We start from the raw sequence: 57671 nt of genomic DNA on the forward strand, positions 1-57671 counted from the left end.
ACCATCAAGTGTTTTTCGTATATCGAGTAGTTGTTTTCTATCAAGTTGAGGAATTTCACTCAACCAGCTGGCATCGGACATCTGTCACTCCTTGACCACTTATGCCACTATTTTTTGCCGTTTTAATGCGTCACCACAAAGGTTTGTCATTGGTCACCTTTCAAAGGATAACCATGGCTCAATAGCAAAAAAGGTCGCTTGATATAGCATCTTTGCCTAAAACGAAAAGGTGAAGAATTACGCTAACCCAAAGGCGACCATACTTATCGTTGTTATAAAGAGAGCATTGATCTGCACGTGTCACACTCGTCAATGATCAATGCTCGTTCGCCGCAACAGAGAGTCGCTATTTTCGAACTAAAAATGCGTTCGGATTACTCTCTGTTCGAATTGTAAATACGTTTGAACTACAATGCGTCGATAGCAGCTTGCACTTTAGCGGCAACATCAGCAGGTAACCAAGCAGCCCATGTATCTTTGTACTCTTTCATGAAATGTTCAGCGGCAAATTCACCGTCAGCTTGCTCATCTTCCATCCAAGCAAGTAAACCATTCATCTGTTCATTACTGAACTCACGTTTAGCGAAGTATTCCATCGCGGCAGGCGAATTCTCTGCAAATGACGTTGTCACAACGGTTTCAACAACTGAAGGTGGGTACATCGTCGCTTTTGGTGTTAAACAGTCTTCATTGGTAATGCACTCTTTAAAGTGCTCAGCATCAACGCCGCTACCAAAGTCGACTTTAACCATTTTGTATTTACCTAATACTGCAGTCGGTGCCCAGTAGTAGCCAAACCACGCTTCTTCACGCTCGTAAGCTTTAGCGATTGAACCAGACAAGCCCGCACCTGACCCTGGGTCAATGACTTCAAATCCAGCGTCTTCTAAGTTAAGTGCAGTAAATAGATTGCCTGCTGAAATTTGGCAGTTCCAGCCTGCTGGACAGGAATAAAAGCCTGACTTAGCTGGATCTTCTGGGTGGCTGAAGAGCTTAGCATTAGCGATCACGCCTTCAATAGTGCCAAGCGAAGGATCTTTTTCGACCATATAAGCGGGGACCCAATAGCCTTCTTCGCCGCCATCAGAAAGTGTTGTGCCTGCGTATTGAATACGGCCTTCTTTTACACCCGCATCCAGTGCTTCACGCATGGAGTTACTCCAAAACTCTGGCGCAATATCTGGCTGTCCTTTTGAAATCATGGATGCGCCAGTTGGCATGGTATCGCCAGGAACAAGTTCTGTTGGGCAGTCATAACCATTTTCTAGGATAAACTTATCGATGTTGGCAATGAGAGTGGCAGAGTTCCAGTTCATGTCAGCGATGGTGACGGGTTCACATTCACTAGCAGAGACAGTTTGGAGGGATGAAGCGACGAACAGTGAAGAGATTAGCAATTTCCTTGCAAGGTGTTTCATAATGATTTTCCATATCAGGGTTCACGATTAAGTATATGAAATATGAAAAAATATTACAAACCTCATTCACATTCTGTTCACACCTAGATCACTAATTGTCAATTAATGTTGATTTAATATGCGATCGGTTGCGTCTTTTTTCTCGTTTAGTGAGCCAAATAATAGGCACGACGATCATCAAGGTTCCAATTGCCATAAAAATATCGGGCACTTCCCCAAACCATAATAGACCAACAGCCACAGCGCCAATCAGTCCGCTGTATTCCGCACTAGCGATTTTATTGCTGTCTACGGCACGATACGTCAACACGCACGTCGCGGCGTATATCAAAATAAAAGTACTTGAAGCTGCTGCGGTAGGAAAAGCGCTCCAGTCCCAAGTATCCCCCTCCATATACACTAGGCATAAGGATACTGGGATGCCAACTAGGTTGGTAATGAGTAGCGTATGCACGACCGATTGTTCCTTGGGCAATTTACGAATAAGTAAATTGTTCACGGCAATAGTGAGTGCGACCACCAAAGCGGCAAGGGCGGCAAAATCGATTTGATCGGGTCGAATAATCACCAATACGCCAGCAAAGCCCATGATTGCGGCAGCGATGGTTTGAGAGGAGAGTTTTTCGCCAAAGAATAGGGCAGCCAGTGGCAGCATCATTAAAGGTGCCGCGTAGAAAATCGCGTTGGCGGTGGCTAAAGGCATGGACGAGATGGCGTAAACCATGAATACCGCACCAAATAGCCAGACATGTGCTCGAACAATGTGCCATTTAAGTCCGGCAGTGAGATTTTTGGGTTTACTAAGCGCAAAAAGAGGCAATAAAAGCAATACCGCAGAGATTTGACGGAAAAAAACAAACTGGAAGACGGCAACATCATTACCGACACTCTTAATCATCGCGTCAGACAAAATCGCAATTTGGTTTCCAAAAACAAGCAATAACATTGCGGTGGTGACTGACATCGCTCTCATAAAATTCTCCTTTGCTGCTTTACCAAAGGATAGGGATATTTTAGGATGAAGTTAAATGATAAATATTTTTTTAGTATGAGTTATTTAGATAATGAAACTACCTCCATTGAGAGCGGTACACTGCTTTGAATCCGTCGCTCGAAACTTAAGTTTTTCGACTGCGGCGGCGGAACTGAGTGTGACGCAAAGTGCGGTGAGCCATCAGATCCGTCTACTTGAGGATTACTTAGGTGAAATACTGTTTATTCGGCAAGGGAGGAAATTATCCCTATCGGAAAGTGGAGAGCAGTACCTAGAAGAAGTGAGCCCTGCTATCGCTTCCATTGCCAAAGCGAGCCAGAGAATTAGAGAAGGTGAGCAAGGGACAATCCGTTTGGCGTTATACAGTTCCCTTGCGGTGAAATGGCTTATACCACGCTTATCGGAATTCAAGCGACTCTACCCAGATATTGAGCTAACACTAAACATGGTGGCAGAGGATCCCGATCTTTCCGATAAAACGGGAGATTGCTTTATTACCGTTGAACAACCTACGCGAAACTACGTGGCCGTGCCGCTTTATAATGAAGTCCTTTATCCGGTTTGCAGTCAAAAAATATGGAAAGAAATCCACGATAAACCGTTACCAGAGGCGATTTGGGATTATCCCATACTGTCAACCGATTCGGTATTTAGAGAAAGGGGGAGAGATTGGAAAAAATGGTGCGAAGCAGGGGGAATTGAGTTACCAAAAACCATCGATATGCAGCATTTTAGTCATATGTTGCTTGCAGTAGAAGCGGCTAAATATGACCAAGGAATCACATTTGCTAATGGCTATATGGTCACGGAGCGCGATCTGCAAGATTTGGTCATGATACCGTCACACGGTTTGGAAACCGGGGATCATTTCTACTTTGTTTACAAAAATAGCCGAGCCCGTCAGCCTGAAATTAAAAAATTGGCCAACTGGTTGCAGCAACAATGCGTCTAAGAATGCGTATCTCATTACGTTTAATAATACGCGAACTTAACCCCCAAGATAGCACAAGTGACGGTCTCTCCTGACACAACGCGATAGACTGTGTGAGCGTCAGGAGATTTCGGTTAAACCATCTCTTCTACGTGATGGATGTTATGCAGCAGTTGCAGAACTTTGTCGATAGAAAAATGTTTGTCGACGGCTAAGGTAAATTCACACAGTGCGACTTTAATGATCAACACGTTTAATTCAGGGAAGTTGGGGTGGGGTTCCAATGCAATACTTTCGATAAGCCCCAAGCGTATAAAGGTGTGACCAAATTTGTAATTGGCATCCTTGATATCAATAATGTGCTTACCCTGATTGGCGATGATTAAATCAACACCATCAGTCATTATCATCGAGCGAAGCAGTTTGTATTGTACGAAGTTATGGTACAGATCCATCAGACTACTGCGTTTGCGCTCGGTGAGCGACAGCTCGCTTTGATAGGCCAAAATGTGTAAAGGATCGATGGGCTTTTCAGTACCGCAATAAAAACTGTAGGTCACTTTGTCGAGTAAGCTGTGATCATTCAACTCGTTAGAAACTGGGTAATGCTTACGTGGTGAAACCATTTCCCGTAGCAGTTTGATGACATGGCTCGCGACGTCTTGAGAAACAAGGTTGTACTTGATCACCATCTCACCTTGAATGGACTGTAATCCGATATAGTTATCGAGTAAATCTCCTCCGTGGGTGAGAAAGAGCACGTCGGTATACCACATTTTTTCAGCCTGAATGCGTTCCCCATCAATCTTTAGATGCAAAATAAAGTCATTTTGAATGATGACGACTTCAGGATAGAGCAACATGCCTGGTTTCATGTTCCTTCTTTCTTGGTGAACTGGAATTTTGAAGCTATAGACGGCATCGTCAAAGAAATGCTGTTGCTCGGAAAATTGCGGAGGAATATCTTGTTCTGACCGGATTTCGACCAACCAAGGGCCGAACTGGTCATACTCTTTTTTTAGGTCGTACATACCTTACCTTCCTTGCTGTCTAGTAATTAATCAATACAACTCTATGTAAAATAATAGCACTTTGTTGTGATCTTTCTCGAAAGACACCAGAAAGGGTATGGATATGAGCGGAAAATTAAAGGGAAATGGCGCGTTCCGGGTTCCTAGAGATCGATATGAGATTGGTGTGAGGAGGGAAGGGACAGGAGAAAGAGGAAACAAGAGAAATGGCCTCTTGTTTCCATGTTTAGTTGGGCTTCGTTGTTTGGAATGAGTTATTCGGAATAAGTTGTCTGAAGTTAGCTGCTTAGGCTGCCCTTAGTTAGAAAAATACTGCTGCGCCAAGGAAGAAGTGAGTGTTCCTGCCATAATAGTCATGAACCCCACCTGTTACCCAATTGGTTGAGTTGTTTAACGTGACAGCATCAGAGTATGACTCTAGGTAGAGCTCACCCCAAGGAACAGGCGCCCATGCGGTGCCAAGGTTAAACATGGAGGTTTTGGTGGCAACGGCGTTGGTGGTGTTGTCTCGCTCAATGCCAAACTCGTACCCACCATAAATGCGCACAGAATCCGAAACGTATAGGTTTGCGCCTAGACCAAAGTTGTCGGTGGTGGTATTTAAGTCGGTGCCACCTAGAGTTGCCGTTGCGAGCTTCAAATCGTTCAAATCGAGCAGACAGGGAAGCGCCGCCGTCTAAGAAGTGCTGCTCTACACCAAGTGCCAATTGTTTAATATTGGCATTATTTAGTGTGATCTCTTGGTTTGCATCGCCGAGCAAATCAATCACCTTTCCTGAAATATCGTTGGCTTGGTTATAGGCCGCGACAAAATAAGTCCCAAGGGACGTTGTGTAAGTAGTGGCGGCGCCAAAACCACTATCGATGGTGATTTCGTCACTCACAGCTGGCAGAAATGCACCAAAGTTCAGACGGTTACCAAATCCAATGTGGTCTTCGGACCGCTTGGCTTGGTATTGCAGCCCAATATAGAAGTTATCGGTTTCTTTCTTCCATATCAGGGTGTTTTTAGTGCGGCGACTGCCCAGTTGGTCTGACTGCATCATGTTTAATCCGCCAGCAAAATAGGCGTAGTAACCGACGTCGGATTTTACGTAGGGGCTTTCTTGGCGACCAATCGTAATGTCGCCATAGGTCGTATGGCCAAAGCCTACATAGGTTTGTCGTTGGGCTAAAGCGACATCGGATTCATCGGATTGGGTGCCAAAGTTGACATCGTATTCAAGTTTAACAATGGCGCGATAATCTCCGAGGGTATGGGTGATGTCAAATCCAATCCAAGAGCCGGGATCTTCGATGTAGAGGTTGCCAGACTCGTAACCAATGGCTTCGCCACTGCCCATTGGAGATTCTGGGTCATAATGATAGCTGCTCAAATGCGCGGCAATGGCACCATACATCGTCAGATCTGTGTTGTCATCGTTGTAGAGCTCCACTGCAGTGGAAGAAAAAGTTGCCAAAGCTAGCAGGGAAAGGGCGTGCGAAAAATTTAATTGCTTCATATTTTTGTACTTATATTAGGTAATTAAAAGCGAGTGTTTGTTTAAAACACCAGCGACTACTTTATTAATTAGATAATACTTTGATTATTGATATGTATAATATTTGTTAATCTTATTAACGGCCTTAATAACCAGTAATTATCGCAAGCAGTCTATTAATAAAATGCCATTGTATTCATGAGGTTTATCACAGTTTGTTTTTTTATAAGTTTTTATGCATTCGATTATCAGGGGGTAATTGAGGTGTTGTATTAATAAGTTTAATTGATGGGTCAGACTGTCTAATTCACGAGCAAAATAGTCGATGGAACTTTAATAGTAATGACGATAGTGTTGTTGGAGAGATGTAAAAAAGCCCTTAAGGGAACTTAAGGGCTGGATTAGTCAGTACGTTTTTATCTAATTTGACTTAGAAGAATACGGCTGCGCCTAGGAAGAAGTTATTTGATGTGCCATTGTAGTCTTGTTTTTTAGTAGGACTCCCATTTAGGTCGAATGAAGTCCAATCAGTTGAATTATTTAAAGTTACGTCATCGCGATAAGCTTCAAGATAGACTTCGCCCCATGGAACCGGAGCCCATGCTGCGCCAAGGTTAAACATAGTCGCTTCAGACTTAGTGCCCCCAGCAAGCTCATCTTTGTCTTTAGCAAACTCATATCCACCATAGATACGAACTGTTTCAGATACGTACATGTTTGCACCTATACCGAAGTTATCTGTTTTACTCTTAAATGCTTGAGTTACGCCATTATCTTTCGATTCAAAATGTTCATAACGAGCTGATAGTGAAAGCGCACCTTCCATGAAGTGATGCTCTACTGCGAGCGCGTACTGCATTACTTCGGCATCGGTTGCCAGCTTCGTATCAGTAATATCACCTAATGTGTCGAAGAAATATCCGTTTATATTATTTGCTTGATTGTATGCTGCTGAGATGTACGTACCGAAATCGAATGTATAAGCGATCGCTGCGCCGTAACCATCGTCGACTTTAATACCGGTAGGAACAGTTGCGTCAGCAAAATCACCCCCAACTAGCACTGAACCGAAGTTTAAACCATTACCAAACGCAATCATATCTGCTGTTCGAGCTGCTTGGTATTGAAGTCCGATATACAGGTTATCAAAATCATTTTGCCAAACAACGGTATTGGCAGTACGGCGGCTTCCAAGCTCATCAGATTGCATCATGTTTAGACCGCCAACCCAGTATGCGTAGTAACCTTTGTCGGTTTTCATATATGGACTTTCTTGACGACCAATTGTAACGGTACCGAAATCTTCATGTCCAAAGCCAACGTATGTTTGACGCTCGGCAAGTGCGTCGTCTGATAGGTCTGATTGAGTATTAAAGTTAACATCAAACTCTAATTTAACGACACCGCTGAATTTACCCATCGTATGGGAGATATCAAAACCAACGTATGAGCCTGGGTCTTCAACATGAGTGACATCACTGTTGTAATCATAAGCAAAGGGGCTGCCCATAGCCGTTGATTTATCATAATCATATTTACTAACTTGCGCCGCAATTGCGCCGTACATAGTCAGCTCAGTTCCTTCATTATTATAAAGCTCAATCGCGCCAGCTTGTGAAGCGGCAAATACACTGATTGCAAGCGTAGAAAGTTTAAATAGACCTTTCATAGTTATTTCCTTTTTATTGTTATCCATTTTTGGAGTTTATTACCCCGTTTAAAAATAGATTCTATTTTTAAATACCACTGTTGGGGGACAGGTTTACATATTGCTAGTATTTCAGTTTTGTATATTTTTCTTGTATTCCAGTTCGCGAATTCATCTACGCGTCATTTGAGTTAAGTGTAAAATATTTCTTTCAAACAGGTGTTTAATCTAGGTCACATAAATTGGACCGATGTTTTTTTAACTATTATGTTTGTCAATAGTTGAGAGGGGGTAACTGACAGGAAATAAGATTGATGTTAACTGGATGTTTCTCGTTATAGGTGCATTGTTATTGCTTTAGATTTTTAGATTGCTTCTGTGAATGATAAAAATAACTCTTCCGGGCTGTCTGCTAGTGTGTCTAGCTCGGTTGTTGGCTTGCTGGGCATTTGATTGCTTGGCGGGTATTGGTTGAGCATTGGCTGGGTTGATGATTTTTTACCTTTTGTGTGTCATTTTTAGGTGCGGTGGCGCGGGGATAAGGGTGTTATTCACCAAATGCGGTAATTATCCATTGAGGGCAATGTGAAAGCAGCTTAGGATATCGCTAGGTAAAATAAGGAGTAAACCTATGGTTTCAACAGCGGTTTCAACATCAGCTTCAAAAGCAGTTTCGAAAGTCACCACTGCGCCAAGTGGGCCAGAGCTGTCACAGTTGGTTCAGGGGTACTGGCGACTAGCTGATTGGGGTATGACCCCTCAGGAACGATTAACCTTTCTCAAACAGCATATTGAACTCGGTGTAACAACGGTTGATCACGCCGACATTTATGGCAATTATGAATGTGAACAGTTGTTTGGTGAAGCATTAGCGCTAGATAGCCAAATCAGGGATGAGATTCAAATCATCACTAAATGCGATATCAATTTATGCAGTGAAAAATTTGCTGATCGCAAAATCAATCATTACGACACCAGTGCAAAACACATCTACCAGTCGGTAGATAATTCCTTGCAGCGACTTGGGATTAATGAAATTGACGTGTTATTGATACACCGTCCGGATGTGTTGATGGACGCTGATGAAGTGGCAGAAGCGTTTACCGAGCTGCATAAAGTCGGCAAGGTGAAGCATTTTGGTGTCTCGAACTTCTCTCCTCGTCAATTTGATCTACTTCAATCCCGTCTAAGTAAGCCACTAGTCACAAACCAAGTGGAAATTAATCCGTTGAATTTTGACGTTGCTCACGACGGCACACTGGATCAGTTGCAACAACTACGTGTTTCTCCAATGGCATGGTCTACGCTTGCAGGTGGCGAAATATTCTCTGGGCAGTCAGATCAAGCGCAACGTGTACGCGGTGAACTCGAAGCGATTCGTCAAGAAGTGGGCGCAAGCAGTATCGACCAAGTGATCTTTGCCTGGGTTAGACGTTTACCTTCAAATCCATTACCAATTATCGGTTCAGGGAAAATTGACCGTGTTCAAGCGGCTGTCGAAGCGATGGACATCGAACTTACTCGCGAACAATGGTACCGAGTTTGGGTTGCGTCTAAAGGTCATGGTGTGCCATAACCATCATTCGATAAACGGGCAATAACAAACAGAGACGAATTGAATGTTTTAACGTTTCCGTTTAGCGCCTTAAAAATAGCCGCACGTGCTAAGTCTAACTACCTAAATGAAGTGACTTTATTATGCCGTGCGGTTTTTTGTGCCTAAAATCTGACTCCTCCCTTTACCCTTCAATAAAAGACGACGGCTTTATCAGTTTATTTCTTTGTTTCTTTCTTTCTCTATGTATTCTTTACCATAGAACCATAGAACCATAGAACCATAGAACCATAGAACCATAGAACCATAGAACCATAGAACCATAGAACCATAGAACCATAGAACCATAGAACCATCTTAGAAACGAGTATGTCGTTAAAGTACGCACTCTGATTGTTCTTTTTTGTATTGTTATGTTATAACGTAACAAATTTACGTAATTCGCTCATTACCTATGTTGTACAGACCCTTTTCTTTAGCCATTAGCCTAATTTGTTTCACTGTTATTCTTGTTGGCATGACACTCACCAGTGGTCGATCTTTTATTGCAGATGCCTTCTCACTCGCTACTTACCCGCAGAACGACGACTACACGGTAAAAATCACCCCGTTTAATACCAAGCTTTTACTTGATTCAGATCTTGAATCGGTATCAGAGCTCAACATGGCCAATGTTGAACGTATTCATTACCGTATTCAATTCGGTGACTCGTTAAGTACGATTTTCGAAACACTGGCCCTGCCGCTCGCAACGATACCTGAACTGTTGTCGGCGGATATCTCAGATTTAAAGCTCGATAATCTTGTGCCAAAGAAGCGCTTAGAGTTTGTTGTCGATAGGTCAACAAGTCAGCTTATCGCACTGACTTATCACCATAGCCTGGTTGAACGATCAGTCTATTCTCGTATCAGCAATGATGAAGAACCAAACCAAACACGGTTTCATTATGACTTCATAGAAGAGCAGGGGCAGTGGAAGCCACGTATGTACATAGGCGAAATTGTTGGAAGTTTCTCTGTATCTGCCAATAAGCAAGGGTTGAGCTCTCGCCAAATCGCAACCATTAGTCGTGTTATGGCTGAAAAAATTAATTTTTCCCGTGATTTAAGGCGTGGAGACAAGTTTGAAGTATTGGTGAATGAACAATATCTAGGCTCGTATTCAACTGGAAACTCCGAGATACAAGGTGTCCGCTTTTATATAGGTAAAGATGTTGTGTCCGCCTTTTTAGCGCGAGATGGTCGATTCTATGATCGTGACGGAAACAGCTTAGAGCAAGCTTTCAATCGATACCCTGTTGCCAAAGAATATCGCAGGATCACATCGCCTTTTAATCGCGACAGAAAGCACCCAGTTACGGGAAGAGTCTCACCTCATAATGGTACCGATTTCGCGACGCCGGTAGGGGCGCCAATCTACTCGACAGGGGATGGTAAAGTGTTGGCACTAAGGAAGCACCCATACGCGGGAAAATACTTAGTGATTGAACACAATAGTATTTATACCACACGTTACCTACATCTAAGCCGCTTTCTCGTTAAGAAGGGCGATGTAGTTAAGCGCGGGCAGAAAATTGCGTTGTCTGGTGATACCGGTCGTCTAACGGGTCCGCATCTTCACTTTGAGGTGCTAGTGCGCAATCAGCCCGTTGATCCGATGCGGGTAGATTTGCCATTGGCACAATCGCTAGCCGATAAAGAGCAGGACTCATTTTCGATGCTGATCGCCACTTTTGACGATGTCTCTTCACAGCAATGGCAGCGTCGTGGCGACGATCTGGCGGCTCGACATGCTTCTTAGTATGGGGCGCATACATAGGATGATTGGTCATCGAAAACATCGTGCAATAAAGCTCGTTCGGTTATTTTTGTTAGTGATGGTGCTGTCACCATTTTGCTACGGTCATCCACACTCTTGGATAAGCCATACCTTAACTATTCATGGAGAAGGTACTCGTGTAGATAGCCTCGAAATGGAGTGGGTGTTTGATCCTTTTACCAGTGCTTATGCATTGGATGGCGACTTTTCTATCTTCGAGAGTGAGGAGCGTGCATCACAAGAAGCACGGCGTTTAATGTCGAATTTGCTTAATACCCATTATTTTACCTATCTGTATCTGAATGGTGAGCCACTTAAGTTTCGAATACCTACATCGTACTCTTTAAAAAAGCGTGGTAAGAGAATGGTATTGGTATTTTTGCTTCCGCTTTCTAAATCAGTTGAACTTTCCACGCAGAGCTTGGCTATTCAGACTTATGACAACACCTACTTTATTGATATTGCGTGGAAATCTTCACGGGCGATCAAGCTAGATTCGAGTGTCGCTTCTCAATGTCACGTCGGCTTAGCACAGCCCTCGCCATCGCAAGACATTCAAAATTACGCCATGTCGCTCGCAAGAGACAGCGAAGAAGATGCGGATCTGGGCCAGCACTTTAGCCAAACGGTGAGTATCTATTGTGGTAAATAATCGACATCGAATTAAGTTTGCTTGCACGATAGTGCTTTTAAGCGTGTTGCTGATAGGTGGACTGTATTGGATTGCCGAGAACTGGGTTTACCTGCGTTGGAGTTTTCAATCGCTGCAACGGACGTTGTTAGAGCACCTCACTGACGCCCTTGAAGTGAATCAGCCAGAAGAAGGGGAGCAATGGTTCAGCGTAAGTGGCTGGAGTGGCTCACAATGGTGGGTGGTTCTTGCGGTTTGTGGCTACGGTTTTGTTCACTCACTGGGTCCTGGTCATGGTAAGTCGGTATTGCTTATTGCTATGCACGCCTCTAAACCGACGCTACGCCGGATAGCGGGTTTTGCTTTGGCAATCAATGTCGTGCAGGGTCTTAGTACTTGGCTGGTGGCATCTGCCTTGCAGTGGGTTTTAGTCTTAGGGTTTAAAGACACCATAACGTTAGTGGGCAATCTTAATCAGTGGGTTGGTGCAGGGATGCTCGCAATCGGGCTATTTGGCGTACTTAAACGAGTGGTATTTTTGTTGAGGCAAAGCGATCAAGTAAAGCAGATTGAACCGTCCATGCTATTTACTAGCAGAGCGTCCAATATTTCGTCGTCCTATTGGGTGATGCTGGTTGTGGCGCTTCGGCCATGTCTAAGTACTAGCCTGATATTTCTCTATACCGCTATGTGGTTCGAACAATCCATTGCAAACCTATTGTTAATTGCCAGTTTTGTGGGCAGTTTTTTATCTTTGCTGTTGGTCTCTATTTTAGCGCTAAGTCTCCAACGCCGTTTTGTCGTTCAAACTAAAGACAACGGGGCAGAGTCACCAGCGCATAAAAACTGGCAAAGTATAACCGTGCTAGCAATTAACCTATTTTATATGGGGTTAGGCTGGACATTGTTGGCAAATGCAAAGGTGACAATGTCACCGATATTCTAGTGGTATGATTTAGAGGCAGTGCGTTACCTAAAGGCGCGGATTTGTCTCGAGAGACAGGGCGGGCGAATACAAAAACGCTCTCATGAAAGAGAGCGTTTTATTGAGTGACTTTTGAGCGGATAGTGGTAATAACTAGCGCTTATTCTTCAAATAGCGCTTACGGCGTTCTTCTTTTTTCTTAATTTTCGCTTCTGTCTTACGAGCTTCTTCAATCTCGACTTCAATCAACTCTTTGGTGATCATTTCAGGCAGCTCAAGCGTAATTTGTCCAAGCGTGCCACTGCGTAGCTCATGCAACAAAATCTCAGAAGCTTTGTGAAGATTGACACGACCACCGGATTGCAGCGCACCACGCTTCTTACCAATCAACTCCATGAGTTCTAGGTCAGATTCTGGTAGCTCTTCATCAATCTGGTAGCGCTCTTTAAGTCGCTCTGCATAGTATTGCGCAAGGTATTCAACTGTATAAAAGGCCACTTCATCGTATTCAATCGCGGTATCTTTTACTGCGCCAGTTGCCGCAAGGCGGAATCCACTGTGCGGGTTTTCCACTTTTGGCCACAGTACTCCTGGGGTATCAGATAGCACGACCCCATTTTGCAGGTTGATTCGTTGCTGGCGGCGAGTAACCGCAGGCTGGTTACCAGTTACGGCAATAGTGCGACCCGCCAGGCTATTGATGATGGTGGATTTACCCACGTTAGGGATACCCATGATCATGGTGCGAATGTTTTTACCAATCGCTTCGCGATTTGGAGCCAGCTTTCGACAAAGCTCAAGGATTTGCTGCACTTCATGCTGATTACTGGTGGTAATCGCAATGGCTTTCACGCCTTGCTCTTTTTCTAAGTGCTCGATCCAAAGCTCGGTTTTTTCTGGATCGGCTAAGTCACGTTTGTTCAACACTTTAACGACTAAGCTTATCGCCTCTTAGGCTCGCGATCGTTGGGTTCTCACTACTAAAAGGGATTCGAGCATCAAGGACTTCGATGATGACATCGACTTGCGGAATCACTTCCTCAATTTCTTTAAGTGCCTTGTGCATGTGGCCCGGAAACCATTGAATGGACATGAATGAAACCCTCAGTGTTAAATTTTTTGCCCATTTTAGGGGGATCGTAGAGATAGTAAAGGGCTAGCGGTGTTTGATTGCCATTTATTGCTAAGAAAAATCTAGTAGAGGCTTTGTCTGTGATGTTGAGATACGCCTCGTATTTCGAGTTAAAACAGGCGATTGAAGGGAACTGTATACTTTTGTTCTGCTTTGTTGAGTTGTAATGAGCTGTAATAACCCTTTCGTTCCTCTTGTATTAGTTTTTGAAGATAGTTTTTAAAAAAGTAGCAACCGATAAAGGAATGACCATGAGTCAACAATCAAACCACATGAGTGTTAATGAGCAAGATGGGTTCTCTGCCAAAGGGATGCAGAACATTCCAGTCTTAGAAACATGGAAAGGCGGGGTTGAGCGGTATAGCACAGAGGACGAGCTTAATACGCGACTGAAGAAAAAACCTTCGCTAAGGGTTGCGCTAAAACAGTCGGAAACGGTTTAACCCTTTTAACTAACTGAGATAGGTAAGATTATGAAAATGTGCAATTTTAGTTTGTTGATTGCGGTTTCGATTGGTTTAGTAGCTGGCAGTACCCATGCCGCGGATACTATAGAACAGCAAAAAATAGACAGTAGCTTGATAGGAGAAAGGATACTGGCGATGGAGGCAAAGGGTCTACTTGATTTGATTCCGTATCAAACGGGATCCGAACTCGTTTATCCTGAACCTGTAGCGGATAGTGTTAACGGTGCTGTGAATTTGCAGCAAGGGTGGACACTAGCATCACAGCAAGAATTTTACTATACCACCCAAGGTTCCCAGATCCTTCCATATAAGTGGTATTTACACTTAGAGCAGAGTGACAGCGTGGCGCTTTTTCGCAGTGATGCCAATATTCAACAATATGGTTATATCGCGAGTGAGGCAAGCGAACTGAATCCGGATGGTTTAAGTGTTGGCTTTGCAAAAGATGTGGGTAGCGATGGAAAAGCGTGGGTGGGGTTAACCTGTGCAGCCTGTCATACAACGGAAGTTACCTACCAAGATTTGCGAATGCGGATTGATGGTGGGCCGACAATGGCGGATTTTCAGACATTTAATGTCGATTTGGTGGCTGCACTAACCGCAACGTTAGCTGATCCTGAAAAATTTTCCCGCTTTGCTGACAACATGTTGCTAGACAAGAATACATCAAGCTCCGAACAAGCGGCATTAAAGAAGGCGTTGCAGGAACAAATTGTCGTATTGAGTAATCGTAACATGATCAATGTCCCTAACGACCAACAAGTACCCTACGGTTATGGAAGGCTAGACGCGATCGGTGCGATTTTCAATCAAGTTTTGAGTGTTTTTACTGCTGAGCCGACGAATGCTCGCCCAGCAAATGCGCCAGTCAGTTACCCCTTTATCTGGGGGACGCATCAGTCTGATTATGTTCAGTGGACGGGATTTGCGCCTAACGGGCCGTTAAGTATTGGAGCTTTGATTCGAAATGGTGGCGAGGTACTTGGGGTTTATGGAAAAATCGATATCAATAGCCAGAGTCATGGGCTTGGCTATAGTAGCTCGATAGACTTTAACGGATTGGGCCTATTAGAAGCTCGCGTTGCGCAGCTGAGATCCCCACAATGGCCGAGTGAAGCAAAGTTAGCGGCATTCCAGATTGATACAGACAAAAGCCAAGCAGGGAAAGCTCTGTATGATAAAGAATGTGCAAGTTGTCACACTACTGTTGCGCGTGCTGACGAAGGGCAAAATTACCAAGCCGTGTTAACGCCGCTTTCGGAAATACAAACCGACTCTCAAGAAATCTTAAACTTAGTGGCGTTGAGAAACGCTGATAACTACCAAGGTCGTAAAGAAGCAATCGTGGCGGGGCCAACGATAGGGTATACCACTCTTGGTCTTAATCCGTTGGTGAATTCTGTGGTTGGTAGTGCTATCGATCAACTTGAAGATGCCGCACGAGCCGCATTCGTACAGTATATGGGAGGCAAGTTAGCGGCTAATGAGAACAACGGAATTAACGTATCTGATAAAGATAAAGCACTCCAGCAAGCAGAAGTGGTCGCTGAGTTTGCGGCTCTCAAAGATGCTTATGGTGAGCTCATTAAGGTGTATAAAAGGTGTGAGGCGTATCGAGCTGGTTCAACTAAATGTTCTCAAGCGCTTGAGCTCACGATTAAATTGGTGAAAGGCAAGGCGCTAGCCAAAGATATAGACAGTCAAATAACCCAGTTTTTTGAGTCCCAAAAACCGAGTCCAGTTAACGAAGAAGTCCTAACAGGACAGGTATATAAAGCACGGCCACTTAATGGTATTTGGGCAACGGCTCCGTATCTACATAATGGGTCAGTATTGAGCTTGATGGAGTTGCTTACTCCGCCAAAAGAACGTTTAAAAACATTCTACGTAGGAAGTCGCGAACTTGATCCTGTTAACGTGGGTTTCGTCAATGAACAAACGGAGCACTCTTCACTGCTTGATACGTCTTTGTTGGGTAATAATAATCAGGGCCATGTGTATGGCACACAACTGTCCGTTCAAGAAAAGCAAACGTTAGTGGAGTATATGAAAACGTTGTAACGAAATACTTACTCGTAGCGGTACGCCTATCGTTGACAATGCTCAGTATTAAATGAGCATTGTCTTTTTCATCGATCTCACTTTTTAGTTTGTGAGTTGAAGAAAACAGATTCACAGTAAAAGAATAATAAGGCCCCTAACCAATAAAGACCCACCACCGAATGCATTTGATGGGTCTTAAGCCTATTTTATTGGCAAACCGTACTCCAGCTGTTGTCGCTGCCGGGTATGGTTTGAGTCCAGTATTTGGCTTGGTAGATACTGTCTTGATACACCATTTTATCACCACTGCTTGCGTGACTCGGGTTACCTTGCCAGTCTAGCTGTGGCCAATTTGGATAGACATTAATACTGGTAACGTCGCAAGTACCACCTCCGTTTCCACCACCATTTCCCCCACCAGTATTGCCATCGACTTCACCCGTCACTTTAAGCGTGACAGAAGAGAAGCTTGAGTAACCTTTTAACATGACAAAGTAAGTATCGGACGTTGGAGTAGTGTATTGGCATGACTCTGCGTTACCGCTTTTATAAGGGCGGCAATCATAGCGAGTTGAGCTGGCTTTTTGACCCGGGTTAACATAAAGATCGACGTCGCCAGAACCGCCACTGGTAGAAATAGACAGGTTTTTGGTTCCTGCTGGCACAGGGATAGAGAAGTGAATCTCCGCAGACGATGAACCCGCTAGCCCAGACTTGGTTTCGCCGATGGCTATTTCCTTGGATGTTGGGGGATCAACTGGGCCGCCATTACCAGAATCAATAATGCTGAGTCCGTTGGTTGCTTTGCTTAGAACAAGGGAGTCTCCTATGTCACTGGCTGACCACCACTGAATACTTCCGGGCAGCATTAATGGGTCGAGGTCTCGCTGTGATTTCGTTAGTGTCTCTGCGCCTGAGCTAAATTGTGCGGTGCGAACCGTGAGTTTTTCTTGCGTGACACTGATAACTTTAAACTGCTGGATACTGGCAAAATCGATTGTCCAACTTTTAGGATCATTGGCGGAACGAGCAGGTGCACCCCAACTACCTTCACCAACATAGACGGTCCCACCCGTTGTCGTGCTAGTAAAGCCAATACCAGAGGGCTTCAGCGCTTGTGTGATTTTATTGATATGAGTGTCAGACTCAACCACAAGGTTAACCCCATGATTGTAGAAAAGCTGTGCCCACCAACTCACCAGAATGGTGTTGTCTGACTTTCCGGTGTAATGGGGATACATGGGTTTGTGGTACTGCGCCATTCTCCATTTTGCTGAGCTAAGCATTTATCGATAAGTCTTGTGAAAGCCACTGGTTCATGCTGTTGGCATGGCTAGACCAGCCACTATTTTTAAATTGACTATTGAGCGTGTAGACCCGTAGCAATGGCGAGATATTAAATGCGCCGAACGTGTCTTTGGCATCACAGTAATTATCACTATTATAATCTACGCCAAATACCTGACATAACGTGTTGTAATTGCGATCTTCGTGATTACCATGAGTGGCGATAAATGGGTAGATGCGTTTGTAAGCCGTGCCTTCGATAACATCATTTGAAAAGGTGAGTTGCCAATCCGACAAATACTCAGACATTTCACTGGCGGTGTTGGCATTGGTGTAATCGCCGCCATGCATAATAAAAAGAGGTCTTATTTTGGCAACGAGCTGGTTGCCTTTGCGTCTTGTCGTCCAACCGGTTCGAGTGTCTCCTCCCGCTATCACCGTATAAGGGCTGTTATCGGTAGGGGCAGTTTTGAACCACAGCCTTTCACCACAGCCACTGCTTGAACAGACACGATAGTAAACGGGAGAGTTGGCGGGCAGTGAAGAGAGGGTGACAAACTCGCTTTCTAGCGTGTTGTCGAAGGTTGTTGAGGTATGAGGAGACTTTGACTGCCAATTTTGTTCATTGGGCGAAAATCCATAAGTAACATAGTACTCGGCGTTGGTGGTGGGCGTGTAGCCAATTGTGGCTTCAAATTGAGGGGAGTTATCCCAAATGAGTCGGTGGTAGATCGCCTCCGCGTTGGCTGAGGAGGAGAGGGTGAATATGATAATAGTAGCAAGGTAAAATAGCCCCTTCATTGTCGTTTCCTTATTGTTTTTAGCTAACTGAGCGTGTTGGTTGTTTAGGTTAATAGTTAATAGTTAATAGTTAATAGTTAATAGTTAATAGTTATTAGCGAACCGCTAATAGGTGATCGTTAAGTGCGAGGTATCGTCAGAGACTAATATGACGAAAGCCGCATTTTGGTATGGCAGTCGTAAGTCGTTATTATTAAAGAAGTTGACGCTTCTCGCGCCTTTGCCATGGCGGGAATAAATAGCGTCTAGCTTTGGTTCCTTAGTTGCACTCCAGTAATCCCCAGATAGGATGAAAGGAAAGAAATCAGTATCGATCGTTGCCGTTCCTATTCTATGGCGGGAGGTCCTAATGGAATTGAGTTCGTGATAGGTAGGGAGTCGCCATCGTGTCGCGCCACATAATTGTTCGTTATTGGTGGCATCGACTAAATCTTGGGTATCACATTGCTGCCCAACTAAGTGGCAATCCCCCTTATTGGATGCACCTTGTATTTTGGTTGTCCCTTTCGGCATTTGTGTGCTTTTTAGGTCGGACTCAAATGGATTGGAATTGATTAACCATGAGTAGGTCCAATTAGCATGATGCACTCCTTCATCATCGGTTTTTTCTCCCAAAGTAGCTTAGTTTTTTGGTCATAAATGCATGACCAAGGGCCTTGCCAAGGCGAGACAAATAAACCGTTGAGTGAGATTTTAGAATATCGAGTTGATGCGGGTTCGCTAGGTCGTTGATGAGGAAATACGAATAGTCCTATTACGACGAAGACGAATAATAGCAGTGAGCTTAAGATTCGAAGTTTCATAGCGGGAGCACCAATTGTATTGGTTTTTGGTGCCGAGTATGGCCGATCTGACTCCGATCAAACGCAGCAACCCACATGCACACCGTACCGTGGAAGGGAAGATCGGTTTGAGAGCCTGTTTGTTTTTTCCGCGCCATTTCTAACGACCATACTCCGTCGTTCCAAGTCGCGAATGCACGAACATCGCCACGATCGCCTTCAAACTGATTAGATTGTAAAATGACGGACGGTAGGAATGTGCCTTCGGGGTAGTGGTCGTTTTGTGGTTTGTAAGGTTCGCTGCCAAACCATGTGAGGGATTGTGCTGAAGAAAAGGAAGCGGTAGGCAGCCTTTTAGGTATGATGTGCTCAGTTTGAAACCATTGCCAGTTCATCGTGTATCCGCCGCTCTCTTTTGCATCGCTGTAGTAGCCTGCTGTGTATCGTTTTTGTCCCGCCCTTGGCGCTAATGCAGGACCGATATGGCTATCATCGGCTTGAACCATTGGATTGGTTCTAACGGCTTTCCAGTGCCACAGATCTTTTAGATCTCCGCTTGTGTAGTGATAGCCTTTGCCATGCCAGTTGGCTGGTGCATGGTGTAAGGGTTTTGGTCCCAGCTTGACACTTCCATCGGCCCCATATCCGCATGATTGAGAGAACATGACGGCAAACTTGTCTTCGTAAAATCTCGACTCTTCAAAGGTATCGAATTGGCTTTGCTTTACCTTCCAGCGGCCATTTGTTTTCACGAGCGGGAGGTGTTCAAGGCTTTGAGATGGGTCTTGCCAAGTAAAATAAAAAATCAGCTCTTCAGAGTTGTAGGCGGCTTGGACGCTAATTTCTGTTTGACCATTTTGGAAATTGTCGCCGCTTAGGTGGTCTGAACTTTCAAAATGGGTGAGTTATCCCAAAAATTCTCAGACTTCACGCCATCAACAACAAATAAAGATTGATTGTTGATTTCCAAAGCGTTGAGTTTATAGAAGGGTGGTTGGAAAAATAGGGTGTAGAAAAGTAACAGCGAAAGGACAATGACACTGGTGGTAAAGCTAAGGAGACGAAGCGTAAGCCCACGAGTAGGCGTGGGGAGTAGCCAATGAACGCTGTTTTTTCCTAGCTGAATGACATAGATCCAACTGTGTAGTACTAAGTAGCTGATAATGCCAATAGCGGAGTATAAATGTAGGCGTGAGGTCTGGATTAGAGCTGTGTCAAGGTAGTGGAACCAACCGGACAAAATGGTTAGCAGCAAAACCGTGATGCCATAATATCGTGTGAGTCGATGGTAGCGACTGGGTGTATGAGTATCACGACGACGATGTTGGTAACTTCTCCATTTGAAAGTCGCGTAGACAGCGGACAATATTGATAAGCATGAGGCTGAAAGGAAGTGCCACGTGTAGACATCTCCTTGAAGTAGAACGGGGGATAAAAATTGCCATTGTTCTTCCGTCATGAGTGTAAATCTAATTCCACTTGTTAGGCTTATTAGGATGGACAGCACCGTGACTAAATGGAGGCATCTGATGACTTGTTTGGATGGTAGCCAAAAATGGGTGTTCATGCGCCGGACTCTTGAAAAATTTCATGAACTATAGGTAGTGGTTAGGATGTTGTAGGTTTTAGTTACAATAAGGGGAAGGGAATGGCCAAACTTTGCGACGTATTTCGAGGTTTTAATGCGATATCTATGCAGAGAAAGTTGGGTAAATTGAGGGGTAAGCTGCTTTTGTGTGGATTTTTTAGAATTGAACGGAGACTAATGGGTAGAACGGGTAGTAGAGGAAGAGGTCGCGAGGAAAGGATAAGTGCTATATGGTTTTGTTTTTTAGGCTAGATTAAATACAAAGTCCCTCTTTGCAAGGGACTTTGGGAATATATCAATTCAATGGTCTATACGTTTAAATCGTATAATACGTACCAGAGTAGGTCTGAATTAATAAGGACTAGTCTTTTACACGCTCTAATACAGACGCATCAGTATGAGCAAATACACCACTGTAGATTTTTAGCATAGTAGATTGAGAGTAAGTGAGTTTGTCACCCTCAATATTTAGATTCATAGTAAAGTCAGTCGTACTTGCATTTTCAGTCATAAAATTAGACTCAGCAACACCACGGCCTGACATCTTTAATGTCATGTTATTTCCGGCAGGGCCTTCTGCTGTTACACACGTTGTTCTTGGTACACAGAAAGAGTTGTAAACAATTTGGTTTTCTTGGTCGTAAATAAAATAACCGCGTTGGTCATGGAATTTAGAATCGTCTTTTTTTCTGAATACTTCTTGCTTGTAATAAAGGGCAACAAGTGTTTGTTTACTAGCGTTCACAGCGTCAGCGGCCACTTCGAATGTCATGACCTCATAAAATGGAGTCACAGCTGGAGCGCCTTTACCCTGTGGTGTGCCAGCTTGAGCAGGAGACATATCAACACCGCTCGGTTTCTGCTGTTTTCCATGTGCCTACAAGTTGCGCTAATGGGCCAAAGTCTAAACCGTTAATTACCGTATGAGCGGCGTAAGATGACATAGGCGTTAATGCTAAAGATGTTAAGGCTAAAGTTGTTGCTAATTTCATTTTTACTTCCTGTATGTTTTATTTACTTCGTTGTTATGTCGGTATAATAGATTGTTAATTTGCTTTAGAAATTAATCGAAATCAATTTATTTTCAAAAGAACAATAAAAAAATGAAAATATACATTGGAAAATGTTGCGGGATGTAAGTGCTATTGTGAAATACATTAATCTGAGGTATGGTGCTGGTGGTGTTTATTTGCGTTGATTATAGGTCGATGTGATTGGATTATAGTAAATAACTGATATAACTAACATTAATAAGTGGTGGCGCGAACGCGTTTCTGAATGTATCGTTTCACTTATGTGAGTGTTATGCCTGATTTCAGATAATAAGTGAAAGGTCAAACCTGAGCACTTGGGATAAAAAATAGGCCATATTTTCATAGGGGGAAAAGTATGGCCTAAGCGGCTTAATGTGCAGAGCTAGCGTTAATTAAAGTGCTCTGCAAGCTGAAGGTTAAGTAAAGAGTTTCCCGTCAACGATGACGGCTTCGGTTTGGTAGTGTTCATCTAGGATAGTTGCTGCGGCGATATACTCAGGCTTAAGGTAGCCAAGAGTTTGTTCACTTTGTAATGCGTGAGCTGGGTAGGTTGATGCCATCTTAAATACTTCGCACTCATCAATACCCCAACTAATGGCATAGGCGACGGACTGGTCCATGCCAATATGAGCCCCAGCCAAACTGCCATTGGCATTGACTAGCTGATTATCAACAACCCGAATTACTTCGTCATTTAGGACAAAATAGTCGTCGCTACTACCCACCGTTGCCATGGCATCCGTCACTATTACTAACTTTCCTTTTGGTTTTATTCGCTGCGCTAATTTCACACTCGTTGGATCGACATGAATACCATCGGTAATGATTGAGCACCAAGCGTGGTCTGTCATTAGTGCACTACCGACCACTCCAGGCTCGCGGCCAGTAAAAGGAGACATGGCGTTGTAGAGGTGAGTAAAGCCATTGATATAAGATAATGTGTCTGGATTTAATTGGCTTTGAGTCGCGTTGCTGTGCCCACACGATATAATAATGCCTTGCTGGGATAGCCACTCTATGGCTTCGTGGTTGACCTCTTCTGGTGCCAATGTGATGAGCACCTTGCCATGAGTTGGCCAAGTCAGCGCTTTTAATGACGAGACGCTAGGGTCATAGAAGTGGTGGCTGTCATGAGCGCCTTTTTTGTTGGGGCTCAGCCATGGGCCTTCTAAATGAACGCCTATCACACCGGTAATATTGGCATTAAGTGCGTCTTCGGTAGCGATTAAGGCTTGATTGATTTTATCTTGGCTGTCACTGATGAGGGTGGGTAATAAATACGCAGTGCCATGTTTTCGGTGAGCGTCACAAATGGTGCGAATACCGTCCGCGTCAGTGTCCTGATTGAACATGACCCCGCCACCCCCGTTGACTTGAAGGTCGATAAATCCCGGGGTGACCGTTGAATTCGGGTAGTGACTAATTTTCGCGTGGCTAGGGACAGAGGCGTTAGGTACGATACCAATAATGCGCTGGTTCTCCCAAAGTAAGGCAGAATCCAAGTGCATGGTTTCGCCATCAAAAATGCGGTGAGCGGAAATAGCGTGTAGTGTCATACGGAATCCTTGTCTCTTTGCTAATATTGCGTCTGGTCGGCATTCTACTCATTGACAGTATGGTATGTGTCAGCGAAATTGTATGTTCTAGTCAAAAAGCGCAGCAGCGCCCAGTAAGCAGGCGTCATGGTTGCCTTTTGCTTTGGTGATAGTGACTTGAAAGACCGCGGGTTTGTTTGCTATGTAGCGCCTTATCCTTTCAATATAACCATCAGCAAGGCCAACCCCGCCACCAATGACGATAATATCTAAGTCTAGGCTCGCTTTTAAATTGCTGCATACGGTGGCGATGGCTTGCGCGCTACTGTCAATAATAGCGTTAGCTTGTGTGTCGTGGTGAGCTCGTTGGAATAATTCAACATTAGTGATACAAGCCGATATTTGTTGGCTAGCAACCTTTTGTATTGCGGTGCCGGAGGCTAGGGCTTCAACACAGCCTTGTAGACCACATCCACATAAAGGCCCGTTTGGGTCAACAACCATATGACCAATATGTCCCGCGAAATTGTTGTGGCCTCGATGGAGCTTTCCATCGATGATGAGTCCACCGCCAACACCAGTCGATACTGTGAGGTATGCCATATTGTGAGCGCCATGACCAATATGTAAATACTCATACCAAGCGGCGGCTTGCGCGTCGTTTAGCATGAGCGTTGGTTTATTGGTCGCCTTTTCCAATGCTTGCTGAAGGGGAAATGGGGTAGGGAAGGCGAGTGTGTCGGGGTTGATGGCGCTGATACCTTGCTCGGTGACTAGGCCTGTTGTCGACACGCCGATTTTATCCACCTCGTTAAGCCACGTTTGGCAGTGTTCGAGAATGTAGCCAGCAAACTGCTCTGCTGAAAGCGCACGGGTGGTAGGAATCTGTATTCGTTCGTCAAGTTGCCCGTCTTTAATCAATCCCAGAGCAATCTTTGTGCCCCCAATATCTATAGCAAGGGTGTTCATTAGTGTACCTCGGCAGCGCGCGTAGCTTGATTAAACCAACCAGTCACGACTTCTAGTCTTGTGAGGGCAGAACCAACGGTGACTGCCGTGGCGCCGCATTCAATGGCCTTGGCGGCGAGTTCTGGTGTGTTATATCGACCTTCCGCCATTGTAAAGAATCCCGCCTGCGAAAACTGTCTAACAAGTTCAAAATCTGGCTCAGTAGGTTCGACGTCACCGACATAACCCGATAGGGTAGAACCAATGATTTCAACACCATGCTCATGAGCCCAGCGCCCATCTTCAAAGCAGGCGCTATCTGCCATCGCAAAGCAGCCCGATTTTTTGATAGTAGCGATAATGGATTCTCTGCTTTCTGGTCTTGGTCTGTCGGTGGAGTCAAAGGCAATAATGGTCGCGCCAGCCTCGGCCAATGCGGTCACATCACTGCAGTATGGCGTGATTCTTATCGAGCTATCGACTAGGTCTCGCTTCACAATTCCAATGATTGGTATACCCACGTGAGCCGAAACCGCTTTAACATTACGGACACTTTCAATTCTTAACGCTCGAGCCCCTGCTTGTTCGGCGGCTTGAGCCATCGCCACCACAATCTCGGTTTTAGCAAGCGGGCTGCCATCTACAGGTTGTATAGAAACGACAGTCTGTCCGTTAAGAATTCCTTTTAAATCATTGATGTTAATCGCTTTATCTCTCACGGTGGACCTCTCAAATCAAGTGTTACTACAAAAAAATGTAAATGGACAAGGGCACTAGATGAGTACTTTGAATGTTATCTGGTTCGAATATCTGCCCGTGATCACATTTTGTTAAATCTAGGTTTGAAAATAATCTTCACCGCTATGATAATCCATAACGAAGATTTTTTTCAAACAAAATAAAATTTTTTTTGAAAGTGGTGAAATCAGGTAGAAAATAAATATAAGGGAACAATATGAAAGCCATGAACAAAATTACCATCGCGATGCTGACACTCGGATTTGCAGTTTCAGCACAAGCAGCAACAACACTAAAAATGGGTATGCAGGCGTCGGTTGGATCGGTTGAGTACACGTCAGCTAAATTGCTTGCCGATACCATTGAAGAGCTTAGTGATGGTGAATTGAAACTATCACTTTTTCCAAGCGCACAGCTTGGTGATGACCGAGCAATGTTGCAACAGTTAAGCATGGGCGATTTGGACATTACTTATGCAGAGTTTGGGCGAATGGGTCTTTGGATCCCACGAGCTGAAGCTGTTACGTTGCCTTACGTCGCTAAGGATTACGAGCATCTGCGCCGTATGTTTGAATCGGACTTTGGACAAGGCATCCGTGAGGAAATGCTGACTAAATTTAACTGGCGTGCTTTGGACACATGGTACAACGGTACTCGTGAAACCACATCAAACCGACCATTGGAATCGATCAGTGATTTTAAAGGATTGAAACTTCGTGTTCCAAATGCCAAACCAAATTTGAATTACGCGAAGCTGTCTGGCGCCTCTCCAACACCCATGGCGTTCTCTGAAGTGTATTTGGCACTGCAAACCAATGCGGTAGATGGTCAAGAGAACCCACTTCCAACAATTAAAACGATGAAGTTTTACGAGGTTCAAAAGAACCTAGCCATCACTAATCATATTGTTAACGATCAAATGGTGATCATTTCAGATACGACATGGCAGAAGTTGTCTGATGCAGAGCGTAATGTTGTCACTGAAGCCGTAGCAAAAGCGGGGGCTGCGCATACGGCTTCAGTGAAACAACAAGAAGCTGAATTGGTCGCTTTCTTTGAATCTGAAGGGGTTAACGTCACTTACCCTGATTTGGCACCATTCCGTCAAGCAATGGAGCCACTGTATTCAGAGTTTGAAGCAAAAATTGGTCAGCCGATTGTGAAAAAATTAGCCGGAATGTAAGGACTAAGCCTAAACAATAGGTCGCGATTTACTTTGGTTGTAAACAAGCTTGGCTGGCCATTAGGGGCCAGCCTTGGAGCTAAAAATGTTACGTAAGATTATTGATAATATAGAAGAAATTATAACGGTTCCTCTAATGGCGGTGTTGCTGGCAGTGTTGACGTGGCAAATAGGCACACGATGGCTGTTAAATGACCCATCCCTTTGGAGCGAAGAGTTAGCAAGGCTGCTCTTTATGTATATGTCGTTAATTGGTTGCGCATTGGCAATCAAAAGCGGGTCACACGTCAAAATCACATTTTTCTCGGATAAGCTTTCCTACAATACTCGCTTTGTACTGGCTTTCACTCTGGAACTGGCGGTTTTAGCTTCTATTTTCGCCATCGTCTACCTTGGTTATCAACACGTGCAACGTACCGCATTTTTTGAACTGATTACATTGGAAATATCCAGTAAATGGATGAACTACAGCTTGCCAGTGGGTGGGGCGTTTATGGTGGTTCGCCAAGTGGAAAAAATGGTTCAGCTCGTAAAGGATTTTCGTCGCAACGACGAAGTAGAGTGTGAGCAGAGCTCGCAAACAAGGGCTAGGTAGGATTCGATATGGCAGGTTCAATTTTTGGCTGGTTAGCCCTTCTTTTTGCAGGGATGCCAGTAGGCTTCTCACTCATTTTTGTCGCGCTGGTATTTTTGCTATTGACACAAAGTACCGGTATTAACTTCGCTGCTCAGCAAATGCTGGGGGGTATCAATAACTTTACCTTACTTTCTGTTCCGTTCTTTGTATTAACTGGGCACCTAATGAACAGTGCTGGTATTACAGAGCGAATTTTTAATTTCGCCAAATCTATGGTTGGCCACATTACGGGCAGCTTAGGGCATGTCAATATCATGGCAAGCCTGCTGTTTTCTGGAATGTCTGGTTCGGCTTTGGCCGACGCGGGTGGTCTTGGGCAGTTAGAAATTAAGTCAATGAGAGATGCAAAATACGACGACGATTTTGCTGGTGGACTTACGGCGGCATCATGCATTATTGGTCCCCTGGTGCCACCATCGGTTCCGTTAGTTATTTACGGTGTCGTGTCTAATACGTCCATTGGCGCATTGTTTCTCGCAGGTGCAATACCGGGTTTAATGTGCGCGGCATCGCTTATGATTATGAGCTATGTCATTTGTAAGAAACGCGGCTATATGACGCTACCTCGTGCATCTCGCCGAGACCAGTTTAAGTCACTTAAAGAAGCGTTTTTGTCGCTATTAACCCCCGTCATTATTATTGGCGGTATTTTCTCTGGTAAGTTCACACCAACAGAAGCGGCGGTTGTATCCTCTTTATATGCGCTATTTTTGGGTACGGTGGTATATCGTCAATTAACACTTTCTAGTTTTGTACATATTTTAAAAGAAACGGTTAACACCACAGCGGTAGTGGCTCTAATGGTGATGGGTGTAACGGTGTTTGGTTGGATTGTTGCGCGTGAGCAATTGCCACAAATGATGGCGGACTACTTCCTAACCATTAGTGATAACCCTCTGGTTCTATTGTTACTTATCAATTTACTCCTGCTGTTTTTGGGTACGTTTATTGAATCACTGGCACTATTGCTGTTATTGGTTCCCTTCTTAGTACCCGTCGCGGCCGCGGTCGGTATTGACCCGGTGCATTTCGGTGTCATGGCTATTTTGAATTTAATGATTGGTATTTTGACACCGCCGATGGGGATGGCTTTGTACGTCGTTTCGAAAGTCGGTGACATTCCATTCCACACGTTAACAAGAGGCGTTATTCCATTGTTGGTGCCTTTGTTTATTGTGTTGGCGCTGATTGCGGTGTTCCCTCAATTTACGTTGTTCCTACCAGAACTTATGTTGGGATACGGGCAGTAGCCAAGTAATGAGCCATTTGAGCATTAGGTTATTCAAGTGATCATCACGCTAGTGCTTAAAAAGAAACGAGACCAACTTATAAGATGGAATAGGGACCTCTGTTCCATCTATATGACCAGAATATATAGATGTTATTTTTAAGGGATGAAGATGAAAAAATTGTCAGGCTTAATTGCTGCACCTCATACGCCGTTTGATTCTGCAAATCGCGTGAATCTTGGGGCGATTGATCAGATAGCGGCACACCTTATTGAACAGGGCGTTACTGGCGCATACATTTGTGGAACCACAGGTGAAGGGATCCACTGCTCGGTCGAAGAGCGAAAAATCATTGCCAAGCGCTGGGAGAAAGCGGCGGATGGTCAGTTAGATCTAATTGTACATACCGGGGCGTTGAGCATTGTTGATACATTAGAATTGACTCGCCATGCCGACACGCTTGATATCCTAGCGACATCTGCGATTGGCCCCTGCTTTTTTAAGCCGGGTAATGTAGAGGATTTGGTTGAATATTGTGCTCAAGTTGCGGCGGCTGCACCGTCGAAGGGCTTCTATTATTATCATTCTGGCATGTCCGGGGTGAATGTTGATTTAGAGCAATTCCTCATTCAAGGAAATGAACGCATTCCTAACCTGTCTGGCGCTAAGTTCAATCATAGTGACCTTTATGAGTATCAACGTTGCGTGCGTGTGGCTGGTGGGAAATTTGACGTACCGTTTGGAGTTGATGAGTTCTTGCCTGCTAGGTCTAGCGGTTGGGGCAGTCAGCGCGGTGGGTAGCACCTATAACTACGCAGCGCCTTTATATTTAGCGATCATTGAAGCGTTTAATCGTGGTGATCAAGCGCAGGTTAGCGCTCTAATGGATAAGGTTATCGCCATTATTCGGGTATTAGTTGAGTACGGTGGTGTCGCTGCAGGTAAAGCGGCCATGGCGTTACATGGTATTGATGTTGGTGATCCTCGTTTGCCTATTCGCGCTTTAACGACAACACAGAAAGCCGATGTTATAGCAAAAATGCGAGATGCTGATTTCTTATAAACCCCGTTTTCTAAGAATTTAAGTCTGTAATGAGCGATACAAAGAGGGGCATCGTTCCACGGAAAATCCCCTTTTTGTATGGTTTCCAACCATTAAATTGCAGCTTTATTTGTTGAATCTACTAATTTACTGCTTAAATACTTAGGGCTATGTCATTGTTTTCCTGAGTCTGCTATTTTTACGCTAGCAGAAGCTATGCCAACATGAGAAAGAGGCTATTGTGAATTCGCCTAAAAACCTTTTAGTCAGGATGCGCTCTAATATTGAGCCGTTGAGTAAAAAACTAAGAATCGTCGCTGATTACATCATAGAAAATGCGCATGACGTGCAGTTTCAAACGATCACCGATCTTGCCAAGAATACTCAAACCAGTGAAGCGACAGTAGTCCGGCTGTGCCGTGATATGGGGTACAAAGGGTATTCTGATTTTCGTATGGCGCTTGCGATAGATTTAAGCCAAACCGCGACGCGCAATGCCCCCATCGTTGATGGAGACGTATGCGATGTGTCTGCTCAAAATGCGGTAGCAAGTTTACAAGATACCGCCAAGCTCATAGATAGAAAATCATTAGACCGAATCTGTACCCTTGTTCATGAAGCCAGTTTTATTAGCTGTGTAGGGGTCGGCGCATCGAGTATTGTAGGGCGTTACTTGTCATTTCGATTACTAAGAATTGGCAAAAAGGTCACTATGTATGAAGATACTCATCTCGCAGCGATGAACGCCGTTCGCTGTAGTGAGGGCGATTTATGGATATCGGTGTCCAGTTCGGGTTCAACCAAAGAAGTGGTCCATGCCGCCACGCAAGCCTACAAACGCAATATCCCAGTGATTGCGTTAACGAATATTAGTCATAGCCCATTATCGGCTATTTCGAGCGAAATGTTGGTTGCCGCAAGGCCAGAAGGCCCCTTAACTGGCGGCGCTTTTGCGTCAAAAGTGGGCGCATTGTTGCTGGTGGATGTGTTAGTCAATAAGCTTCTTGAAACCTACCCTGAATACTCAGAATCCGTACAAGAAACTGCGGAAGTGGTTATGCCTCTAATGACGAGTTAGTACTCTGATTATATAAATTTAATAAGCTCGCTTCGGCGGGCTTTTCTTTTATGTCCCACTTGGTTTACACCTTCTCCGCCAAAATTCTTGCCATTTTCAATAAAGATTATTTTTTTGTTAAATTGATCTTGTAAAAATTATTTTTTTTGATCAATACTGTGTATGAAAGTTAAACAAACGACGTTCATGTTGGCTGGAGCGTTGTTGGCATCATGGTATAAATAAAAGGAATAATTAGAATGGACAATCTCACTAAACGCCGTGCCCGAATCCCGGCTCTCGCAACTTCACTCCTTGGTAGTCTCACACTTTTATGTAGCGCATCGCTATATGCCAACCAGCAATGGCCGGATCTGCTTGATTGGTTTTAAAAGTGGCGTCGGTGTCCAGGTTGACAACAAGCTTTACGTCGGACTTGGCTCAGCAGGTAAAGGATTTTATATGCTTGACCTTGATAATGTATCGCAAGGTTGGAGAGAACAAGCGACGTTTACAGGCCCTTCTCGTAGTGGTGCAACCGCGACAGTCGTTAATAACAATATTTATATATTTGGTGGCTCAGGAAAGCAAAGTGCCAACGATGCTGCTCCTGTTTTGTTTGATACGGTGTACCGCTATGACATTAAGAGCAATGAGTGGTCGCAGGTTGAGACGCAAACTCCAGTCGGCCTATTGGGAGCAGCGTCTTATTCTCCCGATGGGAAGCAGGTGCTGTTTTTTGGCGGTTACAACAAGGGTTACTTTGACCAATATCTTTCAGACATTAACGCAACCGATAAGAAAACACAGCCTAAAAAGTGGCAGAAAATTGTTGATGATTACATGGGAATGAAGCCGCTAGACTATAAATGGAACCAGAATGTGTTGAGCTACTCTCCCCAAACTGGACGTTGGGATGACTTAGGGGCTTCACCGTTTATTCCTAATTGTGGCTCTGCCATTGTAACGAAAGGGCCAATGGCAACATTAATCAGCGGTGAAATTAAACCGGGGCTGAGAACGGCTGAGGTGAAACAATTCCGGTTTGGTGCGGCGCAACCATGGGTAAGTTTGCATGATCTTCCTCAACCTACAGGCCAGGGTGTGCAAGAAGGGGTAGCAGGGGCATACGCAGGTGAAAGTAATGGTGCCATGATTGTGGCTGGCGGGGCGAATTTCCACGGAGCCAAAGGTGCGTTTGAGCAAGGTAACATGTTTGCCCATAACGGATTTGGCAAAGCATTTAACCGAGAAACCTACGTGCTCTCTAATGGGCTCTGGTCACAATCGACAAGTTTACCGCACGGTCTGGCTTATGGTGCGTCATTTACCACTGATAAAGGCGTATTAGTCATTGGGGGAGAAGATCAGCAACGTGAGGCTCGTAAAGAAGTGTACTTACTGTCTTGGGATGGTAAATCGGTTCAAGTGACGAATTAGGAGCGCACCATGACTCTGTCAATAACCGCTTATCCTGATTTTCCCATCGCTATAAAAAATGGTGTCGCGGCGCGTGTTGGTCAGCGAGTCTTTGCTGGGCTAGGAAGTGCTGGAACGCAACTTTTTTATTTAGATTTAGAGACGTTGCATCAAGGCTGGCAGCCGTTGCCCACCTTTCCTGCTTCAGAGCGAAACGACGCAGTTATGGTGGCGACCGAACACCGTATTTGGGTATTTTCTGGTGCCGGATTAGCCGAAAACAGCTTTACAACTCAAGTGCTGACGGATGGATATTATTTAGAAGTTGGTGCATCCGTTGCCTTTGAAGAAAGTCAGTGGCTTAGAGCGTCTTCAGATACCCCTATTGGATTGCTAGGTGCTAATGCCTGTGAGATTAGTCCTGACAAAATCGCATTTTTTGGCGGCTATAACAAACCGTTGTTTGATGATTTTGTTCGGCGGTTATCTTTAATCGATCCGCACGAAGATCCCGTTAAACATCAAGCGACGTTAGTCGAATATATGTCAATGGCACCAGAAGATTACCAATGGAATCAGGATGTGTGGTTGTTCGACTGCCAAACTCAAACGTGGCAAGTCTTAATGAAAAATCCATACCCCGCTAATTGCGGTGCCAGTTTGATTCATGATGGGCATAAGGTGGTTTTAATTGAAGGCGAAGTGAAACCAGGGCTACGCAGCACTCAAGTTAAACAGTTCACGTTCCATCCTCGCCATCCAGTCGTTAGCCATTTATTGACCTGTATTCAGCAGTCGTTTCCGAAACATGAAGGTGTAGCGGGTGCTTTTTCCGGACTAACAATTTCTGGGTATTTAGTGGCGGGTGGCGCTTACTTTATTGGTAGTCAACAAAGGGCGAAAGAGAAGCAGTGGTATACCCATCAGGGGTTAACCAAGACCTATTGCGACGATGTGTGGTTATTTTCTGCTAGGCAATGGCAGCGCATAGGTTCGGTTGCCCCGTGCATGTGCATACGGGATGAGTGTCTCGACAGATCTGGGTATGTTAGTTATCGGGGGAGAAGACGGTAAGGGGCATGCGTCGACGCAATGTGCGCTTTTGCAAGTCGTTAAGTAAGTCGAGAGTTATTGCCAACAATATTTAAACGATAAACACTTTGTGAGTATCCTCACGGGATACTCGATGTCTGTGGTGGTGCGTGTCGTTTTCTGTATCAACAAGGAGAAAGACAGTGCAAGAATTTATAAAGTCAATAAAAGGGATGACAGATTTAATGAAAGTGGCGTGGCTGGCATCGTTGCTGTTTACGCTATTACTAATGACGTCACCAGCGAATGCTATCGCCCCAAATATTCGAGATGTGGTGGTTTTTAAAGGGGGAGAAGGAGGCAGCAGCCATTTTAGAATACCATCAATGATCGTCGCTGCTGATGGTTCACTCGTGGCGTTTGCCGAAGGTCGCGGTACATCTGGGGATCCGGGCAATGGCGTAGCGACCAGTATAAAAAGCCGACGTTCAGTGGATAACGGGCAAACATGGTCCGCTTATCAAGCGATCCATGAAGTGTCTGGTCAGGCGTTTTCTGATCCTAGACCTATTTTAGATTCCACTTCAGGGCGGTTGTTTGTTTTTTATACGCAGTGGGATATCGATTGCGCTCAAAATGGCAACTGCGTGCCGTTTGATGACCCCAACCATAAATTGCTTTATCGCGTGAGTGATGATCATGGTCAGACGTGGTCTGCCGCGACGGATGTGTTGGACCAAGTTCGCGATGTGAACTGGTTTGCTAACGGAGATGCGGCTATTAATGGTAGAGCAACATGGTCACTAACATCGGCATCGAGTGTCATTACCCAAGCAAACAGCAACGGTTGGGAGTTAGGGTGGCAGTCAAGAGTGGCAAATGGCTCTTGTAACGTTCAATACTACGGTAATGGTAATACGCGATTTTTGGTTGATTTAGTCGTGAACGAGGACAAGTCAGTCAAAGCGGTGTTGTACGCGAATGGTCAAAATCTCGAGTACCCGTTAGGTTTCGATATTGGTGGTTACCATGATTATCGTATTACTGGCGATGGAACTCATGCGAGTTTCTATGTCGATGGTACGTTAATTGCCAGCCAATGGGCTGGACAATCACACAGCTCGAAAACAGTCACGTGGGGGAATGGCTGTTCTTCCACGCAAGGAAGTTCAGCGTATAAATCGGTTTCATTCACCGTGGCGAATGTATTACAGGGTGATTTTAATGCCACTTTAATGCGACGTGAAAATGGCAATGTGGTTAATCATCCAGGTGAGCAGGGGTGGACTAAAACAGGTGCAAGCGGTGGGAAAGGTGATCCTGGATGGAAGAGCATTAACGCCGGACCGGGTCAGGGTATTCAATTAACGTCAGGTCGGTTGATTTTCCCGGCGATTGTTTTGGATGCGTTTTCGCACCTTTCAGTGGTGTCTATATACAGTGATGACCATGGCGTAACTTGGCATGCAGGACAGCAAACCCCGACCTATGCCCAAGAACCAAGTGAAGCAGATATGGTGCAGCTTAATGATGGACGGTTGCTCATGTCTGCTCGTAACGATGGCGTCACTGGGACAGGTAACTTTAATCGATATCACTATATTAGTGAAGACGATGGCGTGAGTTGGGTTGAGGTTGTCGAATCTCGTCACTCAGTCAATGGCTCGATATTCTTCAAGTTGGATCAAGTGGATATTGGTCTAGTTCGGTACGGAGATAATCGAGTGCTTATGTCTGGCCCACAAGGGAACGGAGCAATCAGTTCTGATAGAAACGATCTAGCAATATGGAGCGCAATAGATAACGGTAGTGGTGTTTACGATTTCACGCAGCGTACTCAATTTAGAGATGGCTATAGTGCCTATTCAGATATTGTTGTCTTAAAAGATCAAGGCGTGAATGGTAATGAAACCTTAGGGGTTATTTATGAAGCGGCATCCAGTACCGAAATTCGAGTGATGATTATTGACATTGATTCGGTAAATTAACTTAGAATATTAGGAATCTGGGAGTAAGGTAATTGTTACCAGCAAGACCAGACTGGTAAAAAAGAGGTCCCGGTACTGCGTAGTATCGGGACCTAGTTTTTATAACCTTTGGGTAGTGTTGGAATCAAATATTGAACAGCGTGCGGCGTCGACTTTTACGGTAATGTTTTCCCCGGCATGAATTTCAAATTCTGTGGTTGTGCGATGAGATAACGTATGTTCACTGTCAAATCTTGACCACACGAGAGTATCTGAACCCATTGGCTCAACCAGTTCGATAACGCCCGTTAGGCTGTTTTCGTCATCATCTTTGGTTAATGATGTGAACAAGTGTTCTGGGCGCATGCCGAGTGTGACAGGCATGCCATCAATCGCTGGTGATTTAAACGGATAGTCGGTGACATTAAGCGACAGCTGATGGGATTGAAAATACGTGCTTTGACCTTTGATCTTCAATTGCCCCTCAACACAGTTCATCGCTGGAGACCCTAAGAATGTTGCCACAAAAAGATTGGCTAGGTTTATTGTAAACATTATGTGGTGTATCAAGTTGTTGAATGATGCCATCTTTCATGACGGCAATACGATCCGCTAAAGTTAGCGCCTCAATTTGGTCATGAGTGACGTAAATCATCGTTGATTTCAAGGTACGGTGAAGTTTCTTGATTTCAAGCCTGAGCTCTGCTCGAAGTTTTGCATCTAAATTGGAAAGAGGTTCATCGAATAAATATATGTCGGCATCACGGACGAGTGCACGACCAATCGCAACCCGTTGTCGTTGCCCACCAGAAAGCGCTGATGGCTTACGGTCGAGTAATGCTTCGAGTTGCAATAATTTAGCCGCCCATTGTACTTTTTTGGCGATAATATCTTTATCAACACCTGCAATACGAAGCCCAAAAGACATGTTCTTCTCAACCGACATTGTTGGGTAAAGTGCGTAGGACTGAAAGACCATACCGATACCACGATCCTTGGGATCCGTCCATGTCACATCTTTTCCATCAAATGAGATACTCCCACCACTGGAGTCGATCAGTCCGCCAATTGCATTGAGTAAGGTGGACTTTCCACACCCTGATGGCCCGAGAAGAACGAGAAACTCGCCATCATTGATATATAGGTCTAATTGTTTTACTACTTTGGTGCTCTCGTAGCTGATATCAAGCTTATTAATATTGACTATACCCATGATGATTATCCTTTTACTGCACCAGAAGCGATGCCTCTGACAAACCAACGTCCCGATGCCACATAGATGATCAGAGGAACAAGAGAAGTAAGAATGGTAGCGGCCATGTTGACGTTGTATGCACGCTCACCGTATTGTGGTGTTTACTATGTTATTAAGCTGTACTGTCATTGGTAAGTTCTCGGTACCAGCGAAAACCAAACCAATTAAGAAATCATTCCAAATATTGGTTACCTGCATAATCACGGCCACGATGATAATAGGCACAGACATAGGCAGCATGATGGCAAAAAACACTTTGAAGAAACCTGCGCCATCGATTCGGGCAGCGTTAAACAATTCCAAGGGGAGTGTGCTGTAATAATTACGAAATAGTAGCGTCATTATTGGCATACCAAAAATAACATGCGATACCACAACGCCAGTAAGTGTGCCATAGATACCTAAATCCGCGTAGACGCGGATAAGCGGGTAAATAAAAACTTGGTAGGGAATAAATGCTCCAAGTAGTAAACAAGCAAATAAAAGGTTAGCGCCTTTTATTCGCCAAAAGGAAAGCGCATAGCCGTTAACCGCGCCAAACAGAACAGAAATGATCACACTTGGTATCAAAATTTTAACTGAGTTCCAAAAGCCAACTTGCAAACCATTGCATTCGAGTCCAGTACACGCGCTACTCCAAGCGACTTTCCATGAGTCGAAAGACAGTTGCTGGGGCAGGGCAAAAATACTGCTCATACGAATTTCATCGAGTTCTTTAAATGAAGTCACAACCATGACATAGAGAGGCAGTAAGAAAAACAGTGCTGTTATGATCAAAAAGCCGTAAATGCCGACCCGTCCCCAACGTGCTCTTGGTGACATTGGACGTTTAGTGACGGCTGGCGTCATTGTAGGTGAGAGAGTATTCATAGCCTACCTACCTTGTTTCTTGATGTAATTGGTATAAATGAACGGTGCGATAAGACACAGAACGGTGGTGAGCATCACAGTTGATGCTGCGGTGGCAATGCCGATGTTAGCTCTTTCAAAAAGGTTATCCATTATGAACTTTGCTGGTACTTCGCTTGCGACACCTGGCCCACCAAGTGTCATTGCTACCACCACGTCATACATTTTGATAATGCTGATAGAAAGCAGTACGACGGTGGTGATAATCATTGGACGAAGCATGGGCAATATAATGCTGACATAGACGCGCCATGTCGGAATGCCATCGATTTTGGTCGCTTTCCAAAGGTCTTCATCAATACCGCGAAGTCCAGCAAGTAACAATGCCATAACCAGACCAGAGCCTTGCCAGACGGCAGCGATAATAACGGTATAGAGCACCATGTCTGGATTCACGATCCAATCAAAAGTAAACGACTCCCAACCTAGACTGCGCATTGCACTTTGAATTCCTAGCTGTGGATTGAAAATCCACTGCCACACTAAGCCAGTTACGATAAAAGACATGGCATAAGGGAAAAGAAAGATGGTCCTAAAAAAGCTTTCCGCTTTGATCTTTTGGTCGATAAATATAGAGAGTAAAAATCCAAGAACAAAACAAATAGCCAAAAATAAAAAGGCAATAATGAGTAGGTTTTCGAGCGACGTTACCCAGCGTGATGTTTCGAATAAGCGTTCATATTGAGATAATCCGACGAAGTCATACTTAGGTAACATTCTGGAGCTGGTAAACGATAATCTCACCGACCAAAACATCGTGCCCATGTAAGCCACAATAACGGTAAACGCCATTGGAAGGATGGCTACATAAGCTAGCGTGTTTCTTCTAATATGCCGTTTAATGGCGACTAGATCCATAGGGGATCTCCCGTGTTAATTGGATACAGAAAAAGGCATCAGCAGCATAGCTGTTGATGCCTGTCAGGTTAGTCTCTTAGTGCGCGCTCAAAGACAGTGACGGCTTGAGCTGTGGTGATATTTGGAGAGTTCCAAACTTCGGTCACGGCGTCCTTTAATGAACCATAGAGGTATTCTTCCATCAACATGGAGCCATCAGGAATCTGACGCTCTGCAACTTTTAAAATGGCCGCGCCTTTTTGTGCACAAATGTCCATGGAAGACACATCGATGTCCGTTCTAACTGGGACAGACCCTTTTAAGTTGTTAAATTTCACTTGGGTTTCAGGCTTCAGCATGGATTCGACAAGACTTTGTTGAGCCGCAATTTGCTCTTTATCGTTGGTTTTAGGAAAGACAAAGACGTCGCCACCAACAATATAAAGAGAATCATCGCCTAAACCAGGAAAACAACCATAGTCTTGACCCGGAATTTTTTTCGCTTGGGTGAATTCGCCTTTTGCCCAATCTCCCATCACCTGAATACCGGCTTTGTCGTTGATCACTAAGCTGGTGGTATCGTTCCAGTTACGGCCTGGTGAGCCAGTATCTACGTATGGTTTGAGTTTTAAAAATGTGTCTACAACGGCTTTGAATTCATCAGAGTTCAACGTCTTCGAGTCTCTTTTACCCAAAGCGTCAAGATAGAGTTGTTTACCGCCAATATTACTCAGTACGGTGGCGAATAAGAGGTTTTCTTGCCAGTTTTGTCCGCCTAGTGCGAGGGGGATATAGCCGGCAGCTTTTAATTTGTCTAATGCAGTAAACAGCTCTTCTGGAGTCTGCGGCTCTTGCTGAATGCCCGCTTTATCAAATGCTTCTTTGGAATACCAGAACCAACCAGGCATATGAATATTGACAGGGGCTGCGTAAAAGTGACCATTGACTTTGATGGCATCTAGCGTTGGCTGTGGCAGGATTTGGTCCCAATTATTGGCTTTGGCGACCGCATCGATATTATTGAGCATATCCTCGGCGATCATCTCATGATATTGCTGCGAGGTATTAAACAGTGCGGCTGTCGTAGGCGAGCCACCAATCATACGGTTAATAGCAGCAGAGCGAGCGTTTGAGCCACCGTACTACGGCACTGTCTTTCCAAGCGCCTCCATCGGCTTCATAAGCCTCCGCTAATACTTTTATCGCAGCGGATTCTCCGCCAGATGTCCACCAGTGCATAACTTCAGCTTCTTCTTTGGCAAAAGCAGGTGAGACGGAAATGGCGATGGCAGCAGCGAGTGTCACGTTCTTGATCATGAGAATACCCTTTCGTTAATTTGTTATTGTTCCTAAGTAGTATTTCTTTAATGGAATCGATTCCAATTGCTATTTTATATCGCTTCTTTATTTCTAGATCTAGAAACTTTTTGAGTAATTTATAAACATGAGAATTACGTCACGAATTTTACGGCTTTGTATGATACGTGTAAAAAATGGTGTCTAAAGTGATGAAAGTTAACTAATATGGAGCAAGTATAAACGTGAGTAGCTCATAAGGTAATGTTCAATGGCGACGATAAAAGATGTAGCGAAATTAGCGGGAGTAGGTGTTGGAACTGTTTCCAGATATCTGTCGGGTAACGCCTCGATTTCGCAAAAAACAATGGATAAAGTCGCGACAGCGATGGCAGAACTTAATTATCGCCCCAACAGTATGGCGCGTTCATTGTCATCTAAGAAGTCGAACATTATTGGTCTTTGGGTTCCCTCATTTTCTGGTTCGTTTCATCGAAAAATGTTGCAAACAATAGAAAGGGAATTACGCAAGCGTGACAAACACATCATTCTAGCGAATGCGGAGGATGCGACTACGGATGAAGAGCGGATAGCATGTTTAGACTACCTCATAGAACGTGATTGTGACGGAATACTGATGTCATGCCCGGAGTTGTCAGTGATTGAATTGGCGAAAATTGAAGCACGTTATCCAAAAGTGGTGTTTATTAATCGTGATATCGAAGAATTGAGTCAAAAAACGTTTAGCGCAGACCATTATCAAGGCGGAAAGCTCGCTGCCCAACATCTTGTTGCGCTTGGGCATAGAGATATTGCAGTGGTAAGTGGAAGAATGAGTGCACAGGATGCGAAGAAGCGCCATCAGGGTTTTGTGGATGAGCTGAAATTATCGGGTATTGAAATTGATGATGATTTGGTCGAGTCAGGTGGCTATAGCTTTGAGCAAGGTGCGCTCGCGACCCAACGTTTGCTGCATAAAGATAAACCATTTACCGCCATATTTTGTGGTAACGATAACAGCGCGATGGCGGCGATGGCAACGTTGCATCGTGAAGGACTATGTGTTGGTGAGGACGTTTCAGTCGTAGGGTATGACGATATCGATATATCAAGTTATACCTCCCCGGCAATGACCAGCATTCATGTACCACTTGAAGAAATATCCCGTAATGCTTGCCATCAATTATTGAATTTATGTTACGGCGAACAACTGCCTATAGAGCACAGTTTTGAACCCACTTTAACGATTAGAAAATCAACGGGCATTGTGAGGAAGTAACCGAGCTTCCATACGATGTGCGAAATAGTTTTAGGTTTAACACGTCATTAAACAGGTCAGAAAATCATAACCATAATGTGTAAAGAGGTCTCATCATGTCCACATTTCTCGAACAAGGAACCCGATTTTCGCTTTCGGATCCTACGCTTCTTCCGAACTCTGCAGGGTATTTGTGGAATCGTAAGATGATGATTCATGTTAATTGCCAAGGTTATGTAGTGGCACAGTATATGAATCCTGAGCCCAAGAAGTATACGCATGTTCCCAACCTCGCCGCGACAAGTTTTATGCAGCCAGAGCAACCGTATTTTGCTCATCATCCAGGGCGTTTTTTTTATGTAAGAGATGATGAAACAGGTGAGTTATTTTCGGCGCCGTTTGCGCCCATAAAAACCCAACTTGATAGCTTTGAGTTTCAACCGGGATTAACGGATGTGAAATGGGTAGTGAAGCACAGTGACATTGAATTGGTCATTACTTTAACATTAGGAGAAGATGAAGCTGCAGAGCTATGGAATGTCACGGTTTCCAATACGGGAACAACGCAGCGTAAACTCTCCATCATTCCTTATTTCCCTGTTGGTTACATGTCTTGGATGAACATGGGGGCGCACTATGATGCTTCACTTAATAGCATTGTGTGCACGTCGATTACGCCTTATCAAAAGTTAGAAGACTACGAAAAGAATAAGCATCTTAAAGATATGACCTTTTTTTATTCTGATATGGCTCCGGACGCTTATGAAACAAGCCTTCCCAGATTTGAAGGGCACGGCGGACTTCATAACCCTAGTGCGCTTCAACATAAGGGGGATTTGAGCTGTAAAGAAGCGTGCTATGAGATGCCTACCTGCGCGATGCAATTTAAATTGGATCTTAAGCATGGAGAGAAAAAAGAACTAAACTTTGTCTTCGGTCCTGCACTGAATAAGCAAGAGATTCAGCAAATTATTGACGCGCATACTGGTGATGAAAAAGATAGCGCAACGCGAGCATATGCAGATTACGTATCATCTGGTGTTGGTGTAATAGAGATTGATACCCCAGACGACACATTTAACCACTTCGTGAACCATTGGTTGCCTAGGCAAGTGTTTTACCATGGTGACACACACCGTCTTACGACAGACCCTCAAACTAGAAATTACTTACAAGACGGTATGGGGATGGCGTATGTACAAAGTGAAGCGACTCGAAAGGTGATTCTGACCTCATTATCTCAACAAAAGGTGGATGGAGAGATGCCAGACGGCATTTTACTCACGCCAGAAGCAACGTTGAAGTACATTAACCAGATCCCGCATACCGATCACTCCGTTTGGCTTGCTCTTATTCTTGAGTCCTATTTAAATGAAACTAATGATTTAAAGGTTCTTCATTACCCTGTGGTCTGGGCGGATGATGAAAGGCCAAGTTCAGTGTTAGAGCACATGAATAGAGCCATGATATATATGTGTGAAGCGCGCGATCATCGAGGCTTACCTTTTATTGCACAGGGTGACTGGTGTGATCCTATGAATATGGTTGGGCCTAAAGGTAAAGGGGTATCGGGTTGGCTAGCGCAAGCACTCAGTGTGGCGTTACAAAAGTGGGTGAAGATTTCACGTAAGTATAATGATGCGGCACTGATTAAACAGTTTGAGTCGACAATAGAACAATTGGCTACGATCTCCCATGAATATTTGTGGAAGGGGGATTGGTACGCCCGTGGCATTACTGATGATGGTGTGACGTTTGGTGTGCCGGAAGATAAAGAAGGACGCATTTTTTTGAATACACAAAGCTGGGCGCTTTTAGCGAATATGCCAAGTGCCGTTCAGAAACAGAAAATGCTTACGGCTATTGATGAGCAATTGGATACACCTTACGGTGTGATGCTGTGCGCGCCCGCTTTTACTGCCATGCGTGAAGATGTGGGTCGGGTAACACAAAAATGGCCAGGATCTGGCGAAAACGGCTCTATTTATAATCACGCGGCGGCATTTTATGCTGCTAGTCTCTATGCCATTAATGAACCAGATCGCGCATTTAGTGTGTTACGTAAAATGGTAGCAGACCCACAAAGTGATACGTTTGAGCGAAGAGGGCAGTTACTCGGTTTATATCCCTAACTATTATCGTGGGGCTTATTATCAGTATCCAGATACTGCTGGGCGTTCAAGTCACTTATTTAACACAGGGACTGGTGCTTGGTTTTATCGGATGGTTATTGAAGAAATGCTGGGGCTAAAAGGTTGTGAGGAAGGGCTAATGATTGACCCTAAACTCCCATCTTGCTGGTCAGAACTGACGGTGAAACGAGAATTTAGAGGGGCTCAATTTCACGTAACATACCGACGTTTACCTGATATACGAGAAGCTGAAATACACATAGATGGCATTAAGTTACAGGGTAGCGTAATTAAAAAGGTTGAATCTCAGTCAAATTATCGACTAAGGGTGGATCTGCCCCTGACCTAATTAAGATGGTCGTTGAGCGTTATCCTTGGTGGCGCAGAAAAAGTTGGGTGGGCAGAAAGTAATACCCGGAAAATAATACCCAGAAAATAATAAAGCCAGTTGGGAATACCAACTGGCTTTATTCAATTTAGCAAGTGAGGCGTTTACACTTCGTTTGAAGACGGCTTTTCTTCTGGGGCCATGGCAGGCTCAGCAAACACTTCAACTGGTTTAGCGACAATGCTACGCGTTTCTAGATTTACATCTGACAATAGAACTTTAAGTGTATCGCCTAAACGGTAAACGAGGTTCTTATCAATCGACACAGTGCCATTCTCGTTATTACTGACAATACGTTCTTTATTACTCACAATGAGCGAGTTTGGAATAAAGACTGCTGCGCCATTTTCGGTTAAACGGGCACGCATGCCTGCGCGGTTAATGTCGAAAATCTCGGCAGTAAATTCGGTACGGTTTTTTGGTTCGTTGACCAACGTACGCGCATAGAGCCAATCACCCACTGTACGTTCCGCCATTCTATGGTGCTTACGGTGGACTGCCAGTTCATCGCCTAATACATCATCAGGCTTTTGGGTTGGCTCTGTTTGAGTGATATGTGCCTTAAGAAGACGGTGGTTGACCATATCGCCGTATTTACGGATGGGTGATGTCCACGTCGCGTAGACATCAAGTCCCATCGCGTAGTGAGGAAGCGGTTCATTGCCTACTTCGCTATAAGCTTGGTACTTGCGAACGCGGTTATCCAAATAACTTGAATCTAATCCGCCCAAATCACGACGTAATGCAGCAAAACCTTCTAATGAGGTGATTTGCTCATCGGTGTAGATAGGCTCTTCGTTTACTGGATTAACCAACTCGAGTACGTCTTTAATTTTTTCTGGCTTGAAACCTGCGTGAGTATTGAAGACGCCAAAGCCAAACGCTTCTTTTAACGTACGACCCGCACAAATATTAGCCGTGATCATGGCTTCTTCAACGAGACGGTTAGCACAACGTCGTGAGTCCGCGTGAATAGCGATAACATCATTATCATCGCTCAATTCAAAGCGGTAATCTGGGCGGTCAGGGAAAACCACGGCGTTATTTTCACGCCATGCTGCGCGAGCTAAAGAGAAGTCGTAGAGGTCACGGACAACCGTCGCGATTTCATCAGTTGGTTGCCAAGTCTCACTTGAACCTGTCTCTAACCAATCGGATACGTGTTGGTAAGCCAATCTTGCATGAGATTTCATGGTTGCCGCAAAGAATTTGATGTCATCTTGAATAACGCCATCTTTATCTACGGTGACCGAGCAGCAAAGTGCTGGGCGCAGTTCATTTTCAATCAGTGAGCAGACATCGTCAGCGAGATCGCGAGGAAGCATTGGAATATTGCGACCTGGCAGATAGATGGTGTAGCCACGCTGGCGAGCCACAACGTCCATTTCATCTTCAGGTGTAATATAAGCGGTAGGATCAGCGATGGCGATGGTGACTTCAAAGTCGCCATTGTCTTTTTTCTTCGCATACAGCGCGTCATCCATGTCTTTGGTAGACTCACCGTCAATGGTAACAAATGGCATGGCTGTCAGATCAGTACGCTCTAATGCTGAGTCGTCTTTGATTTCCCAAGACTCTAAACCAGTCGGTTCACTGTTAGGTAAATCATTTTGCGCTAAGGTTACCCACCAAGGCGCAATTTTGTCGTCGCCATCGGTGATCTTCTTAGAAATTTCAACTAAGAAACCGTTGTCCCCTTTTAAAGGGTGGTTGATAACGTGTGCAACAACCCAATCGCCTTCATTAAGGTCATCGGCTTTGATGCCCTTTTGAGTTTTCGCTTTCAGTGAGAGCTTTTTAAGGGCAGGGTGGTCGGGTGTGACATTGAGACGGCCCTTAAAGCGTTTTACTCGTCCAATAAAACGAGTGACACCTTGCTCTACCAGTTCTTGTGGTTCTGCTAATTCACGATCATTTTCAGTTCGGATAATGGCCACGACTTTATCACCATGCATACATTTCTTCATTTGCGGTGGTGGAATAAAGAAACTGGTTTTAGCATCAACTTCTAAAAAGCCAAAACCTTTCTCGGTTGCCTTGATTGTGCCTTCTTTTTTAGGAAGGTTCTCTTGAATCTGCTGTTTGAGTTGAGCGAGTAGCGGGTTATCTTGAAACATGTATCTACTTCTTAGCAATGAAAGTGCCAACACTATACCCAAAGGCTAGGTTATTGCCTAGTTGAAACTCAAGGGTGAAAGCGCAGTAATATAAGAGGGGAACGCTTAAAAAGTTGCCAATTCGATTGCACATTACTCAAAAATGACGATGTATGAAGAAAATTGTGATGTATTTCAATTTTTTCTGGCTTTTTTTGTGCATTTAGGGAATAATCCGCCTCCTTGTTTACGTCCCTAGTGGCTTGATGCGATTTGTCACTTTTCCGCATCTGAATGGAATCAGCTCTTATCTATTGTCATTTCGACAGTATTGGATCAGTTTGGAATTGGTAGAGCTCATGGGACCTGTGTTTATATTTACTTTAATGGGATCCCAATGCAAGATTCTGTAATTCAATTCAATGAATTAGCGCTTAACGAAAACATCCTTTCAGCTCTAGACTCTATGGGCTTTGTATCGCCAACTCCAATCCAGGCGGCTGCAATTCCTCTATTACTAGAAGGAAGAGATGCGTTAGGTAAAGCTCAGACGGGTACGGGCAAGACAGCAGCATTCTCTTTGCCGCTTCTTAACAAAATCGATCTTAACCAGCACAAACCTCAAGCGATCATCATGGCTCCTACACGTGAGCTTGCGATTCAGGTTGCTGCTGAAATCAAAAACCTTGGTCGTGATATCAAAGGTTTGAAAGTTTTAGAGATCTACGGTGGTGCTTCTATCGTTGATCAAATGCGTGCTCTAAGCCGCGGTGCTCACATTGTTGTGGGTACACCTGGTCGTGTTAAAGACCTTCTAACTCGTGACCGTCTACACCTAGACCAAGCTCACACATTCGTTCTTGATGAAGCGGATGAGATGCTAAAAATGGGCTTCGTTGACGACGTTACTTGGATTCTAGAAAAAGCGCCAGAAACCGCACAACGTGTTCTGTTCTCTGCAACTATGCCTCCAATGGTTAAAACAATTGTTGATCGCTACTTGCGTGATCCAGCACGTGTTGACGTTGCGGGTACTAACCACACAGTTGATAAAGTTGCTCAAAACTACTGGGTAGTGAAAGGCGTAGAAAAAGACGAAGCAATGGCTCGTCTACTAGAAACTGAAGAGACTGATGCTTCTATCGTTTTCGTTCGTACTCGTCAAGATACTGAGCGTCTAGCGGATTGGCTAAGTGCACGTGGCTTTAGCGCTGCAGCACTACACGGCGATATTCCTCAATCTCAACGTGAGCGTACTGTTGACAACATCAAACAGGGTTCAATCGATATCCTAGTAGCAACAGACGTTGTTGCTCGTGGTCTTGATGTGCCTCGTATCACTCACGTATTTAACTACGACATCCCGTTCGATGTTGAGTCATACATTCACCGTATCGGTCGTACTGGTCGTGCTGGACGTAAGGGTAAAGCTATCCTTCTTGTTCGCACAAACCAAATCCGTATGCTGCGTACGATTGAGCGTGTAACTAAGTCTCAAATGGAAGAGATTCAACTTCCTCCTCGTGACCAAGTTGCAGCCGCTCGTCTGGTTAAGCTTGGTGCTGAGCTTGAAACAGAGAAAGGTCACAAGTCTCTAGAGAACTTCGCTGAGCTAATTGAAAAGCTTCAAGAAAGTTTAGAAATTGATGCAGCAACGCTAGCAGCGATTCTTCTTAAGCGTCAGCAAGGCAAGCGTCCATTGTTCTACGTTGGTCCAGATCCAATGATCGAAGCGATTGAACGTGACAAGAAGCGTCGTAAAGAGCGTCGTGATAACCCGGATGCTGGCCGTGATGGTCGTCGTAGCTTCAACACTCAAGATTGGGATACGTACCAACTTCAAGTGGGTCGTGAGCAAGGCGTTCAAGTTAAAGACATCGTTGGTGCTCTTGCGAACGAACTTGGTCTGACTAAAGGCTCTATCGGTGCTATCAAGCTAGATAAAGGCCAAACTTACGTTCAACTGCCTAAGCAAATGACGTCTGACGTTGCTGGTAAACTTCGTAAGCTACGTATTCGTCAGAAAGAAGTAGGCGCAGTGGTTGTTGAATTTAGCGACTTCCGTGAATCTCGCGGTCCTCGTCGTGACGGCGGTCGTGATAACCACCGTGGTGCGCGTCGTGAAGGTCACCGTGGCCAACGTGACGGCAACCGTGAAGGTGGCAATCGCGAAGGTGGCGGTTACCGTGGTAACCGTGACGGTGCTAATCGTGGTCAACGTGCTGAAGGTGAACGTCGTTTCGACCGTAACCGTGGCGGCGACCACCGTGGTAGCCACCGTGGTGAGCGTGGTCAATCACGTAACACTGAGTCTTAATGCTATTGAGCATTAAACACTAATTGAAGGCCGAGCGAATGCTCGGCTTTTTTGTGCCTATAAGATTCGCACATGCAGACTGTTAACCCAAAAGGGTTAGGTTTTCTGATTAAATTCAATGGGTGAATTAATTTAAATATTGATCATCATCAACAAATGTCATTTTGATACAAATGTTTATTTAAAAGAAAGTTGAAAGATTCAAAAATTATTGAATAATACGTGTAGAATATATTAGGAAGGCGTTCTTCCACTAATGCTCAATAACAGGATACATTTTCGCATGTCTGATTCGTTTGTTCTCGTCATCAATTCTGGTAGTTCATCTCTCAAGTTTGCCGTTATCGATTCTCAAAGCGGTGAGGCAGTCTTAAGTGGCTTGGGTGAATGTTTTGGCCTAGCCGATGCTCGTATGAGTTGGAAATTTAACGGGCAAAAATCCGAAATCGCAGTAGAAGGTGAAGAAAACCATCACAAGCTAGCAATCGGTAAGTTAGTTGGTTTAACGGAAGAGTTAGGTTTAGCGAGTAATATCGTTGCAATCGGTCATCGTATTGTTCACGGCGGCGAGAAATTTACGAAGACAGTACGTATTGATGAAGCAGTAACGGCAGAAATTGAAAAACTTGCGGATCTTGCACCATTGCATAATCCAGCGGGCGCTATTGGTATTCGTGCTGCGATCGAAGCGTTCCCTGCGCTTCCTCAATTTGCAGTATTTGATACGGCTTTCCACCAAACAATGCCTGAAAAAGCGTTCACAGGCGCTATCGCGAGTGAATTGTATTCTGAATATGGTATCCGTCGTTACGGCTTCCATGGGACTAGCCATTACTTCGTTAGCCGCGAAGCGGCGAAGATGCTGAACAAGCCAGTAGAAGAATCAAGCTTTATCTCTGTTCACCTTGGCAATGGCGCATCTGTATGTGCCATTAGCAACGGTAACAGCGTGGATACCTCTATGGGCTTTACCCCACTATCGGGTTTGATGATGGGCACTCGCTGTGGTGACCTAGACCCTGGCATTATCGAATTCCTAATGAAAAAAGGCTGGAGCCAAGAGAAGGTGTTTGAGACGCTTAATAAGAAGTCTGGTTTCTTAGGGGTGTCTGGTATTACTTCTGACGCTCGTGGCGTGCTAGAAGCGATGGAGGACGGTCATGAGGGTGCTAAGCTAGCATTTGAAGTCTTTACATACCGTGTGGCGAAATACATTGGCTCTTACCTGATTCCTCTAGACCACTTAGATGCAGTTATCTTCACGGGCGGCATTGGTGAAAACTCGCTTCCTATCCGTCGTGAGATCATGCGTAACCTTAAGCTACTAGGTTTTGTTGAAGATGAAAAAGGCAACGAAGCTGCTCGTTTTGGCGCGGCAGGCATCATTGGTAAATCAGAATTGCTAGGCGCAGTGGCTTTAGTTGTGCCAACTAATGAAGAATTCGTAATTGCTCAGCAGTCGGTAGAATTACTGTAAATTAAGCGATAACAAAGACGATGTGAAAGCGAGCCCAAGTGGCTCGCTTTTTTGATTCTAAATGCCTATAACATCAGAGGATAGGAGGGTCTCATTTTGTTTACATGCATGGCCCACCATTACTTGAGTAGTCGAACTCTAAGGGAATCTCACAATGATTATAAGTATTCGTCACTTAGTTGAAAAAGCGAACCACATCGTTCGCTTTTTGTCTTGGTGATATGATTCTAGCCCCGTCCTCACGGTACTCTGAATGTGAATTATTCGACGTTCGCCATTTCAAGTAATTTAGCTGCAACAAACAGATCTTGAACTGCGATACCTGAACTATCAAAAATAGTAATATCGTCGGTATTTGCACTCCCAACAGCGACACTGGTAATGACTTTTCCAATTTCTGTAATAGAAGCATTGGTCGTATGCTGGAACTCGCCAATAACAACAGATTGAGACTCGTAGTCACAAAATAGTCTTGCACGCGGGTAGAGTTCCGTTGGTAGCTCTTGCTTGCCAACTTTATCTGCGCCCATCGCAGAGATATGGGTGCCAGGCTTAACCCAGTCGGCTTGGAATAATGGCGCGGTCGCTGTCGTAGCGGTAACAATAATATCGGCTTGCTCACAACCATATTGAGCAGTGCCCACTTCGGCAGGAATGCCTTTTTTGATGAGCTTTTCAACAAATATGTCGGTATTACTTTTGTTTCTGCCAACCACAATGACCCGAGATATTGGTCTAATGGCGACAATGGCAGATACTTCATACTGAGCTTGATGGCCTGTTCCAAACACAGTTAATACTGATGCATCTTTTCTAGCTAAGTAATCGACGGCAACTGCATCCGCAGCAGCAGTCCGGTAGGCATTGACTTGACTCGCAGCGACCGCTGCAACTAACTCACCCGTTTCTGGGCTTAATAAAAAAACGGTCGTACCATGGCAAGGTATGCCATGCTGATGGTTATCTGGCCAGTAGCTTCCGGTTTTCCAACCAACCAAATTTTCAGTACAAGCAGACTTGAGTGAAAACATGGAGTCGACTTGTGGACCCTGTGCATTGATGACGGGAAATAACTGCGTCTCACTGCTTGTTGCGGCGACGAGTGCTTCCTTTACTGCAACATAGGCGAGCTCGTGAGAAATTAATTGTGCTGTTTGTGTTTCGCTTAAATAAATCATGTTACCACCCTTGAACTCTGGTCCATACATCGTAGGTATTCGTCTGTATATCAAACACGTGATAGTGCTGGTGCATTGAAGCGGTTGCGCAAGCATGGTTAGGTAGGACATGTAAGCGGCAACCAATCGGGAAATTATCAAAATTAATGTTGCTGCCGTCCACGGCTTCAATAATACCGTGCTCTTGGTTTACGGTAGTGACTTGCAGGTTGTCGAGTACCTTACCTGCGCTATCTGTTAATAGACCATACCCGCAATCTTTTGGTTGACTGGCGGTTCCCCGATCAGAAGAGAGCGCCATCCATCCCGCATCAATAAAAAGGCTGCCTCTTTCCTTATTATGACCGATCACTGTGGTGACAACACTCGCGGCAATATCATGGGTCGTGCACACCCCAATTCCTGTCATGACGAGATCAAAAAAACCATAGACTCCGGCTCTCACTTCGGTGATGCCATCTAAATTTTGGTAGCTGTGTGCGGTAGGCGTCGAGCCAATACTGACAATGTTGCAGATAATATCGGTGGCGCGAAGGTGACGGGCTGCGTTGACTGCCGCGTCGACTTCGTTTTGGGCTGCTGCGCGTAATGATGCTTGATCAAAGCATTGATATGACTCTCCGGCATGAGTGAGTATGCCCTGAAAGCAGGCTGCACCACGGTCCAACAATTGAGCAATTTTGACCAATGTAGGATCGTCAGGTGTGATACCACCTCGATGTCCATCACAGTCTATTTCTATTAGTGCCGAGATAGCACAATGGTTGTTTATGCTGAATTCATTCAGGAGGTTAGCCTGTTCGACACTGTCTAGTATGACTTTGATCTCGATGCCTTTGGATAAGAGGTTAGCGACACGCGGTAACTTAGACGCAGCAATACCAACCGCATAAATGATATCGCGATAGCCTGCGCTTGCCAGTGCTTCCGCTTCTTTCATGGTAGAGACGGTAATAGGAGAATCTTTTTTAGGCAGTAGATATGGTGCTGATTCAAGGGCTCGGAGGGTTTTAAAGTGTGGTCGCAACTCACACTTGAGTCCCTCTATTTCAGTGCGCAATCTTGTTAAGTTATTAAGAAATATTGGTTTATTGACGAATAAGAATGGTGTATCCAACTTATAGTAGTGAATCTTTAAATCTGAATTTTGAAGCATAGTGGCATGACCTAATGTATCAGACGCTAAATTAGATTGATGTATCTCAAAGACACCAAATCTATTGATGAGTAAACAGTATCTAAAAACCATGTTTTGTTTTACATTAATATTTACTAACTCATAGATTAGGTTTGAGCCAAATGATCACGACGGAAGACCTTAAATTCATTGCCACAATTGCTAATCATAGAACGTTAGCCGATGCGGCCAGAGCTTTAAATATCACGCCGCCTTCTGTCACTCTTAGGCTCCAGCACATAGAGCGAAAATTATCGATTCAGCTTATCCAGCGGCCATCACGAGTCGTGAGCCTAACAGAAGAAGGGCAGATCTTGTTGGAGAGAGGGCTTTCTATTCTTAGAGAGTTGGATGAGTTACAAGAACAGCTTGATGAGAGAAAAGAACTGGTGTGTGGCAAGCTGAGAGTCTTGGCTCCGCTTGGTTTTGGTAATGATTATGTTGCTCCGATGCTGGGGGAATATAAACGGAAACACCCGCAACTCGATATCGAGTTGGAGCTGTCCGACAATCCTATTTGGTCGAGTCACCATAAGTGGGACATTATTATTTATATCGGCGCGTTAAATGACTCATCATTAAAAATGATCACTCTGGCGACGAATCAGCGCTTCATTTGCGCATCGCCAACTTACATTCAAGCAATGGGGTGCCCTGAAACCCCTCAAGCGTTAGTTAACCATCAGTGTATTGCGCTAAGAGAGAATAATGAGGACGTCACATTGTGGCCGTTTACCCATGTTGAAGATGGGAAACATGAAGTAATCAGAATCAATCCGGCGCTGGCAAGTAACGAAGGTCGAGTTATTAAGGATTGGGCTATGGCGGGCTTAGGCGTCATCATGCGATCGGAATGGGACGTTCAACCTCAAATTAATAGTGGTGAGCTGGTGCGCCTGTTACCGGATTATTCTTTACCTAACGCCAATATCGTCGCCCTGTTAAGCAGCCCAGAGAAAGAACGTTCCGCTCGTATCTCTGGGTTTATCTCGTTATTAAAGCAGCGATTAGCGCCTGTGCCTTGGAAGTAACGGAGTATAAGCGAGGGGGTTATAGTCAGGGCTTGGTTTAGTCGATTGTCACTCGTCCACTATCGAGCGCAGTGACAAATCAATTAGTCAAATTTACCTCACGTTTATCAAAATTAACTTTGGAGCCGTATGCCATAACATGGAAGTACAGTCGCTCGACTTTTGCTGCATCGACATAATGCCAATTGTCATTTAATTGGTAGCTAAACTCCGCATTATTCTTCCCATGATTCCAAGAGTCATTTAAAATCACTCTTAGCTTTGTATTTGGTGGAATATATTCACCAACAGGTGGTATGCCCATAACGAATGGATAGCCTGTAAGATTAATCATAAAGCCCCGTGGTCCATCGATCCAGTACGGGCGAAAGTCACCAACAATATTCGAATTAACTAATGTGTTTCCTTTATCGTCAATCACTTTCCCAATGCCAGAAATTGTATTGCTATCAGCTAGATCCCAGCTCAAATTAATAATAAATGAAACACCATCGTGTATATTAGTAAGTTTGTAACCTAAGCAATGGCTATTTGGTTATCCATAATATGTTTTCCTTAATGCGAAAATCAGATTTTTGACGATGTAAATACCTGATCAAACTATCCATCTACCTTGTATCTCACTCCACAAGATAGAGGGATAGTTGACTTTGTTAGGCGTTAGCTAGAGCTGCTTCCCCTTGAGAAACTGTTACTTCGTAACGAGTAGTCTGAACGGGTGCCTTTTCCCACGGTCGCATATATGCGAACTCTAAGTACTCGTTTGTACAGGCTTCTTTGGCTAAAAAAGTGAAGGTTCGCTTACCGGGAGCACCGACTATACCAGGTGCGTGTAGGTCAGTTGTATATACCGCGGATGACAACCAAAGCGCATCAGGTTTTGACTTAAGGTACCAGTCATAGCCAGTAGTGATATTTCCATGAAGTGTCACTTCAACTACTTCGCCAACTTGTTTTACCATGCAGTCACTGACAATATTTGCATTCGACATTTTATTCCCTTATTTTAAATTGTTTGAAATTCCGTTGTGATTTCAGTATTTAAATTAGTGTAAAAATGTAGCTTAAGATATTACACAGTTATTACGCGAGGGATGGAAAGTATAGTGTTGAGCTAAAGCTCTATGTTTACTGGCTTTTCATTACAAAACTCTTACAAAGAGTAGATGGTCGTAGTAATTATAATCCTTTAGTCTTTCTGCTCCGTTCAAGGCAAAAAATAATAATTATGATTATATTTACTATAGATTCTTGTAATGAGATCTTTCATCTACATACGTCATTGAAAAATCGTTGTCAGACAGTGATGTTTTTTAATGATGGCTCTAAGCTTCATCAGTTAAAAAAATTGAAGTAAAAAAAGACGTTTTCGATGTGTCAGGGATGTACCACGAGGTTATTACTGGCTGTAAGTTTGTGTTTGATAGCCGAGCTGATATGTCAGTAAAAATTGTAGAGGGTGAGTTACAATTTGAAGAGAAAGATCTGAAGGATTACTCAGTGAAAGACGACGGCATGAGCTTGTCCGTGGCTCAATCTCACTTCTAGTTATTGCATTAGTGCGTTATATAAGTGCATTGCATAGCTGCATTGTATTAATCGATGGCGGCGGTTAGTTTTTGTAAGCTAAACATAATATTAGCTGAACTAGACTGAAAGGGGGATCCCTTTCGGTCTCTATCACTATGGCTGTATACTAAATTTCATAATTGGCTTTAATACCAATATCAAAATGCAGCGGCATTCGCCATTTTTGCACTGCCAGATACATCATGATTAACCCAGTGATAGAAGAGCAAACGAGTACGCCTTGCCAGTATTGCAGCAAAATGAAAAGGGTGTTCATTGCGAGAAATAGCGGCACCAATTTTAGACCGTAAACCTTAAAACAGAATGACTCTTTTAGGGCGATACCGGAAAAAGTAACAAAGAAAAAACCAAGCGCGAGCCAGTATAGGTTTTGTTGCGCGGAATATAGCATGATCAATAAACCCAGCCACGTCGACCAAACGATAATCGCTCGGACGTGTTTGCTGTAAACATGCAAGTTCGCAGCGGTGAACACGCTCGCAAGACAAAATACCAATATCACCACTTGTGATGCATTGTCAGGCAGTGTGATCAATTTAAGCTGATGTGACGCAATAAAGGCGCAGCCAAATAAGGCAACAGAAAATAGAGAGATGCCGAACCGATAAAAACAGACGCTCACTTTGTCGAGCTTATCCAATTCTTCACGATGCTCAGGGTTTGCCATAAGTTAATCCATTTGGTTAGTGAATGTTGTGCCAACTGCTGATTCATGTGGCGATGCCAACACTGTTATCATAAAGAATTCAATATAGTTATCATAAAGAATAATGGCAGGTTTACTTGATTAGCTTGCCTGAGATAAGGAAAATAACCTAATAAATCTGCTATTTATAGCCAAACCGTGAAGGAGAGTCGTTTGAATAACAAAGTACGCTGGGGCATTGCAGGTCTGGGTAATATTGCTCATCGATTTGTTAAGGACTTAACGGGGTCGGTGGAAAACACAGAACTCTACGCCGTCGCGGCGAGAGATCTAAGTAGAGCACAACAGTTTTCAGAACAATATGGCTGTAATACGAGCTATGGGTCGTACGCGGATCTAGCGGCAGACAGCCAAGTCGATGCCATTTATATCGCTACCATTCACCCATTTCATAAAGAATTGATTGAGCTTTTTTTAAACAACGGTAAACATGTGCTCGTTGAAAAGCCCGCATTGACCAATCTTGCCGATTGGGACGCGATGGCAGCATTGGCTGAAGGTAAGGGTTTACTGTTAGCTGAAGCCATGAAGAGCGTGACGTTTCCCGCTTACCGTGAGATGAAGCAATTTATTCGACAGCAAAATGTTGCCATTACTTCCGTGGAGGCGTCATTTGGTAATTGGCATGAATTTGATAGTACATGGCATTTATTTAACCCTACATTGTGTGGCGGTGCGACGTTAGATGTTGGCGTTTATGGCCTGTGGTTGTATGCGGATCTATGCCAACTGGCTGGAGTATCGGTGACTGAACCACAGGTTGAATTTGCGCAAGATAATCCTCAAAGTGAAGTGGATGAAAACGCTACGTTTACTTTTTCAGGTGCGCTGGAAGGTAAAATAGGCGCTTCCATTACTCGAGATCTCGCTCGAGAAGCCATTATCCGTGGTCCAGAGCTAGAAATTATTATTCATGGTAAGTGGTGGAACCCGACGACGATAGACATAACTTATCAAGGTCAGTTCAAGCAGATTTCAATGCCAGTTAAGGGTGGGGGATTTGCTGATGAAATTGAGCATATATCAGCGTTAGTGCTAAGCAATGAGACTCGATCTGAGTTACTTAATCACACAACCAGTCGTCGTGTGGTCAATATTATGGAGAAAGCGCTGCGTGAAGGTGGTTATGCTGAGCTACTTAACAGCAAGTCGTAAGAGATTGGTGTTAAATAGGACTGATCGAGAAGCGTAATACTGAAAAAGCCTAGTGACGACACCTTTCTTGTTAAAGGCATGATGTCGATACTAGGCTTAACGTTCACCGATTAAGGTTAATTAATCTATTCAGCGTCAGTGTCGTTGGTGAACGACGCTTCAATTCGCTTAAGTTCTTCTTTTTCTTTGAGTTGCTTTTCTTCTTGATTAGCAAGCTTTCTACGGTTGAGTTCTTTTCTCTCAGACTTACTTAAAAACTTCACGGCTTTTTTTGTCGTCAGCGCATAGGCGATAACGTCTTCGCCTTTTTCTCTGCGTTCTGCCACACGTTGTGAAAAGCGCTCATCATCACGAGCTTTTCTTTGCTCTGCTGTTAATTTACTCATTGGTGGATCCTCATTTAGTTAATTCATAGCAGGTTGCTACCATGATCAGTCAAACAAATGAGATCAGTTGCACATTCATAAAGCTGATGGGCGTATGTTATCACAGAACACGCTGGAAGCCCTATTCTATATGGGCTGTGCAGCCAATCACCTATTAATAAATTTGTGCTTTACCGTGAAGGTCTAACAAGCTATCTAGGTGGCAAATGACCAAAAATGTGTTTCTCAGATAAACCTTACATGATCAATGGTCAGTAAATCTCATGCCTTCTTCGAAAGATGATTTTTAACTACTTGTTTTTATTTACTTTAATAGACTCTTAGATGCTGTCGCTTGGGTTTATAAGCCATTGAGGCAATATCTTGTTAGGGAAAGAAGTAAAGTCGTATACGATGCGCCACCAAAAAATTATGTCTACCACGACTAGGCCACCATGTCTGCTAACGCCCTTTATACTGACCTTTCCCATTACTACGATCTTATGTGTGCTGATATTGACTATCAATCTCAGAGTCATTGCGTTCAAAGGTTGCACCAAATATTTGGCAATTCGGGTAAATCACATCTCGATCTGGCTTGTGGGACGGGGCCTCACGTTCGTCATTTTATTGATTTTGGCTACCAAAGTAGTGGGTTAGATATCAACCAACCTATGCTTGATATTGCGGCACAACGATGCCCTGAGGCGCGATTTACTGTGCAAAACATGAGTGACTTTGACGCGGCGCAGCCTTTAGATTTGATTACTTGCTTCTTATATTCGATTCACTACTGTGATGGACTGCAAAAGCTTCAAGATTGCATTTCTAGTGTGTTCAAAGCACTCAATAGCGGTGGTGTGTTCTGCTTTAATGTTGTTGATCGGCTTAAAATAGACAATCGCTCATTTGTGAAGCACGCTACTCAGCATCAAGGTGAGACGTTCAGTTTTCGTTCTGGCTGGCATTACGCTGGCGAAGGTGAAAAGCAGCTACTTAAGCTTAATATTGAAAAGACAGACGGTCAAAAAACACAAGTTTGGCAAGATGAGCATCCTATGGTCGCGTTCACCATTGAAGAAATATCGGCCATGCTTAAACCTTGGTTTGAGGTACACATTTTTGAGCACGATTACGATAAAATATTACCTTGGGATCAACGCTCAGGTAATGCAATCATCGTTTGTGTAAAAGCGTAATTTAATCACTTAAAAAGCGAGTAATTTAATCACTTAATAGCGAATAGTTAAATCGCAGAATGGGCTATTCGCATGGATATTTTTTATCGCTGGCCAGCTAAACTCAAGGTCAAGTCTTGTGCCGATATTTCGGCACACCCCAGGGTATTTTGACCACACCATAATGGTGAAAAGTCGCTAGATGCTTTGTACTCAGATTTTAAGCGTAATTGCCCCATTTCTATCGACGCATAAGGAAAGTCAGGGACAGTCTTGTTGATGTAGCACAGTTCTTTCATGACTCGGTTGATAATCCCTCTTGCCGGACGACCAGTAAAGAGATTGGTGATTGCCGTATTTGGTTGTATCGAGTTTGTTTTTATCGCTTCCCGATGGAGCTGGGACGTGTTGGTTTCTGAGCATAATAAATAGGCAGTACCCACTTGTACGGCTGTGGCGCCTAGTAAAAGGGCGGCTTCGACGCCTAAATTATCGCCAATGCCTCCTGCGGCGATGACAGGGATATTTACCTGCGCAACCACTTGCGGAAGCAGTGCCATAAGCCCCATTTGGCTAGAAAGATCTTGAGATAAGAACATCCCTCTGTGTCCACCAGCCTCTACACCTTGCACAATAATCGCATCTGCACCGTTAGACTCCAACCATATTGCTTCTTGAACCGTGGTTGCGGTTGATAGGATCTTGCTTCCCCAGCTTTTAATTCGGCTAACGAGCTCCGGGCTAGGGAGACCAAAATGAAAGCTGATTACCGTAGGCGAAAAGGGCTCGATAGCATCGGCGATATTGTGATCAAAGGGCGTTCTACTGGCACTTGTCGGTAGAGTACTCTTATCAATGTCTAATTCATCAAAGAACGGCGTTAACAGTTGCTGCCATTTAGTATGCTTGGCGACGTTATAACTCGGCATGTCATGGCAAAAGAAGTTGAGATTATAGGGACGTGTCGTCTTA

General features: G+C 44.3%; 49 protein-coding genes and 5 pseudogenes (2 of these 54 only partly in view). 24 read left to right on the top strand and 30 right to left on the bottom strand.

Annotated elements, in window-relative coordinates:
- The 3 genes from AC0L66_RS22815 to AC0L66_RS22825 all read right to left on the bottom strand — a co-directional run.
- Window positions 1–81, bottom strand: the beginning of a protein-coding gene (locus AC0L66_RS22815; RefSeq protein ID WP_250615964.1) for an ABC transporter permease. Its footprint begins 813 nt before the window's first position; the window shows 81 of its 894 coding nt (coding positions 1–81); it begins with the start codon at window positions 79–81; its stop codon lies off the left edge, out of view.
- Between the two features lie 326 nt (window positions 82–407).
- Window positions 408–1418, bottom strand: a complete 1011-nt coding sequence (locus AC0L66_RS22820) for an ABC transporter substrate-binding protein (protein ID WP_265676987.1) — start codon at window positions 1416–1418, stop codon at window positions 408–410.
- 91 nt (window positions 1419–1509) lie between these two features.
- The gene (locus tag AC0L66_RS22825; RefSeq protein ID WP_265677021.1) at window positions 1510–2391 is read right to left on the bottom strand and encodes a DMT family transporter; all 882 of its coding nucleotides are present in this window, start codon (window positions 2389–2391) and stop codon (window positions 1510–1512) included.
- A gap of 91 nt (window positions 2392–2482) precedes the next feature.
- Between AC0L66_RS22825 and AC0L66_RS22830 the strand changes: the two genes are divergently transcribed.
- Window positions 2483–3364, top strand: a complete 882-nt coding sequence (locus AC0L66_RS22830; RefSeq protein ID WP_265673816.1) for a LysR substrate-binding domain-containing protein — start codon at window positions 2483–2485, stop codon at window positions 3362–3364.
- A 113-nt stretch (window positions 3365–3477) separates the two neighbouring features.
- On the opposite strand, the gene AC0L66_RS22835 is transcribed toward AC0L66_RS22830, so the two are convergent.
- From AC0L66_RS22835 to AC0L66_RS22850, 4 genes are all read right to left on the bottom strand, one after another.
- Window positions 3478–4374, bottom strand: coding sequence for a hypothetical protein (locus tag AC0L66_RS22835; protein ID WP_265673817.1), 897 nt, complete (start codon window positions 4372–4374; stop codon window positions 3478–3480).
- Between the two features lie 301 nt (window positions 4375–4675).
- The gene (locus tag AC0L66_RS22840; RefSeq protein ID WP_473569529.1) at window positions 4676–4921 is read right to left on the bottom strand and encodes a hypothetical protein; all 246 of its coding nucleotides are present in this window, start codon (window positions 4919–4921) and stop codon (window positions 4676–4678) included.
- Window positions 4887–5876, bottom strand: a complete 990-nt coding sequence (locus AC0L66_RS22845) for a porin (protein ID WP_473569531.1) — start codon at window positions 5874–5876, stop codon at window positions 4887–4889. The genes AC0L66_RS22840 and AC0L66_RS22845 overlap by 35 nt, the downstream gene beginning before the upstream one ends.
- Before the next feature lie 409 nt (window positions 5877–6285).
- The gene (locus AC0L66_RS22850; RefSeq protein WP_473569532.1) at window positions 6286–7524 is read right to left on the bottom strand and encodes a porin; all 1239 of its coding nucleotides are present in this window, start codon (window positions 7522–7524) and stop codon (window positions 6286–6288) included.
- A gap of 610 nt (window positions 7525–8134) precedes the next feature.
- Between AC0L66_RS22850 and AC0L66_RS22855 the strand changes: the two genes are divergently transcribed.
- The 4 genes from AC0L66_RS22855 (at window position 8135) to AC0L66_RS22870 (ending at window position 12454) form a co-directional block, all read left to right on the top strand.
- Window positions 8135–9079, top strand: a complete 945-nt coding sequence (locus AC0L66_RS22855) for an aldo/keto reductase (protein WP_473569534.1) — start codon at window positions 8135–8137, stop codon at window positions 9077–9079.
- Between the two features lie 496 nt (window positions 9080–9575).
- A complete protein-coding gene (locus AC0L66_RS22860; protein ID WP_473570871.1) occupies window positions 9576–10859 on the top strand; it encodes a peptidoglycan DD-metalloendopeptidase family protein in 1284 nt (427 codons plus the stop codon).
- Between the two features lie 19 nt (window positions 10860–10878).
- Window positions 10879–11529, top strand: a complete 651-nt coding sequence (locus AC0L66_RS22865) for a DUF1007 family protein (protein WP_265673822.1) — start codon at window positions 10879–10881, stop codon at window positions 11527–11529.
- A complete protein-coding gene (locus AC0L66_RS22870; RefSeq protein WP_473569536.1) occupies window positions 11519–12454 on the top strand; it encodes a hypothetical protein in 936 nt (311 codons plus the stop codon). Before AC0L66_RS22865 ends, AC0L66_RS22870 begins: the two co-directional genes overlap by 11 nt.
- 132 nt (window positions 12455–12586) lie before the next feature.
- Here the strand turns inward: AC0L66_RS22870 and ylqF are convergent.
- A pseudogene (gene ylqF / locus AC0L66_RS22875) lies at window positions 12587–13526 on the bottom strand (ribosome biogenesis GTPase YlqF).
- 290 nt (window positions 13527–13816) lie between these two features.
- On the opposite strand from ylqF, the gene AC0L66_RS22880 reads away from it, so the two are divergent.
- Together AC0L66_RS22880 and AC0L66_RS22885 are read left to right on the top strand one after the other, a co-directional pair.
- Complete coding sequence (locus AC0L66_RS22880) at window positions 13817–14008, top strand: hypothetical protein (RefSeq protein WP_473569537.1); 192 nt, start codon at window positions 13817–13819, stop codon at window positions 14006–14008.
- Window positions 14009–14038: 30 nt separating this feature from the next.
- Window positions 14039–16093, top strand: a complete 2055-nt coding sequence (locus AC0L66_RS22885) for a di-heme-cytochrome C peroxidase (RefSeq protein ID WP_265673826.1) — start codon at window positions 14039–14041, stop codon at window positions 16091–16093.
- A gap of 188 nt (window positions 16094–16281) precedes the next feature.
- Here the strand turns inward: AC0L66_RS22885 and AC0L66_RS22890 are convergent, their stop codons facing one another.
- The 9 genes and pseudogenes from AC0L66_RS22890 to AC0L66_RS22930 all read right to left on the bottom strand — a co-directional run bounded on the left by AC0L66_RS22890 (window position 16282) and on the right by AC0L66_RS22930 (window position 24754).
- The gene (locus tag AC0L66_RS22890) at window positions 16282–17337 is read right to left on the bottom strand and encodes a cellulose-binding domain-containing protein (protein WP_473569539.1); all 1056 of its coding nucleotides are present in this window, start codon (window positions 17335–17337) and stop codon (window positions 16282–16284) included.
- 16 nt (window positions 17338–17353) lie between these two features.
- A complete protein-coding gene (locus AC0L66_RS22895; protein ID WP_473569540.1) occupies window positions 17354–18163 on the bottom strand; it encodes a metallophosphoesterase in 810 nt (269 codons plus the stop codon).
- Between the two features lie 105 nt (window positions 18164–18268).
- Entirely contained in the window at window positions 18269–18778 is a 510-nt protein-coding gene (locus tag AC0L66_RS22900; protein WP_473569542.1) for an Lcl C-terminal domain-containing protein, read from the bottom strand.
- Window positions 18779–18962: 184 nt separating this feature from the next.
- The gene (locus AC0L66_RS22905; RefSeq protein ID WP_473570872.1) at window positions 18963–19787 is read right to left on the bottom strand and encodes an ethylbenzene dehydrogenase-related protein; all 825 of its coding nucleotides are present in this window, start codon (window positions 19785–19787) and stop codon (window positions 18963–18965) included.
- Window positions 19788–19819: 32 nt separating this feature from the next.
- The gene (locus AC0L66_RS22910) at window positions 19820–20404 is read right to left on the bottom strand and encodes a hypothetical protein (protein WP_473569543.1); all 585 of its coding nucleotides are present in this window, start codon (window positions 20402–20404) and stop codon (window positions 19820–19822) included.
- 490 nt (window positions 20405–20894) lie between these two features.
- Window positions 20895–21525: pseudogene (locus AC0L66_RS22915) on the bottom strand (heme-binding beta-barrel domain-containing protein).
- A 458-nt stretch (window positions 21526–21983) separates the two neighbouring features.
- Window positions 21984–23123 (bottom strand): N-acetylglucosamine-6-phosphate deacetylase, encoded by a 1140-nt coding sequence (gene nagA / locus AC0L66_RS22920; RefSeq protein WP_473569545.1) that lies wholly within the window; start codon window positions 23121–23123, stop codon window positions 21984–21986.
- Between the two features lie 87 nt (window positions 23124–23210).
- Entirely contained in the window at window positions 23211–24071 is an 861-nt protein-coding gene (locus AC0L66_RS22925) for an N-acetylmannosamine kinase (protein ID WP_473569547.1), read from the bottom strand.
- A complete protein-coding gene (locus tag AC0L66_RS22930) occupies window positions 24071–24754 on the bottom strand; it encodes an N-acetylmannosamine-6-phosphate 2-epimerase (RefSeq protein WP_428754418.1) in 684 nt (227 codons plus the stop codon). The genes AC0L66_RS22925 and AC0L66_RS22930 overlap by 1 nt, the downstream gene beginning before the upstream one ends.
- A 251-nt stretch (window positions 24755–25005) precedes the next feature.
- Here AC0L66_RS22930 and AC0L66_RS22935 point away from each other — a divergent pair, with 251 nt between their 5' ends.
- The 8 genes and pseudogenes from AC0L66_RS22935 to AC0L66_RS22970 all read left to right on the top strand — a co-directional run bounded on the left by AC0L66_RS22935 (window position 25006) and on the right by AC0L66_RS22970 (window position 34375).
- Complete coding sequence (locus AC0L66_RS22935; protein WP_265673834.1) at window positions 25006–25971, top strand: sialic acid TRAP transporter substrate-binding protein SiaP; 966 nt, start codon at window positions 25006–25008, stop codon at window positions 25969–25971.
- 73 nt (window positions 25972–26044) lie between these two features.
- On the top strand, window positions 26045–26566 hold the full coding sequence (locus tag AC0L66_RS22940) for a TRAP transporter small permease (protein WP_473569549.1): 522 nt from the start codon (window positions 26045–26047) through the stop codon (window positions 26564–26566).
- A gap of 8 nt (window positions 26567–26574) precedes the next feature.
- Window positions 26575–27858: a TRAP transporter large permease gene (locus AC0L66_RS22945; RefSeq protein WP_265673836.1), complete on the top strand. Its 1284-nt coding sequence runs from the start codon at window positions 26575–26577 to the stop codon at window positions 27856–27858.
- 150 nt (window positions 27859–28008) lie between these two features.
- A pseudogene (locus tag AC0L66_RS22950) lies at window positions 28009–28900 on the top strand (dihydrodipicolinate synthase family protein).
- A gap of 220 nt (window positions 28901–29120) precedes the next feature.
- Window positions 29121–29957 (top strand): MurR/RpiR family transcriptional regulator, encoded by an 837-nt coding sequence (locus AC0L66_RS22955; protein WP_473569551.1) that lies wholly within the window; start codon window positions 29121–29123, stop codon window positions 29955–29957.
- Between the two features lie 239 nt (window positions 29958–30196).
- Window positions 30197–31376: pseudogene (locus AC0L66_RS22960) on the top strand (N-acetylneuraminate epimerase).
- A 9-nt stretch (window positions 31377–31385) separates the two neighbouring features.
- Window positions 31386–32429, top strand: coding sequence for a YjhT family mutarotase (locus AC0L66_RS22965; RefSeq protein WP_473569552.1), 1044 nt, complete (start codon window positions 31386–31388; stop codon window positions 32427–32429).
- Window positions 32430–32590: 161 nt separating this feature from the next.
- Window positions 32591–34375, top strand: coding sequence for an exo-alpha-sialidase (locus AC0L66_RS22970; RefSeq protein ID WP_473569554.1), 1785 nt, complete (start codon window positions 32591–32593; stop codon window positions 34373–34375).
- Between the two features lie 99 nt (window positions 34376–34474).
- Here AC0L66_RS22970 and AC0L66_RS22975 read toward each other — a convergent pair.
- The 5 genes and pseudogenes from AC0L66_RS22975 to AC0L66_RS22995 form a co-directional block, all read right to left on the bottom strand.
- Window positions 34475–35567: pseudogene (locus tag AC0L66_RS22975) on the bottom strand (ABC transporter ATP-binding protein).
- A 126-nt stretch (window positions 35568–35693) separates the two neighbouring features.
- Window positions 35694–36479 carry a carbohydrate ABC transporter permease gene (locus AC0L66_RS22980; protein ID WP_473569556.1) on the bottom strand — a complete coding sequence of 262 codons (786 nt, stop codon included), beginning with the start codon at window positions 36477–36479 and terminating at the stop codon, window positions 35694–35696.
- Window positions 36480–36482: 3 nt separating this feature from the next.
- Window positions 36483–37376 (bottom strand): carbohydrate ABC transporter permease, encoded by an 894-nt coding sequence (locus AC0L66_RS22985; protein WP_265673843.1) that lies wholly within the window; start codon window positions 37374–37376, stop codon window positions 36483–36485.
- A 68-nt stretch (window positions 37377–37444) separates the two neighbouring features.
- Window positions 37445–38458, bottom strand: a complete 1014-nt coding sequence (locus AC0L66_RS22990; RefSeq protein ID WP_473569557.1) for an ABC transporter substrate-binding protein — start codon at window positions 38456–38458, stop codon at window positions 37445–37447.
- 4 nt (window positions 38459–38462) lie between these two features.
- Entirely contained in the window at window positions 38463–38672 is a 210-nt protein-coding gene (locus tag AC0L66_RS22995) for a hypothetical protein (RefSeq protein WP_473569558.1), read from the bottom strand.
- Between the two features lie 250 nt (window positions 38673–38922).
- On the opposite strand from AC0L66_RS22995, the gene AC0L66_RS23000 reads away from it, so the two are divergent.
- The 3 genes from AC0L66_RS23000 (at window position 38923) to AC0L66_RS23010 (ending at window position 42390) form a co-directional block, all read left to right on the top strand.
- Window positions 38923–39930, top strand: a complete 1008-nt coding sequence (locus AC0L66_RS23000) for a LacI family DNA-binding transcriptional regulator (RefSeq protein ID WP_473569559.1) — start codon at window positions 38923–38925, stop codon at window positions 39928–39930.
- 95 nt (window positions 39931–40025) lie between these two features.
- The gene (locus tag AC0L66_RS23005; protein WP_473569561.1) at window positions 40026–42041 is read left to right on the top strand and encodes a GH36-type glycosyl hydrolase domain-containing protein; all 2016 of its coding nucleotides are present in this window, start codon (window positions 40026–40028) and stop codon (window positions 42039–42041) included.
- A complete protein-coding gene (locus AC0L66_RS23010) occupies window positions 42004–42390 on the top strand; it encodes a hypothetical protein (RefSeq protein ID WP_473569562.1) in 387 nt (128 codons plus the stop codon). Before AC0L66_RS23005 ends, AC0L66_RS23010 begins: the two co-directional genes overlap by 38 nt.
- Before the next feature lie 143 nt (window positions 42391–42533).
- Here the strand turns inward: AC0L66_RS23010 and rnb are convergent, their stop codons facing one another.
- Window positions 42534–44546, bottom strand: a complete 2013-nt coding sequence (gene rnb, locus AC0L66_RS23015; protein WP_265673847.1) for an exoribonuclease II — start codon at window positions 44544–44546, stop codon at window positions 42534–42536.
- 376 nt (window positions 44547–44922) lie between these two features.
- Here rnb and AC0L66_RS23020 point away from each other — a divergent pair, with 376 nt between their 5' ends.
- Window positions 44923–46842: a DEAD/DEAH box helicase gene (locus AC0L66_RS23020; protein ID WP_313897272.1), complete on the top strand. Its 1920-nt coding sequence runs from the start codon at window positions 44923–44925 to the stop codon at window positions 46840–46842.
- A 283-nt stretch (window positions 46843–47125) separates the two neighbouring features.
- Window positions 47126–48319, top strand: coding sequence for an acetate/propionate family kinase (locus AC0L66_RS23025; RefSeq protein ID WP_428794416.1), 1194 nt, complete (start codon window positions 47126–47128; stop codon window positions 48317–48319).
- A 260-nt stretch (window positions 48320–48579) separates the two neighbouring features.
- Here AC0L66_RS23025 and AC0L66_RS23030 read toward each other — a convergent pair whose 3' ends face one another.
- Window positions 48580–49497, bottom strand: coding sequence for an ornithine cyclodeaminase family protein (locus AC0L66_RS23030; RefSeq protein ID WP_473569564.1), 918 nt, complete (start codon window positions 49495–49497; stop codon window positions 48580–48582).
- Window position 49498: 1 nt separating this feature from the next.
- Window positions 49499–50653: a DSD1 family PLP-dependent enzyme gene (locus tag AC0L66_RS23035; RefSeq protein ID WP_473569565.1), complete on the bottom strand. Its 1155-nt coding sequence runs from the start codon at window positions 50651–50653 to the stop codon at window positions 49499–49501.
- A 143-nt stretch (window positions 50654–50796) separates the two neighbouring features.
- On the opposite strand from AC0L66_RS23035, the gene AC0L66_RS23040 reads away from it, so the two are divergent.
- A complete protein-coding gene (locus AC0L66_RS23040; RefSeq protein WP_473569567.1) occupies window positions 50797–51705 on the top strand; it encodes a LysR substrate-binding domain-containing protein in 909 nt (302 codons plus the stop codon).
- A gap of 79 nt (window positions 51706–51784) precedes the next feature.
- Here the strand turns inward: AC0L66_RS23040 and AC0L66_RS23045 are convergent, their stop codons facing one another.
- Window positions 51785–52126: a hypothetical protein gene (locus AC0L66_RS23045; RefSeq protein ID WP_473569568.1), complete on the bottom strand. Its 342-nt coding sequence runs from the start codon at window positions 52124–52126 to the stop codon at window positions 51785–51787.
- Between the two features lie 232 nt (window positions 52127–52358).
- Window positions 52359–52697, bottom strand: a complete 339-nt coding sequence (locus tag AC0L66_RS23050; RefSeq protein WP_265673853.1) for a protease inhibitor I42 family protein — start codon at window positions 52695–52697, stop codon at window positions 52359–52361.
- A gap of 391 nt (window positions 52698–53088) precedes the next feature.
- Here AC0L66_RS23050 and AC0L66_RS23055 point away from each other — a divergent pair, with 391 nt between their 5' ends.
- Entirely contained in the window at window positions 53089–53253 is a 165-nt protein-coding gene (locus tag AC0L66_RS23055; RefSeq protein WP_473569570.1) for a hypothetical protein, read from the top strand.
- A 148-nt stretch (window positions 53254–53401) separates the two neighbouring features.
- Here the strand turns inward: AC0L66_RS23055 and AC0L66_RS23060 are convergent, their stop codons facing one another.
- On the bottom strand, window positions 53402–53962 hold the full coding sequence (locus AC0L66_RS23060) for a DUF2301 domain-containing membrane protein (protein WP_473569572.1): 561 nt from the start codon (window positions 53960–53962) through the stop codon (window positions 53402–53404).
- A gap of 192 nt (window positions 53963–54154) precedes the next feature.
- Here AC0L66_RS23060 and AC0L66_RS23065 point away from each other — a divergent pair, with 192 nt between their 5' ends.
- Window positions 54155–55156 carry a Gfo/Idh/MocA family protein gene (locus tag AC0L66_RS23065; RefSeq protein WP_473569573.1) on the top strand — a complete coding sequence of 334 codons (1002 nt, stop codon included), beginning with the start codon at window positions 54155–54157 and terminating at the stop codon, window positions 55154–55156.
- Between the two features lie 125 nt (window positions 55157–55281).
- On the opposite strand, the gene AC0L66_RS23070 is transcribed toward AC0L66_RS23065, so the two are convergent.
- Window positions 55282–55542: a DNA polymerase III subunit epsilon gene (locus tag AC0L66_RS23070; RefSeq protein ID WP_250618517.1), complete on the bottom strand. Its 261-nt coding sequence runs from the start codon at window positions 55540–55542 to the stop codon at window positions 55282–55284.
- A 434-nt stretch (window positions 55543–55976) separates the two neighbouring features.
- Between AC0L66_RS23070 and AC0L66_RS23075 the strand changes: the two genes are divergently transcribed.
- The gene (locus tag AC0L66_RS23075; protein WP_473569575.1) at window positions 55977–56720 is read left to right on the top strand and encodes a class I SAM-dependent DNA methyltransferase; all 744 of its coding nucleotides are present in this window, start codon (window positions 55977–55979) and stop codon (window positions 56718–56720) included.
- 83 nt (window positions 56721–56803) lie between these two features.
- On the opposite strand, the gene AC0L66_RS23080 is transcribed toward AC0L66_RS23075, so the two are convergent.
- Window positions 56804–57671, bottom strand: the 3' portion of a protein-coding gene (locus AC0L66_RS23080; RefSeq protein ID WP_473569577.1) for an NAD(P)H-dependent flavin oxidoreductase. 197 nt of this gene lie beyond the right edge of the window; the window shows 868 of its 1065 coding nt (coding positions 198–1065); its start codon lies off the right edge, out of view; it ends in the stop codon at window positions 56804–56806.

The organism is Vibrio sp. GJ43-1, assembly GCF_055808835.1.

Bases quoted from the DNA above. Each gene is read 5' to 3' on its own strand.
- AC0L66_RS22860 (WP_473570871.1), top strand. From the start codon at position 9,576: ATGACACTCACCAGTGGTCGATCTTTTATTGCAGATGCCTTCTCACTC.
- AC0L66_RS22965 (WP_473569552.1), top strand. From the start codon at position 31,386: ATGACTCTGTCAATAACCGCTTATCCTGATTTTCCCATCGCTATAAAA.
- AC0L66_RS22835 (WP_265673817.1), bottom strand. From the start codon at position 4,374: ATGTACGACCTAAAAAAAGAGTATGACCAGTTCGGCCCTTGGTTGGTC.
- AC0L66_RS22980 (WP_473569556.1), bottom strand. From the start codon at position 36,479: ATGAATACTCTCTCACCTACAATGACGCCAGCCGTCACTAAACGTCCA.
- AC0L66_RS22910 (WP_473569543.1), bottom strand. From the start codon at position 20,404: ATGACGGAAGAACAATGGCAATTTTTATCCCCCGTTCTACTTCAAGGA.
- AC0L66_RS22845 (WP_473569531.1), bottom strand. From the start codon at position 5,876: ATGAAGCAATTAAATTTTTCGCACGCCCTTTCCCTGCTAGCTTTGGCA.
- AC0L66_RS23050 (WP_265673853.1), bottom strand. From the start codon at position 52,697: ATGTCGAATGCAAATATTGTCAGTGACTGCATGGTAAAACAAGTTGGC.
- AC0L66_RS22935 (WP_265673834.1), top strand. From the start codon at position 25,006: ATGAAAGCCATGAACAAAATTACCATCGCGATGCTGACACTCGGATTT.
- AC0L66_RS23040 (WP_473569567.1), top strand. From the start codon at position 50,797: ATGATCACGACGGAAGACCTTAAATTCATTGCCACAATTGCTAATCAT.
- AC0L66_RS23060 (WP_473569572.1), bottom strand. From the start codon at position 53,962: ATGGCAAACCCTGAGCATCGTGAAGAATTGGATAAGCTCGACAAAGTG.
- AC0L66_RS23005 (WP_473569561.1), top strand. From the start codon at position 40,026: ATGTCCACATTTCTCGAACAAGGAACCCGATTTTCGCTTTCGGATCCT.
- nagA (WP_473569545.1), bottom strand. From the start codon at position 23,123: ATGACACTACACGCTATTTCCGCTCACCGCATTTTTGATGGCGAAACC.
- AC0L66_RS23035 (WP_473569565.1), bottom strand. From the start codon at position 50,653: ATGCTTCAAAATTCAGATTTAAAGATTCACTACTATAAGTTGGATACA.
- AC0L66_RS22885 (WP_265673826.1), top strand. From the start codon at position 14,039: ATGAAAATGTGCAATTTTAGTTTGTTGATTGCGGTTTCGATTGGTTTA.
- AC0L66_RS22945 (WP_265673836.1), top strand. From the start codon at position 26,575: ATGGCAGGTTCAATTTTTGGCTGGTTAGCCCTTCTTTTTGCAGGGATG.
- AC0L66_RS23075 (WP_473569575.1), top strand. From the start codon at position 55,977: ATGTCTGCTAACGCCCTTTATACTGACCTTTCCCATTACTACGATCTT.
- AC0L66_RS22820 (WP_265676987.1), bottom strand. From the start codon at position 1,418: ATGAAACACCTTGCAAGGAAATTGCTAATCTCTTCACTGTTCGTCGCT.
- AC0L66_RS23000 (WP_473569559.1), top strand. From the start codon at position 38,923: ATGGCGACGATAAAAGATGTAGCGAAATTAGCGGGAGTAGGTGTTGGA.
- AC0L66_RS22985 (WP_265673843.1), bottom strand. From the start codon at position 37,376: ATGGATCTAGTCGCCATTAAACGGCATATTAGAAGAAACACGCTAGCT.
- rnb (WP_265673847.1), bottom strand. From the start codon at position 44,546: ATGTTTCAAGATAACCCGCTACTCGCTCAACTCAAACAGCAGATTCAA.
- AC0L66_RS22850 (WP_473569532.1), bottom strand. From the start codon at position 7,524: ATGAAAGGTCTATTTAAACTTTCTACGCTTGCAATCAGTGTATTTGCC.
- AC0L66_RS22865 (WP_265673822.1), top strand. From the start codon at position 10,879: ATGATTGGTCATCGAAAACATCGTGCAATAAAGCTCGTTCGGTTATTT.
- AC0L66_RS23030 (WP_473569564.1), bottom strand. From the start codon at position 49,497: ATGATTTATTTAAGCGAAACACAAACAGCACAATTAATTTCTCACGAG.
- AC0L66_RS22880 (WP_473569537.1), top strand. From the start codon at position 13,817: ATGAGTCAACAATCAAACCACATGAGTGTTAATGAGCAAGATGGGTTC.
- AC0L66_RS22825 (WP_265677021.1), bottom strand. From the start codon at position 2,391: ATGAGAGCGATGTCAGTCACCACCGCAATGTTATTGCTTGTTTTTGGA.
- AC0L66_RS22895 (WP_473569540.1), bottom strand. From the start codon at position 18,163: ATGAAGGGGCTATTTTACCTTGCTACTATTATCATATTCACCCTCTCC.
- AC0L66_RS23025 (WP_428794416.1), top strand. From the start codon at position 47,126: ATGTCTGATTCGTTTGTTCTCGTCATCAATTCTGGTAGTTCATCTCTC.
- AC0L66_RS22830 (WP_265673816.1), top strand. From the start codon at position 2,483: ATGAAACTACCTCCATTGAGAGCGGTACACTGCTTTGAATCCGTCGCT.
- AC0L66_RS23020 (WP_313897272.1), top strand. From the start codon at position 44,923: ATGCAAGATTCTGTAATTCAATTCAATGAATTAGCGCTTAACGAAAAC.
- AC0L66_RS23070 (WP_250618517.1), bottom strand. From the start codon at position 55,542: ATGAGTAAATTAACAGCAGAGCAAAGAAAAGCTCGTGATGATGAGCGC.
- AC0L66_RS22890 (WP_473569539.1), bottom strand. From the start codon at position 17,337: ATGGCGCAGTACCACAAACCCATGTATCCCCATTACACCGGAAAGTCA.
- AC0L66_RS22925 (WP_473569547.1), bottom strand. From the start codon at position 24,071: ATGAACACCCTTGCTATAGATATTGGGGGCACAAAGATTGCTCTGGGA.
- AC0L66_RS22855 (WP_473569534.1), top strand. From the start codon at position 8,135: ATGGTTTCAACAGCGGTTTCAACATCAGCTTCAAAAGCAGTTTCGAAA.
- AC0L66_RS22990 (WP_473569557.1), bottom strand. From the start codon at position 38,458: ATGATTGGTGGCTCGCCTACGACAGCCGCACTGTTTAATACCTCGCAG.
- AC0L66_RS23055 (WP_473569570.1), top strand. From the start codon at position 53,089: ATGTACCACGAGGTTATTACTGGCTGTAAGTTTGTGTTTGATAGCCGA.
- AC0L66_RS22995 (WP_473569558.1), bottom strand. From the start codon at position 38,672: ATGATCAAGAACGTGACACTCGCTGCTGCCATCGCCATTTCCGTCTCA.